The sequence below is a fragment of the Bacillus sp. SSR7 genome, from assembly GCF_055902415.1.
In genome coordinates this window covers 1-52,363 of the sequence record NZ_JBVVXV010000024.1, presented here as the reverse complement: position 1 = coordinate 52,363, position 52,363 = coordinate 1, and the positions used below count along the sequence as shown (strand labels likewise).

The window sequence follows — 52,363 nt, the reverse complement described above, 5'->3', positions numbered from 1 at the left end:
TTTCACAGAATGAGATTTTGCGTGAGCAACACATTCAAACTATTATGGACGAAGTGAAAGAACACCAAGCTTCTTATTACAGTCGTCTTTTCTAAATCAATTATAAAGGGGGGTATCTAATGCAATTTAAAGCATTCTTTTTAACCATCACCATTCAAAAACGTAAACTTTCACAGAATGAGATTTTGCGTGAGCAACACATTCAAACTATTATGGACGAAGTAAAAGAGCGTCAAGCTTCTTATTACAGCCGTCTTTTCTAATAAACTTATAAAGGGGTTTTATCTAATGAAATTGAAAGTATTCTTTTTAACCATCACCATTCAAAAAACTAAGTTCTCGGACAGTGAGATACTGCATGATCATCAAATTAATAAAGCTATGGAAGATGTAAAAGAACGTCAAAGTCACTATTGTAGCCATTTATAATTCCTTTCGAAAGGAGGAATGTATTATGAAGTTTCACCTTTTCTTTTTAACAATTACAATTCAGAAAGAAACCCTTTCTGAAACTGAATTAAAGCAAGAACAACAATATAAACAGATTATGGACGAAATTCGAGATCGTAGAAGCAAATACTACTCTCACCTATAAATCTTTAAAATATAAAAATTGAAAGGAGTCGATTATGATGTTGATAGCACGTTCTAAAGAAATGATTTGGATAGTTCAGAGGGATTCCACATAGTTTTATTGGGGCTATATCATCCAAGTTTACGGTTATATTTGATATATAATAAATATATAATGAATTTGTATTCGTACGCTTTTTAACATTAATTAATAAAAAAGATACACCTCTTAAAAAGTGGTGTATCTTTCTCAACATAAACTATTTTCGATTACTTCTCTTCGTCTTAAACAATCTCACTAAGTTCGATACAACTGTTTTCGTTACTGCATAAACTGGCACCGCCAAGATCATTCCAATAATTCCCGCAAAGTTACCTACCCCTAGAATTAAAATAATAATTGTTAACGGATGGATATTTAATTTTGAACTCATAATACGCGGTGAAATGATGTTACTTTCAAATTGTTGTACAATTGTTACGATAATAATTACGTACAACGCTTGCATCGGAGATACGAACAGACCTACAATAACAGCTGGCGCTGCACCGATAAATGGACCTAAGTTAGGAATGATATTTGTAAATGCTGCTATAATTCCTAAAACGAAAGCGTACGGTAAATCAATAATTAAATAACCGATAAAAGTAAAAGCACCTACAAATATACAAACAAGCGCTTGCCCTTGAATATATGCAGATAATGTTTCATTCGTTTCCTTAATGATGCGAAGTCCTTCTTCACGGTAAGACTCTGGTAATAAGCTTACTGCTTTCCCTGGAAACGCATGGCCATCTTTAAACATATAAAATAAAATGAACGGTACTGTGAAGATAACTAATGCAACGTTCGTGATAATACCAAATAAAGCCGTTGCACTCGACGTAATGGTGTTTGGTATATCCTTTAAGTATTCAATTGCATTTTTTTCAATTGTTTCAATGGAAACATAGTTTTGTGTAGATAACCATTCAAACAATCTATGATGGGATAAATCTTGTATGTATACTTTTCCCTCTTTTATATAACCTGGCATATTTTTTACTAAATCCATTAGCTGTTGGGAGATCGTTGGTACTACTACCCCAACTCCAACCGCAGTTAATGTTATGATAAAAAGATATAACAGTAAAATCGCTAAATTTCTAGGTACTTTTTTATCCTCCAAAAAGACTAATACCGGATTAAATATGAAGTATAAAAATAGCGCGATTAAGATTGGGAAAAACAACGTTGATATGAAGATACCAATCGGTTGAAATAGAAACGATATTTTTGTGCAAATAAATATGATCGCTACAACCATTAGCACTTCTAATGTCCAAAAGTGCACTTTCGATTTCAAAAAACTTCCTCCTTTAAACTAGCACTTCTCTTCATTGTACCAAAATAAGCAAGAATTTCACATAATATTTTCCTTTACAATATTCCAAAATACCAATAAATACACTACAATGAGATTACATACAAATTTGCAGGTAAAGGTGATAAAAATGACACAATGCATCATTTGCAGAAAAGATACGAAAGAACTTAGTGAACAATATGTCATTCCAGAAATATTATGTGGATATTATTTCACAAACTCAATTTGTGATACTTGTCATGAACAAATGACAACAAATATTGATCGCCCCTTAATTCGGCATAAATTAAGTCAATTTAAGATTGAGCAAATGAAAAAACAGATTGACTCCCCCCTCTATACAAATGAGCATGGTGAGGAACTTGCGGCCGCTGAGACAGATGTTGTTGAAGTAAGTGACGAAATACTTTATTCCAATGCATTAATTATGAAACTATGTAAAAAGCACGATATCTCACTACATAACGAAATCTGGAAAGAAGAACGTGTAACGAAAGTAGCTAGCTCTATTCAACGTGAATTACTTTTAGATAACCGTAAGTATAAAATGAGTGTATTAAAAATGGCTTATACTTTCGCTGTACAAGCAGTCGATGGCTATTTTGAAGATCCAGATGCGATTGATATTTCTAGCATCCTATCAAATGCCGACTTCATGGAATTAAAAGAAAAGAGCATTGTTCGTGATTTAAGCAAAAGTTCTTTATGGAATACATTAAATACAAATAGTGAAAACCACTATTTTATTTTATTAAGTGATAAAGATGGCCTGTTCTGTTTCATTCGTCTATTTGATATTTTTGATGTTGTCGTTCATTTATCCGAAAAGAGATATGAACTTCCTTCACCAATTGTCGGCGTAAATGATGTAAATAAGCAAGAATTTTACGTTCAAACTTTAAAACAGTATATGGACGGGCTCTTTAAAGAAAAATCACCTTCTATTTAATTAGAAACAGAACGTACGGTCTCCTTTCTTGATGAAAAGACACTGTGTTATAATAAGTATGAAAAGAACAATACAATCACATAAACCAATTATAAATTGTATATAAATAAAAAAGACTAGTGTGCGGCTACACACTAGTCCACGTAACTTAGCAGATTGGATTGTTCATTTATCCTATTTGTTTCTTACAAACAAAACAACCCACATTCTATTGGCATAGGTGGGTTGTTATTTTTTGAGCTTGTCTATTAAAACGACGACGAATGTTAACAATGCAACGAGAAACAATCCACCTTGCAGTAACAACGCTATTTCACTCACTTATTATCACCCCCCTCCTAATTGGAGAAGTGATAATTGAACAACCAACCGCACCTTAAGTTACTATTTAATTTTACCATATTTTCTGATAGTTTACGATGAAAACCCGCAAGTGATTTACTTGCGACTTTTTTATCCCGTATTAACAGGCAGTAAACAAAATGGAGTAAAGCATAGGTGAAACTGCCTGTTAATACCCGATTGGTTCAACTAATAATCCTTTGGAACAATTCATCCAAAGGATTAAAGTTTCACTTTATTTCTCACTATTTTTTTAATGCATATGCATCAGCTACCATTTCACCAACAATTTTATTTTCTTGTTTCTTTTCTTCTTTCAATAAAGGAAATAAAAGTTCTGCTACTTCATACGCTTCTTCTAAATGTGGATATCCCGATAAAACAAACGTATCAATTCCTAACGCTTCATATTCTTTTATCCTTTCTGCTACTGTATGCGGATCTCCAACAAGTGCAGTACCTGCACCACCTCTTACAAGCCCGATGCCAGCCCATAAGTTAGGACTTATCTCTAACGACTCCCTTGTTCCTTTATTTAAATGTGTCATCCGTTTTTGTCCAACTGAATCATATCTTGCAAATGTCTTTTGAGCAAGCTCAATTGTTTCATTATCTACGTATTGAATTAAACGTTCTGCCTCTTCCCATGCTTCTTCTTCTGTCTCTCTTACAATTACGTGTAACCTAATGCCAAATCGTACTGAACGACCCTTCTCTTCTGCCAGTTTTCTTACTTCCTCTATTTTCTCCTTCACTTGCTTTGGTGGCTCGCCCCACGTTAAATATACATCACTATGTTCTGCTGCAACTTTCTTTCCAGCAGCGGATGATCCACCAAAATATATAGGAGGGTATGGCGTTTGAACTGGCGGGAACACAACTTTACTTTCCGTAACTTTAATATGTTTTCCTTCTAAAGAAATCGTTTCACCTTGCAATGTTGATTTCCAAACCTTTAAAAACTCATCCGCTGCTTCATATCTTTCATCATGCTCAAGATATAATCCATCTCCTTGTAGTTCAACTGGATCTCCTCCAGCTACTACATTAATTAGAAGTCTGCCGTCTGAAATTCTATCAAATGTAGAAGCCATCCTTGCTGCAACTGTCGGCGACATCAGTCCTGGTCTAACTGCTACTAAAAATTTTAATTTCTCTGTCTCAGCTGCAAGTGCGGATGCTAATACCCATGGATCTTCACAACCTTGACCAGTTGGAAGTAAAACACCCGTATATCCTAAATAATCAGCTGCTTGTGCAACTTGTTTATAGTAACCGTACTCAGCTGCTCTTCCTCGTTTTGTCGTTCCTAAATATCTACCATCACCATACGCTGGAATAAACCATAATAATTCCATACCTTTACACACCCCTTATTTATGTTGAAACGTACACTAAAATACTCTATATAAATTACCCCTAATAATTTATATGTTAATTTCCTATCTCTCCTTTAAAATTATCTCTCCATCTTAAAAACTTCACTTCTAGTAAACGAACAAGTGAATCAGAAAACTTCCCAACGAATGCAAAGATAATAATACCGACAAATACGATATCTGTATTTGAAAATTGCCTTGCATCCATAATCATATAGCCAATACCTTCTGTAGATCCCATAAGTTCTGCTACTACTAAACTCACCCATGCTACTCCTAATGATAATCTTGCCCCAAGTAATAGGTTTGGCAATGCTGCCGGTAAAATTAGTTTCGTAATTAATTTTCTTTTACTAAACTCTAACACTCTCGCAACATCAAATAACTTTGAATCTACACCTCGTATTCCTAGAAACGCGTTTACGTATAAAGGAAAAAATGCACCATCTGCAATTAATAACACTTTCGATGTTTCACCAAAACCGAACCATAATACGAAAAGCGGTGCAACAGCTAAGTGAGGCACAGTTCTTAACATTTGTACTGACGGATCTAAATATTGCTCGCTTCTCGTTGAAAACCCAACAATCGTTCCTAATATAATTCCTAGGCTCCCACCAATAAAGAAACCAGCCGCAGCCCTGAATACACTGATACTTAGATGACCGTATAACTCTCCTGTTTTTATAAGTTCTTGAAAAGCTAGAAATATATCTAATGGCGTTGGTAAAACTGTTTTAGAAACTAGATCGAATACGCCGGCTAATTGCCAAACTATTAATACGATAACTGGTATCGTAATCGCTCTTACTAACATTTTTACATTTGTCTTTCGCACTTTTTTTTCATTGACATTGCTTTTGCCAATCATTAAACTGGCCCTTTTCACAACAGCCTTCGTATTTTCCAATTTACAAAACCTCTTTTCATTTCGCCTTTATTGCTTTTTCTACGAAAGAATTATCTACAACTTTATCTGTTTTGATTTCTTTCTTTATAGAACCGAGCTTATATTGAAAATCTGCTGTCTGTTGCTGTTCTGCAACTATTTCTTTCGTTACCGGAACTAAGATGGGTTTGTCGTGATTAAACACTTCTTTTATAATATCTGCATCTATTTTCTTTGCAGAAGTGTATATTTTTATTGCTTCATCCAAGTTTTCATCTTGCCATAGACGTGCTTTTTCATATACTTTAAGGAATTTCTCCACTAATTCTGGATGCTCTTTCGCAAATTTTGTTCTCGCAATTAAAAACTCTGGAGAAGATACGTTTAATTGTTCACCATCTGTAATCACCTTCGCTCCTTTATTTACCGTATGTAACGATATGAAAGGATCCCAAATTGCCCATGCATCTACTGATCCTGATTCAAATGCTGGCTGTGCTTCATCTGGTTGTAACTGAATGACATTTACATCTTTCGCATTGATACCTTCTTTATCAAGCGCTCGATACAATAAATTAAATGCGCTACTTCCTTTTGCTACTGCGATTTTTTTACCTTTTAAATCTTTTACACTCGTAATCTTGCTATCCTTTTGCACAAGAATCCCTGTTCCTTTTCTCGCATAACTCGTATTAGCAATTTCGGTAAATTCAATACCAGCTGCTTGCGCGGAAATAACTGGAGAGTTGCCAACTTCACCAAAGTCTAATCGATTTGATGCGATTGCCTCAAAATAAGGAGGTCCGCTTTGGAACTCTGTCCATTTCACCTTAACTCCTTCTTTTTTAAACTCCTCTTCAAACCATCCCTTTTTCTGTGCCAATAAAAGTGGGCTTAATCCTTGCTGAATACCAATTTGTACTGTTACATCTTCCTTCTTACTACTTGCTGTGCTTTTTTCACATCCGAATAAAAATAATGAAATAGCTAATGAAAAAGAAAGAATTTTGATTTTTTTATACATATACTCACCCTTTCCCTATATACTTGTTTGAATTAGTCCCCCGCGTTCAAACTGTTGTAATACTTTCTTTCGAATTTCTTGGAATGACTCCGAAGTTTTACTACGCGGATAAGGTAAATTATTTTCAATCACTTTATGTATTTTTCCGGGCTTTGCACTCATGATGACAATTCTGTTTGAAAGATATATTGCTTCGTCTATATCATGTGTAACAAATATCATTGTCGTCTTTTTTTGTTCCCAAATGTTGAGCAGTACTTCTTGCAAATGACTTCGGGTAAATGCATCCAGTGCTCCAAATGGTTCATCAAGCAATAAGACATTAGGATCTCTTAGCAACGCTCTTGCAATCGCAACACGTTGTGACATCCCGCCTGATATTTCTTTCGGATATGATTTTTCAAAACCATCTAGTCGAACAATTTCAACCCATTCCTTTACCTTATCCTTCACATACTTATCTTTTAATGACAAATCCGCCGCAATATTTTCTTCCACTGTAAGCCACGGAAACAATCGATGCTCTTGAAATATAAATCCTTGCTTCTTACTCGGTTTTGTTATACGCTCCCCATCAATAATGATTTCTCCTTCAAAATCGCCGTCTAAACCTGCAATAATTTTTAATAGTGTACTTTTTCCGCAACCACTCGGACCAATTACTGTAACAAAATCCCCTTTCTCTAATTGAAAATTAATATTCTCTAATACTTGAACAGTACGAGTTTGTTTCGAAAAATATTTTGATACTCCACCAATTGAAACAGTCACTTCTTCGCCTCCTTGAAATGATTCATCTAAATGAACAGATTCAGTATTTATGCAATAAAAAAACCAAAGGCATTTTATCAATAGATAAAATGCCTTTGGTTTCTCCAATCAGCAATACGTAATAGAATTAAGTACATATTATACAAATATTTCCGATAAGTCAACTAGGTTTTATTAAAAAATACATATGCTTCGTTTGAACATCCTTCTTGTTATTTATTTTTTACGGTTCTTAATCCACTGTAACCAATAAGAAAACTCACATGCCAAATGCATTTGGTGCGATTTAATAAGGCTATTAGGACAAAGTGCTGGAAACTCTACAGCTAGACTTACTTCTATACCAGTGTCTGTATCTTTGAATTGATGTCGAACTCCACCAATAGTAGTACCGTCTTTCATACGTGCAACACCTGTTGATTGGTATTGATAAGACTTATCTCTAGGTGTCTTTAATCCCGTTTCGTCACCAAAAACAATAAAAAATTGAACTGGAAATGGAGAATTACCAGTAGTTTCGATAACTTCTAATTCATTTTCCCCAAACGGTCTTAGTACATAGTGATCAGGACAAGCTGACAAGTTCACCTGATTATTTTCATGTGATTGTTCAAGCATAAAACTGTCAATCCCATTTATCGCTTCTTCTGCTGTAATCCCATCTAAATAGATACTTGTTTTTGAAAATTTCCGTCTATTACCAGATAAAACTGTAGCGATACGCATACCCATTTCACTTAATTTAAGTTTAGACTTCAACTTATCATACATTTCATCGTATGAATAATTTAATTTTAGTTCCGTTAGTTTTTTTATCATAACGTCTGTATCATTTAATTCTTGCTCTTTATGTCCTAATGTATGTAAAACTTTTTTAATACGTTCTCTTTTCCATTTTGTAAGTTGTTCATTCAAAATATTGTTTCCATCGATTATAATCTTCATATATTCATATACATCTTCCTTCTCTTTGATCATATCGCAGTGTATTTAATACTAAATTAACCATTTCTTGCTTCGTATCTAAATTCAAATTCACCTCTGAATGAGCAACACTGCTAAGACCGTATAAAATAAAACCTGAAGCTAGTAATGAGTTATCAGTATTAAAAATCCCCGTTTTCATCCCTTCTTCAATCACTTGTCGAATTAATGGCTGCATTCGCGTGAATAATTTCTGTTCCAGTTGAAAATGTTGTTCTGTCTGAAAAGAACTCACATTTTTATAAGGCGCTAATTTTTCAATAAATGTCCAAAATATATTTAGAGAATCTTCCATCTTTTGCATGACAGACCGTTCATTAGAAATAAGTATTTCTTCAATTAACTCCATATTTTTCACAATAAAGTCATTTAATACTTCATCAACAAAATTCTCTTTAGACTTGAAGTAATAATAAAATAAGCCCGTTGCTACACCAGCATGATTCACAACATCTTTTATGCTAAATCCTTTCATACCATTTTCCATATATAGTTCAAAGCCAATATCCATTAATTCTTGGCGTCTTACATCTGGATCTTTTGATATTCTTTTCATATGTTATCTCCTACTATGTTTTTTACCGTGACTGAATCTGATTCAATTGTAAATGACTGAACTACATTCAGTCAATATTAGTTTCCACAAAAAAGAGTAATCCCAAGAAATATACATCTAACTTTAGACTTATCAAAAAAGTTAGATTATATAACTTAAGACTACTCAATTTCATTAAACACGTATTCTATTTTCAAATCAATTACAATTTAGTTTAACCTCACTCTTTCTGTTTCTACAATTATTTGAGGAAGCGTCTTTTGAATTATTTCCTCTAATACATCAAGAGCTTCGTTCACATAACCACCCTCAAAACCCTCTAAAGGCTCAGGTAACTCATCTTCATCTAAAATAAAATATTCTCCGCTTGGAAGTACCAAAATATCAATAATTAAGTCTTCAAATGACACGAATTCGTCTGTTATTTGCGTATTTTTTACAACATTAAAATAAGAGCCTACATACATTCCATTCTTATCTCTCCATATGTATAAATTGTACGGACGATCCTTCCAGTAGTATGCAATGGTGTAACTGCCTTTCGGGATTGTTAAACTTGAATCATGTGTATTCATTGTAAATGAATACTGAACCTCATGAAATAACACGATACTTCGCAACTGCTTTTCAAGTAATAAACAAGTGTGTTCTACTGTTGTCGAGTCATATCGTATTTTTCTTTCTATAATTTCACTTTTTAGTGTTAGTAATTTATTCATTCTTTGTTTCCCCTTATGCTATTTCTAGCTTTATTATATCGGTTTATATAGTAATAAAGAAGTATTTAGTCTCCAATTACACAATAAAACTCCCTCTTATTTTAGAAGGAGTTTTTCACTGTCCATGTTTCATATTTTTTCACTTCTAATGGAAGCTCATTTGTTTTCAGCCACTCTACTGCACTACATACAAGTGGAGATGAATTGTCTTCTGTAATGCTTTCAATAGGAACCCATCTAGCTCCTAATGAATCTTGCTCTTCAAATTGTTCCGTTACTACGAATTCACCTTCGCACCTTTCAACACCGTAGAAAACTGCGATATGATGTACATGTGTGTACTCCTTGAATTTTGATGGAAATTGAAAATCAATCGTACCTATTTGTTTTACTACCGTTTCATTTAGCCCGGTCTCCTCTTTAATCTCTCTATGAAGTCCAGCTAATAATGCTTCCCCATCTTTTAGACTACCACCAGGTAGATCATACCGATTTCTATATGGCCCTTTAATTTTATCGATTACTAATATGTTATTGCTTTCGATACAAATGCCATACACACCAAACGCACGATGAAAATTAGTAGCATTATTCATGGTTCAATTTCTCCGTCATCACATCATAAAATTTCCGTTCCTCATCAACATTTAAGTGAACACGACTTACTGTTTTAGAAAATCCATATAACAATTGTGCTTTCATTGGCTCTTTTAGTGTTATTTCAAATGTTGGAGGTTCCTTTATAAATTCCATCACCGTTGCGTCAAGAACCTCTTTCTCATTCTTTAAAACTTCTCCTTTATAAAACGTAATCTTATCAATTTGTGTAAACGGTATAATGATTTTCTTTCCTAATCCAATTTGAATAATTACCTTTTGTTCCGTAACAATAATTGGATTTTTACGCGTTGCTTGTATTTCAGCTAAAAAATAAAACATTGCATATACGTTTAAAATAAGTAACACCCATGCTACAACTGGATTCCATTGATGAAACAAATAATGAAAACCGATACTTTCTATTAAGGTCGCATGGATAATCATAATATATACACCTATTGCGCCAGTCTTTTTGTGATATGAGTATACAGATTCTCCTTCTGGCACTTTTTCACGCCACGATAAAAATGCATAATAGATTAACTTGCACTCTGTTACAATGATATCTATTAATTTATTTCTTTTCATAGCAGCGTCAAATGCAGCATCAATTGCATAAGAAAATGAAGAATACTCACTTTTATATTCTTTATATTTTTTTATTATGTTAGGAAGCTTTCTAACAATTTTATATAGAAGGAATAACTCTACACATACAAAGGCAATTTCTCCTGCAACTATCATATAAGAAACGTATGAAAAAGCTTGTAAATAGTCGCTTGGAATAATAAATCTTGCAAATATATAACCAGCTATTACAACAGGGAATATATACGTTAACGAGTATCTTTTTCGAATAATAAAGAAATACGTAATAACCGGAATTACAAACATACAATCTAATAATGATCCAAGAACAACTTCTTTCGGAGTAGCTGGTACAATCGGAAGAGCATACAATAAATAGTTTGATAATAAGATTAAAGATACGAGTCCAATCCATATACCTTTTCGCCTTCGCGAAAGTGTGACACTCATACTTTCACTCCTCTATTTAAAAACCTCGTTTAAATGGTCTTTATAAAATGAAATAGCACGTTCAAACTCTTTCACTTCTTCTACTTTTACGACTGTTTCAAGTAATAATTTCATCGCGGATTCATGATCGTTTACGTTATATTTCGCTAATGACAAAAATACTTTCATCACATCATTATCTGGAAACTGCTGCAAACCTGTTTCTAAAACAGTAATTGCTTTATCATACTCGCCTATACAACGATATGTACTACCAAGACCGATATATGCGCCACAAAGTGACTCCCCTTCAAGACCATTTGCAATTGCCTGTTCATAATACGGCATAGCTTCTGTTTCAAGACCCATTACATCATGTATCCAGGCACATTGATAAAGTACTTCTGCATCCCTCGTAAAGTTTGTTAATCCGATGAGTATCTCTTTAGACTGCGCATATTTCTTTTCTTTCCGGAGTTTAATAGCTTGCTTTAATAAATGTTCCATAGAATTCACTCCTCACCATTTATTCTATGTATCCATATTGAATGGTTAACGTTTGTGTAAAAGTAAAATTCCTATAAATTAAAGTTTCGCTTACCAATATATACTATGCGGATTCACTCTTATCCAAATACTTAAAATTATAAAGCAGTAATGTGATTACATAATACCTCTAACCTTTTAACAATTTCTTTCGCTGTTTCATCTTTTCCATTACATAACTTCTCTTTACCGTCTTGTCCAATTACGTAGTGCATTGCTCCACGCGAATATAAAGAATGTGGTGAATTCGCAATCATTACACTCGCCTTCGCTTCTTCCATTCTATTTTTCGCTCTTTCAAACAGTTCTTCTTCATTTACGTCGCTTTCAAGTTTAAAGCCAACGAGTACAGTTTCTGAATCCCACTGTTTTATTTGTTTTAATACTTTCGGTGCCTTTTGAAAATGTATAATTGGCGCTATATCACTTGAGATTTTTCCATTCATATCAAGAACATTACCCTCTTGATCACAGATCTTGTCCACAATCCAATCAGATCCAGCCGCTGCCATAATAACCGCATCGACTTTTTCATGCGTAATGATACTTTTCATTTTATCTTGCAAATCAACAATTCCTTCAAATGGGTGTAATTCTAATTGATTGTTTATATCATTCGGTTTCTCCGCAAAATAACCATGTAAATATATAACATAGGCCCCTTTACTTATAAGCTCTTCGGCGATTATTCTTCCAATTGTTCCTTTTGCCATATTCGTATGACCACGAACTTGATCCCATTTTTCTAAACAACCACCGCTTGTAATTAATACCTTTTTCCCCTTCATTGTAACCATCCCTTACTAATTTTTCTTACGAAACCATTCTGTTCCAAAATCAACTATATCACGTTGTTTCATAAGACGGCACTTTGCGTTTCCTATTTCCCCTATTGTTACGGTTCCTTTTTGCTCAAATTCCACACCAATTTCTACAAATTTGTCAGAATCGTAATCCATATCAACAAATTCTTTCCACACTCTTTCACCATTTTCTATAATGGGTGCCCCTACTTTTATTAACTCACATGCACCAGAACGTACTTCTGATAAATGTACAGAAGTATTGGAATCATATCCAACACCAATTAATAATATGTATCCGTCTAAATCATATATTTTTCTTAATGGAGATTCTTCTCCTAAACTCATTGATAGTGACTGATTCATCGTTATTTCTTCTGCATGTCTTCCCCATGCAGCAAAACTTCCTAATGGATGGTTACTGCGTACTACATTCGGATATGTACGAAAACATTCAACTATTTCCCCCATACCTCTTGTTGGTGTTATTCGTGGATCATAAGCTGGGACATTATCACGGATAATCTGCCACCAATCTTCAGGAACAGGCGGTCTTGACCAATGTTTCGGATCGGATAAATCTGAAGATTGCGTTGGCATAATGAGTGTTCCTTCTTCTGTAATAACATTCATTAACGCCTCTACTACTGCAACTGCTCCGCCAGATACCCAGCCTATGGAGCTTAACGAAGAATGTACAATAACTGTCATTCCTTTTTCTAATCCTAATTTTCTTAAATCATTTGTAATTGTTTTAATTGTATTTGGCAATGGCGTACTTGCCACTATTTCATTCATTTTCACGATTGTTCCCCCATTTTGTTTTAAACTACTACATACATACATATATTATCATATTTTTCTTAATTTTTAACTTAATCATTTTTATCCAATTAAAAAATGGTAATAAATTGGTTTTATATAACAAAAGAAGCAACATGAAGGCGTTACATCACAGCAATAAAAATACTATATTTAAACGAAAGAGCCCATCAAAAATGATGAGCTCTTTGTTCCATTTATCCTTCAATTGTAACTCCAGTAAACATCGATAAGTTTCCCGTTATTTTCTCACCTACACGTAAAAATAACCCTGCGGCTCTTCCGCTTATGCAGTGTGAACCAATTAAAAGTTTACCAGTATACGGACCGTCCCATGTGTCAATTGTATAGTCAGGCATTTCTATGTATTGCTGATATATTTTCCGCTGTTCAAAGTAATACTCTGTTTTATCTTCAGCTAATAGTTCATTATTTTCAAATATAGATACCCCTCCGCCTTCACGGCCGTATAAAGGTTTAGAAACATAGGATTCATTTCTTTCTATAAATGGTTTATTTGTAAAGTATGTTGGTAGGAAGTATTTTTGAATGGTCTCTCGCTCTTCGTCCCCAAAGAAAACTTCATTTTCATAAAGCTGCCAAATTAATGCGAGTACACTTTTATTTTGCATAAGAAAGGCAGCAGGTGGATTAATGATTTTCACTCTTCCTTGCGCTATATGATCTAAAAACTGGAGTCCAATTCTTTTCCCGTTTTTATCAGCGTCTGAAACTAAATATTCAATTGGATATAGCCTATATAAATAATGAATTCTCTCACCATTTTGCGTATATATACCATCATCTGTCACGACAATATCTTGTATACCTATATAATCCGTTGACTGATCTAAACAATAGCTTCTTAAAAATTGAACCGTTTGATGATCTTCATCATGCCAATCATAACTCGTGAAATAAATCGTTTCTCTAGGATCTATATTATAGTCATGTTTAATTTGTTCCCATGCCTGCACAATATGCTCTTCTATATGATTTGGGTGATTTACATCGTGATAACGGCACAACACTTCATTTGCGACAGATGGCTCTAAATAACCTGTTGGTGTATCACAATTTACTTCTATTAACTTTATATCTTCACCATTTACGATAAAGTCAAATCTCGTAAAATATGAAAACAAACCAGTATGTTTCATTCTCGCAATTTCCCACGTTTCAGCAGGAAATCCTAGTGTTTGAAAATCTTCTGCCGTATTTACAATATATTGATACGTTCTATATAACACGTACATAATTTCTTCAGTCGCTTTTGAAATAGCAGTATAAGTTTTTACTGGCATACGATACATACCTGTTGCCATATATTGATTCCATTCTTCATTTTCTAATAGGCTCGGCCACGTAAATCCATTCCTACCAGCCTCTTCCGCTAGTGAAAACCATACTTTCATATACTCCTTCTGCTCTTGTTCTGTATACATATTCCTATTATCCTTTCGAGTTATGATCCGGCCGGTGCTTTTGCGTTCCCAATTCCACTTGAACCTGAATTCACTTTTGGCGTTTGTGTCGGAGATGATTTTGGCGCATTTGTATCTGGTGTCACTTTATTTGAGCTATTTGGCTGTTGTTTATTTAAATCCACTTTATTGGACGAGTTATTATTGTTACTGTTAGTTCCGCCGTAATACCCTCCACCACCGCTTCCACTAGTTCTACTTTGGTCTTTTTCACGATAGGGAATAACATTATTTGCATACGGTTTCTTCATTATATTTGGCTTTGCTGTATAATTCATATTTGAAGTTCTGCTTGCTAATAAATATCCTGCTACGAATGGAAGTATCGGTAAATGTGAATTTTCATGATACGATGAAAAAGACGGATTCATTTCCTTACATAACTCATCTTTTTCTACATTTTCATTAGTAGGAGCTTTATCATCGCAATGTAATGTTTCTTGTTCATTTCCCTGTTTTGCACCATCTGTTTTAACAGCAGTACTTTCTTTCTGTGCAGTTTCTTCTTCATAATCACCACAGCCCGTTAATAAAAAAGATGAAACCCCTATTGAAGTAGCGATTTTTATAAATTTACTTTTATCCATTCTCATGTGTTATACACCCAATTTCCATTATCTATATTTTTCCAGATACCTTTATTATATAATGTAAATGTTACTTTTTTCAAACTAAACACAATATGTATTTGCATATTTTCGTACTATTTTTCCAAATAACAATGAAACCTTTCAATCCCCGGATATTTTTCTCCTAAACTTTTAATCTGAAAACCAATTTTCTTATAAAATTTTACTGCCTCAGCGTCTGTCTCTGCCTCTATATAAGTCAATTGATGCATTCTTACTATTTCCTTTATCATTTGCACTGCTATTCCTTTATGACGATATTGCGGTACCACTGCTATGTGGCATATTCTCGCTTTATTTGCTCCGATTATTTCCATACCTATGCAAGCCTTTTCCTCATATCTATGCAAAGTCCCTTTATTGCTTTCATAAAATAAAACTGCTTTCTTTAAGCTAGTTTCACTTGGTCCGACTGCATACTGTAGTACATTTAAAATAGAATCTTTCTCAATTTGTTCAACACACTGTAAATTCATACTTCCATCCCTTTCTATGAAAAAAGACTAGCTCTTTATAAAAAGAGCTAATCTCATTACGCCGTTATTTTTTCTTCTTTCTTCACAACGACCGCTACATAACTATGTAGTATCATTCCAACAATAACGAGGCTCATGCCAATCCAAGATAAAAATGACGGAATTGGTGCAGATAGCAAGATAAGTTCTCCCACTAGCGCAAATAAAACCTCACCGGACTGAGTCGCTTCCACTGTTGCTAGTTTTTGCGGATCATCTTTTACAAGATCTGTCGCAAAGAAGAATAGTACGGTCGCGATTAAACCAGAACTAACAGCTACAATAAAACATTGGAAAACTTGGCTACTTGATGGTAACCCACCTGTTGATACTTCATAACCAGAAAGTAAAAACCAAAATGGAAGGCTTGCTAATGTCATACCGAGAACTCGCTGAAATACATCTAATTCCCCTTTACAAACTTGCATCATTTTTCGATTTCCAAGAGGATACGCAAACGCTGCAATAAGTACAGGAACGACACATAAAACAGTTTCACGAATTCCTAATGAAGAAGCATGTTCTACTTGCATAAGTACAACACCGCATAAAATAATACCCGACATAACTAATTCCTTCATTGGGAGTTTTTTATGTAATGGATCTACCGCAAAAAATGGTGTTAATAAAATCCCTGCGACGATCGTAATTTGCCATGTTGATGCAACGAGCCAACCAGGTCCAAAAGCTCCGGCAAAACTAAGCGGTGCATAAAAGAGACCAAATCCAACGATACTCCACACTAACCATTCTTTCGGATTATTTTTCATATATTGAAAAAGTTGTTTTAAGTTTCCCCTATACATGACAATAAGTAAAAGCATTGGAACCATAAAGTAGTAACGTAATGAAGCACTCCAAATCCAGCTTCCACCTTCTAAGTCCATCGCCCGGTTTAGAACGAAGGTAAAGGCAAAGAAAAATGATGCCAATATCCCTACTGCAATAGCTTTCATGATAAAACCCCTTGTTTAGTTTCTTCTTATACTATACAACAAATTAAATATAATTAAAATTTAAAATCTTTATCTCACATGTATTCTAGCTCTATATAGCTTTCTTAACTGACTAATATGAGCTTGATGGTACCGATTATGGTCAGCTATGTGCCATATCCCCCACCTTATAGTCGCATTTTCTCCCTTTTCATAAAAAACCTCTCGTGTTAAATCATTTTCTGTTAGTTTCATACATTCCTCATAAAACATATGTTGCACAGCTTCATAATCTTGCATTAATTGTTGCAACGTCTGTTTTCTTAAACTTGGCAGTTTTCCTGCTTCATTTAACATAGGTCCATATATATTATCAAGTGCCTGTGGAATTGCTTCTCCTTTTAAGCGGTACACCCAATGTAAATCGACAACTGCTAAATGTTGAAGCAGTTGTCCAATACTATTTTCATTATTTTCTGTCCCTTTAAATGACAGTTCTTTCTCATCAGTCCCTTGTACTAACTTTTGCAGTCGTTTAAATGTATCCGTAACCGTCGCATATAAAATCGCTACTTGCCGGTTCATATTTCTTTCCAAACTTAGATCTTTCATACGACACTCCCCCTCTTACAAGAACAACACCATATGTTCATCATCACTATACACACCATTCATCTTTATAGCTCTCTTTTCAATCCCATACGTTTTAAAACCTATAGATTCATACAACTTTTTTGCTGGCTCATTTGTGGACACAACACCTAATGTCAATTGTTCCAAGTCCATTTCTCTTGCTATTTCAATTGCCTTACGTATTAACTCACGTGCAAGGCCACTTCTTCGATTGCTTGCATCTACATACATCGCAACGATATGCCCTTTATGTTTATACGCCTCTTTCTCTTCTGTTAGTAAAGTGACAACTCCAACTAATTGATTCTCTTCATTAAAAGCACCGAATGTACAACTCGTAGTAGCTGTTAAATTACTTTCCACTCGCTTAACAGGATTTTCCTGACGAATCGCCTCTTCATAAGTTGTTACAAATGCCTCAGGGTTTACTTGTAATGCTTGTAACCGTAAGTCCCAATATTTTTTTGCATCTTCTTTCGTAAGTAATCGAATCATATTTCTCTACCCCTTTTAGTTAACATAATATTTTTACGAACTACTAATTAAAGATTGATATTCTTCTCTTAACATACTATAACGATAGCGATGAATGAACTGACCTTTACGTAATCGATCATTTCTCATTAACCCTTCGCATACAAAACCAGCCTTTTCATAGCTCTTTCTAGCTTGAAAATTATCTTCATCTACACGTAGCCATACTTTTTCTAATTTAAATTCAAAGAATGCTAGATGTAACATACTATATAGGGCCGCTATTCCATACCCTTTACCCCAATACTCTTTATTACCAATCGCGATTCCCAGTTCTGCATTTTTATTTGTTTTATCAAAGTTTTTAAGATCTATCCATCCAATATGTATACCGTTCTCTGCAGTGATAGCTCTTTGTTCATAACCATTTTTTCGATTTATACATGCCTCAATCCATTTTTTTGTATCTTCACGAGTGAACGGTGGATATTGATCTGGTACAACTAAATGTTTTGTTACTTTTGTATCTAATGACCATTGATATCGATCTTCTACATCATCTAGTGTCAGTTCTCTTAATTGAACGAATGGTATATTCATTGTATTATCCCCTTTTTATCCCGCTTTAACGGACAGTAAGACCCCCACCTCAAAATTCAGCGGAAGCAAAGAAGTTAGATGGGGGATCAACTGTCCGTAAAAGTCCGATTGGTTCAACTAATAATCAGTGGGGGATGAACAACCCCCACACTGATTAAAGTTTCACTTTATTTTCCTATAGAAAACCCTTCGAACATTCTTCCTCCATATTGTTCTAACGTTTTTTCTACAAAAGTAATTAATTTCATTTTCTCTCCCGTTGTATAAAAATGATCGAACGCCGCTACAAATTGATCTGCGAATTGTTCATCATATCTTCTAAGTACCCTTATAAACCACTTTGAATTTCCAAGCCATTTCCCATTTACTCTTAATACATATTCATGTAATAAATCAGCTAATAAATTCGCGATAAATAATTCTTCTTCTCTTTTTGATGCACCAATAAAATCATCCAAAGTATCCGTAATAAAATATCGCTTCTGTTTCATCATTTCTTCTGTCCATTTAGCTGGTCCTTTATTTAGTAACTCATTCGCTTCGCTTTTTAATTTCTCAACAATTTCATCTTCCCCTTTTAATACAATACCTTCTGAAACTAATTGTGGTAACGAAGGTCTTCCTCGGTCACAATCCATTTTAAAAAAGGTTTTTAACGTTTCAAAATTATGTACAAACACCTCGGCTGGCCATCCATTACTATAGAAAGATTCTCTATAACAAGATGACAAACTAGGATCTATTATTACAATGTCCAGATCAGATGTTTTTGTCGCTTCCCCTCTTGCGACGCTTCCTCCAAGTAAAGCTACATTACAATTCGGAAATTGTGATGTAATGATGCTTTGTGCCGCTTCCATTGCTTTCATAACCGTTCTCCTTTTCTTATTTCTCTTTCTTTTTTTCAGCTCTTTCTCTCGCTTTTTTTATATACGGCTCTGCGTCTGGTGTTTTGCATGACGTTGCCCCGTGATCAACGTGTACTTTTCCAATTTCACGTGCAATTTCAATCGCTGCTTGCTCTAAGTCTTCATTACGAATTCCTATCGCGATTAAAGCACGATTCATCGCTTCTTTTTTTCTATTTTTTTCATTATGTATATTTACTTTAATTTCTTCTAGATACGGAGAGAAGAAATCGTCTTGTAACGTTTTATTTTTAATCGCTATATTTGCTAATAAAGACCAGCCTGCTCTTCCAATCCATTCATCATCACACTTTGTCCATTCTTCCATTCTTTCTATCGCGATCGGCGACGTACAAATAGCCGTCATTAAAACATCCATTAAACAATAATAATCAACTTCCTGTACCCATTTATTTAGCAGTTCTGTCGTAACTTTCTTTGGATCTAAAATCATTGTTGCTAATGTCATTGCATCCATATTTTTTGTTTCCCATAATAAAATTGCTAAATCATGATCTTTTTTTATCTTCTTTTTTAACAATTTTAAATTGGCAAAACTAACTCCGAATAGCGGCTCTTTCGCCCCATGGTTTTTATACGTTTTACGATTCTGTTCTGTTCCATATTCCTCTAGTTGCTGCATTACTTCACCAAGTAACATATACCCACCTCTTTATCTTTTATGTTGACTTCATATATGTATGTACGATATATTCTACATTATTTTTTGGTTTTCCTATATTTATTTTTAAAATACGGTATGTGAAATTTTATAGATGCGTTTTAATGCAAAAAGCACACTCTTCGCCAGCATTCTCTGTATACAGTCCCCTACTAACTCACTCATTAGGTTTACTATATATAGGAACAAATTACATGCATTTTCATTCCATTCTTGTTTCATTTTAGTAAACCAGCAAAACATTGAAATCTTGCATACTTTTGGACAAACTTTTTTGCTCTTGTAAAAAACTTTTTTTGCAATTACCTCCCTATAATTGCTAATATAGTAGAGTAGAACTTTTATAGAGAGAAGGAAAATTATGCACAATGGAATTCGAATGACAACTTTAGTGAAAAGGGCTATGTTGATTTGCGTGGGGGTATTATTTACATACGAAGCGGCCTTAGGATCAGCACATACTGCTCTAGCGAGTACAGAGGATGAAGCAAAATCTGTTCAACTTGTAAGTGAAATTCAATCATCTCTTGCACCGAAAGAAGCTCCAAAACAATATAATGGGCAAGTTAGAAAAGTAGCTTACTTAACATTTGATGATGGTCCTGGAAAATACACAGCTGAGCTTTTAGATATGTTAAAGAGAGAAAATGCAAAAGCAACATTCTTCCTTATTGGTTCAAATGTAAAAGCTTTCCCTGATCTTGTAAAACGGGAAGATGCTGAAGGCCACTACGTTGGGATGCACAGTATGACTCATAACTACAAGAAACTTTACACAGAAGGTCATTATGTAGATGAGATGAAGGAAGATCAAGGCTTAATCGCTGGCGTTTTAGGCAAATCACCAGTATTAACTCGTCCGTCTTACGGATCAATGCCAGGATTAAATGAGGCTCTTCGCAACAAAGTTGTTGAGAACGGCTTAAAAGTTTGGGATTGGACAATCGATTCATTAGACTGGAAGTACAACAAAATGCCTGTTGATGCTGCATCAGCTAAAATTGTAGAAAACGTACTACATGGAGCTACAAATCCAACAGAAGTTATCCTTATGCACGACATTCATCCACAATCCGTAAAAGCAGTACCTGGTATTATTAAAGGGCTGAAAGAAAAAGGATATGAATTAGAAGCCTATAGTGAGAACGAACACTTCCCGTTAAACTTCTGGCATGATAACCGTATGTAATGAAAAAGACTTGATTTCCTTTAGGATATCAAGTTTTTTTATCGTTTTGGAAATGTTATTTGTTGCTCTTCAATGAAACGAATAATATTTTTTCTATCTTCTTGCGTAATAGTAATACAAAATTCGTACTCTTCTTCTTTACACCATGAAGGATTTAGTTCTATAGATAAACGAACTATAATTTGAAATGTCTCTTCTTTTTCTCCTATAAATTCAAACGACAGATTAGGTTCTATGAAGTCTAGTCGGGTATATGTAGGATTCGGTAATGTTTGAAACCATTCTTTCATGTTTTGTAATTCGCTAGTTTGTAAAAAAGGATCCATCGTTTCAAAAACTTTATTTCCCTCTGAAAGTTTCACTTTTATTATTAACCAATTACGATCAAATGTATCAAATGCATTGTTAAACTCGTATTTTACAGCTTCTAAATGTAATGATACAATTTCATTTTGAAAAATCATAAATTACCTCCTTATTATTCAAGTAGCTTTATCTTCAAGTATAGAGACTATCCAATTAATATTTAATAATGCTTTTTAAATTATTTTATCATAATTTTTAAATACATTAATGAAATAATAAAAAAGACTTGCATTCATTACAATAATCCAAGTCTTTTTCATCTTATCTATTAAAAAATATATCCTACTAACTTCACAATTTCACTAATTAAAATACCTACAACTGCAAAATCAGAATCACCAAATGTTGTATTCTCAAATCCTAATCCGCCTAATATCGGTAATAATATTGCTGGTAGGAATGAAATTAGTAACCCATTTACAAAAGCTCCTAGTATTGCGCCTCGTCTTCCTCCTGTTGCATTACCGAATACGGCTGCTGTTGCTCCTGTGAAGAAGTGAGGAATTAACCCTGGCACTATTACACTCAAACCAATAAATGGAAGTATAAACATGGATATTAATCCGGCAATAAAACTTGTTAAGAAGCCAATAATAACTGCATTTGGTGCAAACGGGAAGATTGTTGGGCAATCTAACGCTGGTTTTGCATTTGGTACAAGTTTATCTGCAATCCCTTTAAATGCAGGTACTATTTCTGCAATTAACATGCGGACACCCGCTAAAATAATATATACTCCTGCTGCAAATGTAATTGCTTGCATGAACGAATACACAAGGTAATTTTGTCCGTTACTTAATTCCGTTTCGATAAACTCCTTACCCGCAAATGGTGCAACAATAAAGAATAATACAGCCATCGTTAATGACATAGAAACTGATGTATCACGTAAAAAACCTAGTGACTTAGGCACTTTAATTTGTTCTGTTGATTTATCCTTATTTCCAAATTTACTCCCAACAAACCCTGCCGCTAAGTATCCAACTGATCCAAAATGGCCGATCGCGATATCATCCATTCCTGTAATTTTTCTAACATATGGTTGTAATAATGCTGGAAAAATCACCATGAGTGCCCCTAAAATGATTGATCCAACAATCACTAATGTAGCACCTTTCATCCCGGTAGTTGAAAATACCGCTGAAATTAAACATGCCATGAATAAGGTATGATGACCAGTTAAAAACACATATTTAAATTTTGTAAAACGTGCAATTAGTAAATTCGCAATCATACCAAATACCATAATTAACGCTGTTTCTTTTCCTAATGTTTGCTGTGCTATTGCAACTACAGCTTCATTATTTGGTATAATCCCTTTAATATGGAATGCTTTATCAAATATTTTACCAAAAACATCTAAAGCTCCAATTAATATAGTGGCTCCACCTCCTAAAACGACGAAGCCCATAATTGTTTTTAAGGTTCCTGAAACCGTATCTGCAAAATTTTTCTTTTGCAGTAGTAAACCACACATAGCAAATAATCCGACTAATATTGCGGGTTGTCCTAAAATATCCTTCATAATTATATCAAACATAGCACTACTCCCCCTTCATTGTTACTACATTAGGTGTTTTTGTAATGCTTCTTTAATTTCATTTAAATCTAAAATATTCGTTAATCCAGCAACTGTTCGATTACCATCTTCAAGGTTACAAATAATATCTTTCGCACCTAAATATAAATCTGCTTGTTCTGATTTACTTGATGCTAAATCTGTGTGTGATACTTCTGCTTGTAATCCTAATTCATTTAAAATTTTCTTCACATTCATTTCTACAATAAAACTACTCCCTAATCCATTTCCACATACAACTAATACTTTTTTCATTTCAATCTCCCCTTTAATTAGAATATTTAGCTATCATTTTTAGCATTTCATCTATTGAATTTGAATGAATTAACATTTCCACATTTTTCGGATCCGATAACATCTCACTTAATTGTGCTAATGCTTTCAAGTGTGTCTCATTATCAATCGCTGCCAATACAATAATTAAATTTGCGGCATGCTCTTGTTTTTCTGAAAATAGAACACTTTCTTTTAGTTGTAATAAACTCATCCCTAACTTTTTGACCCCCGCTTCTGGGCGAGCATGAGGTATTGCAATTTTAGGTGCAATAACAATATAAGGACCTAATTTTTCTACATTTACAATCATTTCATTGATATATTCTTCAAAGATGTATTGGTTTTGTAATAACGGATCAGCCGCTAGCCTGATCGCATCTTTCCAATTATCAACACGATCTTCAAGATGAATAAATTCTCTAGTTAAAAGTTCGTTTAACATTGGTTTATATTTCTCCTCCTTCTCAAAATACGCAGGACCACTCATAAATTCAATCAGTTCTCTTTTTAAAGATTTCTCATCCACTACGTCAGCATATTTTTGAATTATCCCCATCACTAAATCCACAGAATCTTTTTGGTTTTCTCCATACAATACTCCATTCACTTTTCTTAATAGAGCTGCTTTTTCAGAATCCGATAAAATTGGGTTAACCTTAAAAACCGGCACATTCCCTTTTTCAATTTCAGTAGTCGTAATTATACAATCTACATCAAATATATTTGATTCATATTCCCGTTTTGAAATTGCATTTAATATATCTATATTTGAAAATAACTTCTCTAATTGATACTGCAACATACGTGATGTGCCAATACCATTTGGACAAACAAGTAATGCCGTTTTTCGTGGATTGGGAACGATTCCCTCTTTCCTCATCCAAGCTCCAAAATGCATAGTAACATACACAATTTCATCATCGGAAACAGTTTTTCTCACATATTCTTCAAAATGATGAATTACCTTTTTCGTAAGAAAATATACCTCTTCATAGTTTTCTTGAATTGTATTTCGTAATGGGTTTTCAATTTCTATTCCATACTTCACACGATAAAATGCAGGTTTCATATGCAAATATAGATCAGTAAACAACCCATCAAAGTCTTGAAATAAAACACAAGCATAGTGTTGAAAATCTTTAATCATGCGGTCAACAATTGAATATATTTCATCCATATTATTTTTCTCATAAATATTTTCCTGATAATTTACTTTTGCACCTAACAAATGAGTCGTAATATAATAGATTTCATCTATTGGAAATTTGACAACAAACGCTCGTTCAAACTGCTTTGCTATATATTTTGCAGCTTCAAATTGCTTTGAATTTTGCAGAACATTTTTTTCAGCTTCTTCCATCTCGACGCACTTACCTTTTAGAATACGTCTATGGAACAAATACATGTAAACGCTTAAATTTTCTAGTACCTCATCTGTATATTGGACACCTAAAAGCTCTTCACAATTCGCAAGAATTTTTTTTATAGTGTATAATGTTTCTCGTGCAAGAGTATCTGTTTCACTTCCCATATCACACATAATATAATTTACTTGTGATATTAAATACTCCCAGCTATGTTGGCAAATAATTTGAGAGAGGCTTAAAATTAATAAATTTCGTTTACTCTGTTCATTTCCAACAATTTGATATCCTTCCTTACGACCAAAATGTAAAGATAAGTTATACTTATTTAACTCTACTTTTAGCTTTTTCAAATCTGCGAGTACAGTATTACGACTTACCTGCAAAAGGTTTATTAAGTCTTCCAATAAAATTCTTTTTTCCTGTATTAGCAAATATAATATTAACCATATTTTTCTTTCTTTCGGAGAATATTCATATTGATTAATCACACACTCATTTAATTTTTTTACTATCATTTGTTTCGTTTCTTTATTTAAGCAATAACCTAAGTGTCGTATATATTCAATAGAATGTAATCCTTCCTCTTGTAACCAATCGTCAATCTTCTTAATATCATAATAAAGCGTTCGTTTAGAAACTTGAATTACATCAATTAGTTGATTTTTAGACACATAACCTTCTGCTTGAATAATTTGTTGCAAAATATTTATACTTCGAGTATCTAATATCATATTTGGTGTACACCCTTTCTATACTTGTTCACTAATTGACTTGCAAGTATAGATACTAACTTTGCAAAATTAGATTTTTTGAAATCGCTTTCTATTAATATAATATCTATTATTGCTTCTAAATATAAGTCCAAATTTTTGTTTTTCTGCAGTGCAAAGATTGTACTTTGAAAATTTCTTACGCCTGTTTTTAATGCTATTACTCCCCTTTCTGTTCCTTTTCAACAAAACATGAATATTCCCCTCAAAATTTTTAATACTGTATAGTAGCTTAGCACATATTACTCTTAAGGAGTGATATCTATATGAATTTTCTCTCACCTGAATATTTGTCTGCCTTGCTTGCCATTATTGTAATTGATTTAGTTTTAGCGGGTGATAATGCCATTGTAATTGGATTAGCAGCAAGACGATTACCGAAAGATCAACAAAAGAAAGTTATTATATGGGGAACTATCGGGGCAATCGTGATTAGAGCTCTCGCTACTTTAGTTGTCGTTTGGTTGTTAAAAATACCAGGGCTACTTCTAATTGGTGGTGTACTTCTTATATGGATCGCTTACAAATTAATTGCTGAAGGCAAAGATCATAATATTAAAGCAGAAGAAGGTTTTTGGTCTGCTATTAAAACCATTATCATTGCTGATGCATTAATGGGCATTGATAATGTCCTCGCTGTTGCTGGAGCTGCGCATGGCAATTTTTCTTTAGTAATCATCGGGCTATTGGTTTCAATTCCAGTAGTAGTTTGGGGCAGTACATTAATTTTAAAATGGGTCGACCGTTATCCTATCATTATTACAATTGGAGCAGCTGTTTTAGCTTATACTGCCGCGAAAATGATTGTAGATGAAAAGTGGTTCGTTGCATTTTTCGAAAGTAACCCTTTCATTAAATGGGCATTCATCATTATTGTCATTGCTGGTGTAGTGTTCTTTGGAAAGATGAAACAAAAGACTAAAGATGTTTCTATATAATAACAACGTTCTATTTATAAACAAAAGCGCCACTCATATGAGTAGCGCTTTTTAATATTTATTTCGTTTCCCCATCTTCAGTCGTCTTTACCTTCGTTTTATTTTTATCACGATGGTTATAGTTGTACTTCGAACGATCAACCGGTGTAAATCCTTCCGGTGTGTAGAATCGTAATAAGTCACCATTTACAACTTGGTCAGAGTATTTTAACGACTTTTGAACCATTTGTTCATTTTGTTTTATTTCGTCTGTTAATTCAACAGGTTTTCCAGTAGTAGTATCATAGTATTTGCCGTTCAGTGCAGTAACTGTTGGGCTTACGTAGTTACCGTTACGGAACGGAACGACTTGTTTATGCTCTGGTGATAATAAATCGGATCCGAACTGGACATAATTTTTCGTATCAGTACCTAGTAAGTGTAATAAAGTTGGAAGAACATCAATTTCTCCTCCGTATTGATGCTGTACGCCGCCCTTCATTCCTGGAACTCGAATGATTAATGGTACACGTTGTAATTGCGCATTTTCAAATGAGTTCATTTCTTTACCCATTATTTGAGACATTGCTGCACTATGATTATCGGAAATACCGTAATGATCACCGTACATAACGATAATCGAGTTATCGTATAAACCAGATTGTTTCAAATAATCCATAAATCCTTTTACTGACTCATCTAAATAACGTGCTGTTTGGAAATATGTGTCTACTGATGAATCACCTGTTTTAGCTGGTTCAATCGTTGCTTCCGCTTTATCAATCGGATAAGGGAAATGGTTAGATAACGTAATAAATTTTGTATAGAACGGTTGTTTCAACGTTTCTAATAATGGAATGGATTCATTAAAGAACGGTTTATCTTTTAAACCGTAGTTTACTACATCTTTTTCGTTCATATCATAGTATGACGCATCGAAGAATTTATTAAAACCAAATGATTTATAAATTTCATCACGGTTCCAGAACGTTTTATAGTTACCGTGAAACACTGCTGATGTGTATCCTTGTTGACCTAAAATAGCTGGTGCTGATTGATACGTATTATGAGCTTTATTTGTAAAAACAGATCCTTGCGGTAATCCATACATTGAGTTCTCTAACATGAACTCCGCATCAGATGTTTTACCTTGTCCTGTTTGATGGAAGAAGTTATCAAAGTATAACGTATTCGCATCTTTTGTAAATGAGTTTAAGAATGGTGTAACCTCTTGACCATTTAGCTTATAGTTTAATAAAAAGTTTTGGAATGATTCTAAATGAATATAAATTACGTTCATTCCTTTTCCTTTACCAAAGTACTCTGGATTTGGACTTGCATATGTTGATGCAAGATAATTTCTAACCTCAGTCATATTATCTCCATCAGCTAATGCTCGTTCTGTTGATGCTTTCGCACTTTGAATACCATCATAAATTGTAAAGTTGTATGCGCCTAAATATTTTACAATATAGTTACGATCGAATGTTCTTGTTAATAGTTCCGGACGGTCAGATTCTGCAAGTCCTAAGTTAACGCTGAATAATAAAATACCTGCTACAAATACTAGAGATAATTTATGCTTCGCAACACGGATTGGTTTAGGATTTACAAATTTCGTTGCGACTAAAACAATTAGAATAATCGTATCTAAGAAATATAGTGGATCATATACGTGTAGCAATGCAAAAATACTACCACCTAAATCTCCAAAGTTATTCGATTGTGTTAATGTCGGGAACGTAATAAAGTCGCTAAAAAAGCGGTAATATACTACGTTTGCATATAAAAGTATGGACATTAACAAATTAATAATAATTACCCAAATATAAGCTCTTTTCCCTTTTGCAAATAATGCAAGTCCTAAAAATAGAACTGCTGAACTAAGCGGGTTAAAAAACAGCAAGAACTTTTGGATTGTGTTTGAAATTCCTAAATTAAATTCTGTTACATACGCTACATATGTTTTGAGCCATAATAATAGAACGGCAAACAGGAAGAATCCAAAATGATTGCTTAACACACTTTTGCTCTTTAATAAGAATTGTTTCATTTCTCCACCTCTTTTGATCATCCAAGGCTTATTTTTTTATAAGTCTGTCTCTCTATTCAATTTTTTATCTTCAAATAGATTTAATTTATTTAACTATATGAAGAATACTAGTAATTATAATTTGAAGCTAGTATTTATTCAACTATTTCTTTTTAGACATTTTGACCTTGGTTTCTATTTAACAAAATAAATTTGTAACATTTCCTGTTTTCTCCCAAGATTCATCCACTAATTATGACATCACATACTATAAACCTTTATTCACTACTTCGCAAATAAATATGTCTCCAGTTCTGGAACATTCATGTAATATAATGAAATTCACAATAGATAGCATTTAATTTTTCGATATATATAATTTCTTCATTCAGTTATTTATGCTTCAGCAATTCTTCTATGTGCAACATCCAAATCTCTTTCCTCTAATAAAGTTATTCTTGAATAATTATTCGCAATCCATAAAAATAATGGATTATAAAAAACCTCGCTCTCATAACGAGAGCGAGGTTTTTTATCATTTATTATTGACCTTTGTACATTGCATCTACTTGTTTTTGAAGTTCTTCATTTTCTAAGAACTCATCGTAAGTAGCCTCTTTATCGATTACACCGTTTGGCGTTACTTCGATAATGCGGTTTGCAATTGTTTGTACGAACTGATGGTCATGAGATGTGAATAAAATTGTACCCTTAAATGCGATTAAACCATTGTTTAATGCAGTGATAGACTCAAGGTCTAAGTGGTTCGTTGGATCGTCAAGTGTAATTACGTTTGCACCACTTAACATCATTTTAGATAACATACAACGAACTTTTTCGCCTCCAGATAATACAGAAACGTTCTTCTTAACTTCTTCGCCTGAGAATAACATACGGCCTAAGAAACCACGTAAGAAGCTTTCTGACTCATCTTGTGGAGAGAATTGACGTAACCATTCAACTAAGTTGTAGTCACTGTTCTCAAAGTACTTAGAGTTATCTCTTGGGAAGTACGATTGAGATGTTGTAACGCCCCATTTAAATGAACCACTATCTGGCTCCATTTCACCCATAAGGATTTTAAATAATGTCGTCATTGCAATATCGTTACGACCGATAAATGCAACTTTATCACCTTTATTTAAAGTGAAGTACACATTATCTAACACTTTTTCACCATCAATTGTTTTAGAAAGACCTTCAACAGTTAATAAGTCATTTCCTACTTCACGCTCTGGTGTGAAGCCAACGAATGGATAACGACGAGATGATGGCTTAATATCATCTAATGTAATTTTATCTAATAATTTTTTACGAGAAGTTGCTTGTTTCGCTTTAGATGCGTTTGAGCTAAAGCGCGCAATGAAGTTCTGTAACTCTTTTACTTTCTCTTCTTTTTTCTTATTAGCATCTTGCGTTAATTTTAAAGCTAATTGGCTTGACTCATACCAGAAGTCATAGTTACCAACATACAGTTGAATTTTACCGAAATCAAGATCAGCCATGTGCGTACATACTTTATTTAAGAAGTGACGGTCATGGGATACAACGATTACTGTATTTTCAAAGTTCATTAAGAAGTTCTCTAACCATTGAATCGCTTTTAAGTCCAAGTGGTTGGTAGGCTCATCTAGTAATAGAATGTCAGGTTGACCGAATAAAGCTTGGGCAAGTAATACTTTTACTTTCTCTGCCCCAGTTAATTCTGACAATTTCTTATCGTGAAGATCTTCACCAATACCTAAACCTTTCAGAAGGATTGCCGCTTCTGATTCTGCTTCCCAACCGTTAAGCTCAGCGAACTCACCTTCAAGTTCAGCAGCACGCATACCATCTTCATCACTAAAGTCTTCTTTCATGTAAATGGCATTTTTCTCTTGCATTACTTTGTACAGTTGTGTGTGTCCCATAATTACTGTTTCTAATACTTGGAACTCTTCATATTCGAAGTGGTTCTGTTTTAATACTGCAAGACGCTCGCCTGGCGTAATATGTATGTCACCTGTTGATGGTTCGATTTCTCCAGATAAAATCTTTAGAAATGTTGATTTACCAGCACCGTTTGCTCCGATTAAACCGTAGCAGTTACCTGGCGTGAATTTTATGTTAACATCTTCAAACAATTTGCGATCCGCGAAACGCAAACTAACGTTACTTACTGTAATCATTTGTGTCCTCCTACTAATACCGCTTATTTCAGCGTTTTCTCACCGATTGTCTTAAAAAATCGCATATTACGACTCAATTATTGTAGACTATAGCTATTATATAGTAGAAGCTGGATGAATAGCAACGGTTGATTGCTATTCCTTTCTTTCCAAACTCGAATAAAATCTTTGTTTTTAATCATATTAAAGTTACATACATACTTTAAGAAGGATTTATTTTTAAGAAAATATTAATAATTGGAGCATTATGTTTATCTCTTACTTCTTTAACTGCATGTAGTAATAACACAATAATTTATATGCATTTCGCACCCCGTTTCGTATTATAAATAGCAAACTAAAACGCTCAGAAAATATTCTGAGCGTTTTTATTTCCTTCTTCAAATAAAGCACCAGTTAGTGTAAAAAGCTATTTCACCATTTGTATTGTTAACTTATCTTTTAACATTGACCTATATGAGTCAATTTCATATTTTGTATTATTGATTTTTTCTTTTTTCATTTTTAACATATCAAATATTTCTAACTCTAAATTCCTTCTAGCCTCAAGAACTTTTATCGCTCCTTCTACACCTGAATGGTTATGTTTTTTCCCATAGCCTTGGTTCGTGTAATAGTCGACAATTCCTGTAGACCATTCTGGAGTTCTTTCTTTTAATGCCTTCCTAAATGAAAATTCAAGATTATCTTGTTCTACATACAATAACATTGGATTTAACTTCTCTATGATTTTTGCAACTTTCATTACATAATTTATTATTTTTTCTTTTTGTTCACCATATTTAATCATCCCAATCGTTAATGGGTTTTGTATGAAACAACATTCAAAGATATAAACCTTATTGTCTTCTACAGCAATTTCAGCAAAGTCCTGCCATTTATCAGCAATTAATTCAACATTTTTATCGAATGGTAATTCGTATATATCGTTTTTAAAAATATCATTACATAATTCGTCCGAAAACTGGTCACCAAACTCATTTTTTATCTTTCTGTATGGTAATAAGTAATTGCTTCCTTTTTTTAGAACTCTTTTAAGAAGCACTTCTTTAAAATCTCCACTGTTAGATACTAATCTATCGAATTCAAATTTATTAAAACAAGATACACCATCATAGTCGGCTGGATGGTTCAAATTTCCCTCTAAAAATAGTTCAACTTCAATTTTATTTTGGCTTAAAATTTCATTTATTAGCTTTGCAGTGGTCGATTTTCCAAATCCAGGTAAACCTTCTACTATTATTAGTTTTGTATTCATATTTATAAATCCCTTCCTTCAAAGTATTTAACCAAGATCAAAAAAATTACTTACTCCACTGCAATCACTCCTTCAAAATACGATATTCAACATTTCCTTTGAAAAATCCTTCTTAAAGTAACGTGATCGCTAGTTTAAGAACATTTTTTCACAATCCCTATCATTATTTTAACATAAATTTTCCATTTATCTTGTAAAAAAGATAGTCCACCATTATTTGAGTGAACTATCTAAAGTAAATTATATCTTTTAAATCACATACTTTGTCAGTAATCCCCAATCGTTGCACTGGTGTTTTTACTGTTTTCTTTTTCTCTCCCTTTGCAATTTAACTATATAAAAGTGCTTAAATAATGTAATAACAATTAAAAAAGGGATGCTAAATCATATGTGATTTACATCCCTAATTTGTGTGTGTGTGTTATTTTATATGTTCTCTCCCATAACTGAAACAGTTACTTTTAAAAGGGGATTCTTTTATTTCCTTTCACTTAATTTCTTTGCATAATTCTTCATTTTACTCGTTAAACCTATTAAAGCAGGTAGCAATATCGGCATCACAATAATAGCTAATAGTAACAGTGCAACACCAACAACGGATGCTACTTGTATAAGCGTTAACACACCTGAAGGGATTAATGCAGCAAATGTACCCCCTAAAATAAGTGCCGCTGATAATACGACTCCTCCGATATGACGAGAAGCAGTTACAATTTTCGTCGCTGGGTCCCCTTCTAACTCATTGTATCTCATCATTACAAAAATACTATAATCTACTCCTAAAGCGACAATCATTATGAAACTAAAGAATGGAACATTCCAGCTTAATGAATCTACATGTAAAATATGCGTACTAATTTGTTCACTTATCCCTAATGATGCAAAGTAAGCTAATAGTAACGATCCAATAATAAAGATGGTGTTTAATAATGAACGTGTAATCACAATTAATACAATCGCGATTCCAATTAACATAATTGTAGCTGTACGTAAGAAATCTTGCCCAGTTACTTCTTTTAAATCAACGTTTCTAGCTGTCGTTCCTCCGATTGCTGTTTTCGCATGATTTAATTCCGACCCCTTCAAAATACCATCTATTGTGTTATTGATTTCTTGAATAATTGGCATCGCTTCTTTTGAATACGGATTTACGTCTAAAATGATTGTCATTTTAGCAGTCTTTCTATCATGTGACATGTACGTATTCAAAGCTTTTTGGAAATCTTCTCCCTCCAAAACTTCTTTTGGAATATAGAATTTCTCAGAGCTTTTTGATTCATTCAGTTCTCCTAAATATTTCTGAGCATCCCCTAGGCCATTACTTACCTTTTCAAGGCCTTCTGTACTTTTAGTTAGTCCGGATTGTAATTGACCCATCTGTTCTTGCAAGTCTTTCAGTCCGGTTAATAGCTGACCTTGCCCATCGTTTATTTTCGTTAATCCGGTTTGTAACTCAGATGACTTGTTTGCAATTTGTTTTGAACCTGAAGCACCTTCATTTAATCCATTTTTAAGATCAGCTGCTCCTTTTTGTAACTTAGTAACTCCATTGTTCATTTCTTTTAAGCCATTATCCACTTTCAATAACGATTGATTCGCTTCTTTAAATGATCCCATCGCCGCATTGTGCTGCGTTGCTAATTGATTTAATTCATTTGACAGCCCACCTAATTGCTTTTGAGCCTCTTTAGCAATTCCTATTGTCTGCAGAATGTTAGGATCATTTGCTGATTCTGGTTTCGTTTGAATGAAATTGGTCATTAACCTTTCAATTTGTTCATAACCTTTCTTCGCACCGTCAATCGCTTGAGAAATACTTCCGAAGTATTGACCGTAAGAACTTAAACCTTTTTCTAACTGTGTATAGCCAGCATGAAGTTGTGAAGTTGCATGAGATAATACACTTATATTTTCATTTACTGAAGTTAACCCACTCTCAATTTGCTGCGCACCTTGTGCTCCGTCATTTATGCCATTTGATAGTTGATTTAAAGCTGTTCCTAATGCTGATACACCACTTTTCGCTTCATTTGTTCCATCAATTAACTTTTGAACGTTTGCAAGACTATTTGAGTCCTTATTACCCATCTTATCTTTCGCAGTAGTTAATCCATCATTAATTTCCTTTATACCACCATTGGCATCTCCTAAACCTGTATTTAGTTCACCCGCTTGTTTATTTATATATAGTTCTTTAATCCTATCACCAGTTGGACGTGTCGGTGAATATACTTCTGAAACACCTTTCACTTTCAAAATCTTATCAGTTAGTTCATCTAAAGTTTGAAGCGAACTCGCCTCATCTAACTTGTTATTCGATTGAATGACTAACGTACTTGGTGAAGAAAAACCAGGTGGAAAATGTTCTTCTATTACGTTAATCCCCATTTTCGACTCATATTTATTGTCTACTTCAAATAAATCGTTGTAATTAAGTGTATTAGAATACTTTAATATGAAAGGAATCGATATCACGAATACAATAATTAAAGCTACAAATGGTCTTACTACTGAGTTTTTCGCAAAGAATCCCCATAGACGACTGTCTTCATGACCTTTAAATGTTTTAACGGGATAAAACATCCCTTTTCCTAAAAGCACCATAAAAAACGGATTTAACGTAGTTAATACTAGTAATAAAACTGCGACACCAATTGCTACCGCTGAAGTAGATTGATATAATTTAAAACTAGCTAAAGCAAGAGATGCAAAACCAATTAGTACTGCTATCCCGCTATATAAAACGGTTTTCCCTGCCGATTTAAATGTTTCTTTCGTAGCCAAAAATGCGTTTTCTTGTTTACTTAATTCTTCTTTAAATCTCGTAAATAATAAAATGTTATAGTCTGTTCCAACCCCAAACAGGACAACAACGACAAACACTTGTGTAAAGTTAGAAAATGGAAAATTAAATTGATCTACTAAATGAGCAATAATCCCCATTGAAACTAAATATGATACCCCAACAGTAAGAAGAGAAACAATTGGAACAATAGGTGAACGGAATACAATGATTAATATTACAAGAATGAAAATGATTGAAATAACTTCAGTCTTTTTCACTCCCTCTTGAGAAGATGTAAGAAAATCTCCCGCGATTAAATCACTTCCTGTTAAGTACGTTGTTACCCCTTTCGTTTTCACTTTATTATGAAGGTTATTTGTAACTTTCGATATTTCACCATGCTTTTTATCTATCGATATTTGCGTTAAAATAGTTGTATTATCTTTAGAAACTAATTGTTTCTCTAAGTCTTTATTATCTAAATGTGAAACAACTTCTTTAATTCCTAATTGTTCTTTTTCATTTTGCAAAGCGTCGATTGTTTTTATTATTTCCTCTTTTTGCTCAGTCGTTAGAGCTGTTTTACTACCACTATTAAAAACAACTATAATGTCATACTTTTCTGTCCCGTCTTTATCCATTTCTTTTATCATTTTGTCAGCAATACTACTTTGTTCTGTATTAGGAATCGTAATGTGCCCTTTTTCTTTCACTAATTTATCCATATTAGGCATTGTTACGATCATTGTAATAGTAATAACTATCCATAATAGAAAAGATAAACTTCTCCAATTTTTCAGCTTGCTCATTTGCATCATCTCCCGCGATTAAAATTTTACGTTAGTTGCGGAATGAATGTTCATTCCCATTACTTTATTACATTGTTTTATAAACTCTATTAAACTACTTTTTCGGAATGAATGTTCATTCCTTTAGTTACACAAATACCCTCTCCTACTCTCATTTTTTAATTCTGTTTAGGAATGAATATTCATTCCTGTCCTTATAAAGCTATAGAATCAAATGATTCTAATAGCGTTCCAAGAGCTTTCTTCCAATTCTTTTACTAACTCTTTCGAGTATTCTAATTGCCCTGTTGCAATTACTTTCGTTAATTTTTCTAACGGTTGATATACAATTATAATTAAAGCAACTGGAGGCAATGGACGAAGAAAACCTTTTGCGATTCCATCTTCAATAATATTCATAAAGAAGCCTATAAAATCGTCAAATATTTTCTTACTCTGCTCGTCAAGAAAATAACTATCGCAGTGAGAATTTGTAAATAAAAAAGCATCCACATTGTTTCTCGCAAATTCAAATAAACGGTTATACGTATGACTAAACTGTTCACGAATATTTGCTTCAACAGGAAAATCTGTTTTTATCATTTCAGAAAGCTCTAACATACTTTTTGAAAATAATGAGTTAACAAGTGCCTCTTTATTTTCAAAATAGCGATAAATAGTACCCGCACCGACTTTTGCCTTTTCAGCGATCATTGGAATTGTCGTACCATCGTAACCACGCTCTGCAAAAAGTTGCATCGCAGCATCAAAAATATCCTCTTGTTTGTTTTTAGCCATTTTTTCCACCTCTATTTTCAGGAATGAAAATTCATTCCGTTTTTAATTATAAATTACAGGAAATAAAAGTCAAGTGTGTGACTACGTATAGTTGTAATTTTATTCCCTTATTTGTGAATAAAATTATATCAGCGCTTTTCAGGATATATCAACTTACCGACAAAAACGACGCCCAAAAAGAAAGCTGTCCCAAAATTTGATTTTGGACAGCCCTATTTTTTAAAAGAAATCATAAATAAATGCTTCTCGTACCGGAACTATTTTCTCAAACGCTTGTATTTCCTCTTCGCTTCCGCTAATTAATTCTAATTCATTTAGTTCTAATGGGCGTTTGTATCCAAGCAATATTGTAGATAGTGCATTTATATCAAGCTTGATCCCTTTATCCATGGGTTCTTCTATAATTGTTATTTCATAATTTGCAAGTCTCACCGATACATTATTCCACGGTGCAAATGAATCTGTAATATTTAAAATGACTTCTTGTTGTACATTGTTCCAGTTTAACTCATACTGTTTTAAAAACTGCTCTACATCTACAATTCTTCCCATAAAATATGGTTTTATTTCTGTTTTCACACGTGGTTCTTGCAATGTATATAACAACGGTTCGTTTTTACTTACTGTCATTTCAAGTTCTTTAATCATAGAATCATGCTGGCAAATAAAGTTCCATAGACCATTTCGTGCTTCATTATGCAGTGGAACAAATTCTTCTACTGTCATTTTGTTGTTTTCAATTTTATATAACATGTAGCCTGCTGCCGTTTTATCTTTATCGTAATAAATTGCTAATGTTAAATCATCATAAACTACTTGTAACCACCATTTTTCATTGCGAATTAGCATACCAGAAAAACGTTCTGCAAATGTTTCATAAAGCTTCTCGCCCTCTTCTGGATGATGTTCTTTACTGAAACGTTTCACAGTACCATTCACTTGTTTTTTCATAACTAAATCACTCTTTGTCATATGACACACAAGAAGATCCGCACAAAGTTCCCAGCCATATTTACGGTAAAATGCAACAGCAAATGGATGTAGCATCGATACTGTATATCCATCTTTTTTCATCGTTTGTAGTGAGTGTTGAAGCAATTCTTTCACATACCCGCTTCTTCTGTATTCTGGATATGTCGCTACCCCTGCAACGCCACCCATTTTAAATTTTTCTTTTCCTATGTAAATATGAAACGGAATAAGGTGTAGTTTTGCCGCTAAGTCCTCACCTTCCATAATACCGTATACTTCATGACTTTCCTTCATTCTTGTAAGTTGCTGCTGCATTCGTTCCTCTTCTACTTTATATTGAAAAGCGTATTCTGATAAGCGTAATGCTTCTCTAAATTTATCTTCTTTTAATCGTATAACATTCATATATTTCTCCTCCCCCTTTGTTTGAATTGTACCATAATTTAAAATATTGCAGTACGGTGAATGAAATTATATTGGCTTAACGACACAAATTCAATATAAAAAAGCAGATACATCTTGTATCTGCTTCTCATTACTTTATCCCGCTTTAACGGGCAGTAAGACCCCCACCTCAAAATTCAGCGAAAGCAAAGAATTTAGGTAGGGGATCAACTGCCCGTAAAAGTCCGATTGGTTCAACTAATAATCAGTGGGGATGAAGAACCCCCACTGATTAAAGTTTCACTTTATTTAGCTAACTTTTGAAGTTCTTCGAAGAATGTAGGGTATGATACACCTACTGCTTCTGCGTCTTCAATTGTTGTTTTTCCTTCTGCAAGACAGCCGGCAATCGCAAGCATCATTCCAATGCGGTGATCACCATAACTATTAACTGTATTTCCTTTTAAAACTGATTTTCCGTAAATAATCATCCCGTCTTCAGTTGCTTCTATGCGAGCACCTAGTTTCGTTAATTCCGCTACGACTGTATCAATACGGTTCGTTTCTTTTACTTTTAATTCGTGTGCATCTTTAATAACTGTAATTCCTTCTGCTTGCGTTGCCGCTAATGCAATTACAGGAATTTCATCGATTAATCTAGGGATAATATCTCCACCGATTTCGATTCCTTTTAATGAAGATGTTTCAATTGTAATGTTTGCAGCTGCTTCTGATGCTCCTTCATTAATTGGTTCTACAGTGAACGTAGCACCCATTTTCTCTAAAACATCAATAATACCTGTACGAGTTGGATTCATGCCTACATTTTGTAATACTAGTTTACTATTTGGAATAATCGCGCCCGCTACTAAGAAAAATGCAGCTGATGATACGTCACCTGGTACTTGAACATCTGTCGCTGTTAACTTTTGTCCACCTGCTAGTTTCACTGTCTTTCCTTCGCGAGTTACTTTAACACCAAATGCTTCAAGCATTCTTTCCGTATGATCGCGGGAAATATGTGGTTCTGTAACAGCTGTTACACCCTCTGCACGAAGTCCAGCAAGTAAAATAGCTGACTTTACTTGTGCGCTTGCTACCGGAGAAGTGTATTCAATTGCTTTTAAATCTCCACCACGTATTGTTAGCGGTGTAAACGTTCCTTCTTCGCGCCCATCAATGTTCGCACCCATTTGTTTTAATGGATTCGTTACACGTTTCATCGGTCTTTTTGCAATAGATGCATCACCTTGTACGCAAGAGAAAAATGGTGTATTTGCCAAAATTCCTGACATTAAACGTATAGTTGTACCAGAATTACCAACATCTAATACAGCTTTCGGTTCTTGTAAACCTTCTAATCCTTTACCAACTACAGTGACTTCATCACCGTTTTGCACGATGTCTACTCCCATTTCTTTAAAACAAGAAATTGTACTTAAACAATCTGCACCGGGCAAGAAACCTTTAATAGTTGTTTTTCCTTCTGCAATCGCGCCGAACATAACAGCGCGGTGAGAAATCGATTTATCTCCCGGAATTGTAATGTTGCCATTTAATCCGTTATTAACAGGTTGTATCGTTCTTTCCTTCACGTTTTCACCTTCTCATTTAAATTGTTTCATACGTTTGGTATTTTTCTTCTCCAAGCGCTAGCTTTGCTTGCGTACGATCTTCTTCTCGTTGGAAGCTAATACGTAATACCCCAAGCAATCCTTCACGCGCTTCTAATATTTGCAAGTTCGTAATACTAATTTCCTCGCGAGCCAAAATACTCGTAATATGAGCCAATGCCCCTACTTTATCTAAAACATCGACGTATAAGTCGTGATAGGCAGGAATTGCCCCTCTCTTTCGTACTGGTAAAGAGTCACGGTATTCTTTCGCATCTGCAAAATAGTTTTGAATCTCGCCTGCATCTCCAGTAGAAACTGTATCATATAAACCTTCCATTTCAGAGATCCACTCTTTTAATAATACCATTAAATGCTCACGATTTTGCTTAACAATATCACTCCACATTTTCGGACTACTAGATGCGATGCGTGTAATGTCTTTAAACCCTCCGGCAGCTAGTTGATGAATGAGTGGATTATCTCCTGCATGTTTCTCCACTTGCTTTACTAATCCAGCGGCAATAAGATGCGGGAAATGACTTACAATCCCTGTTACATAATCATGTTCTTCTGTATTTAAAACAAGGAAATGTGATCCTGTTCCTTTTAACCAATCTTTTAACTCTTCCACATGTTCATTTGGCACATCATTCATTGGCGTTAAAATATAAAATGCATTTTCAAATAAATGCGCTTTTGCACTTTCAACTCCCGTTTTATGAGAACCTGCCATTGGATGTCCACCAATGAAAGAAATTTCGTTTGAAAATAAAGCTTCCGCTTCATTCATAATTGTTCCTTTTGTGCTACCAACATCAGTCACAATAACATCTTTTCGTAAACGAAATGACGCTAATTTGTGTAATAACTTCTTCGTTTCTTCAACTGGTGAAGCAAAAACAATTAAATGTGCTTCTTCACATGCATGTTGTAAATCTACTGCTATTTCATCTACTACGTGTAATTCTTTTGCACGCTCTACTTGTTCTTGAAATATATCATAACCTGTTATCGTTACATCGTGCTCTTTCTTAATTGCTAATGCGAGAGAGCCTCCGATTAAACCAGTTCCAATTAATACTACCTGTTTACGCATTTGCCTCATCTCGAGACTTTCTTTTTTTATTTTCAAAGTGTTGTTGTAACACTGAAATCACTCCTTCATTTTGCTCCCTTTTTCCAACTGTAATACGGACGCCATTTGGAAACGGCCGAACAATAAATCCTGCATGTGCACAAGCTTCATAAATCTCTCCAGCATTCTCAACTGGTAAGAAGATGAAATTTGTTTGCGATGGATAAAATGGAATATCATTTTCCTTACAAAAGCTCTCGTATTGTTGTAATCCTTCTGTATTCACACGAACTACTTCTTCAATAAACTCGTCATCACAAAAAGCAATCGTCGCTGCTTTTTGCGCTAATGAAGATACGTTAAATGGCAAACGTACGACATTTAATTTCTCAATTAGCTCTTCCTGTCCAATCGCATATCCAACGCGGAAAGAAGCTAATCCGTACGCTTTAGAAAATGTTCTAAGCACAAGAATATTTTTATGCTTTTCTAAAAGCGGTAATGTCTCTGGGAAATCTTTTGCTGTTACGTATTCATAGTACGCTTCATCAATGACAATTAACGTATTTTCACTAATACCTTCAATGAATTGAGTCAATTTTCGGTCATTCACATATGTGCCCGTCGGATTGTTCGGGTTACAAATCCATACAATTTTTGTATTGTTATCTACTACTGAAGAAATTTCGTCTAAGTCGTATACACCGTTATTTAACGCAACTTCCTTCACTTCGCAACCTTCTATAATTGCATGATGACGATACTGTGGGAATGTTGCTCCAGCCGTTACGATGTTATCTCCTGCTTTAAGTACTGCTCTGCTTATCATTTGAATGACTTCATCTAAACCACTACCGCAAAGTACTTGTTCCATTTGCACATGTAACTTATTTGCAATTGTTTGACGGAGCGTTGTAGCACCTCCGTCAGGGTATAAAGCATGGTCCAACCACGATTTTTGCAACTCATCTAAAACACGTGGCGAACAGCCGAATGGATTTTCATTCGATGCTAATTTCACAAATGAATGCTCTCCGTACACTTCTTTCATTTGTTCAGGTGATTTACCTGGTTTATATGGTTGTAATGATGATAGTTGATCTTTTACTTGCATGTTAAAACCACCTTTTTATTAAAATTCTTTTGCGTAGTTATTGTGTTGTATAATGTTTTGTTTTAATAATTCCATACGATCTTTTCCGAATTGTTCGACTAGTGCATCTGCAAGTTCCCATGCCACAACAGATTCAGCTACTACACCCGCTGCTGGTACTGCGCAACTATCAGATCTTTCAATACTCGCTTGGAATGCTTCTTTCGTATCAATATCAACGCTTGCTAACGGTTTGTATAATGTAGGTATTGGTTTCATGACACCTCTTACGACAATTGGCATTCCCGTTGTCATACCGCCTTCTAAACCGCCGGCATTATTCGTTTTTCTCGTGTATCCTTGTTCTTCATCCCATAAAATTTCATCGTGCACTTTACTTCCTGGCTGCCTTGCCGCTTCAAAACCAACACCAATTTCAGCACCTTTAAATGCATTAATACTCATAATCGCACCAGCAAGTTTTGCATCTAATTTGCGATCGTAATGAACGTAACTACCAACGCCAATCGGCATTCCTTCTGCAATGACTTCTACAATGCCCCCGATTGAATCTCCGCTACTTTTAGCATGATCAATCGCATCCATCATCACTTGTTCTACTTCTTTATCTAAACATCGAACTGGTGAGTTTTCAGTAATTGTTTGAATTTCTTCAATTGACAAGTTAGAAATATGTTTTGCTTTTACTCCACCAATTTCAAGTACATGTCCTGCAATTTCTACACCTAATTCTTTTAAAATTTGTTTCGCAACCGCACCAGCAGCTACACGAACTGTCGTTTCTCTTGCAGAAGAGCGCTCTAGTACGTTTCTAATATCACGGTGACCATATTTAATTGCTCCATTTAAATCCGCATGTCCTGGACGTGGTTTCGTAATTGTACGTTTCATGTCTTTACTTTCTTTTTCTGAAATTGGTTCTGCCCCCATTACTTTCGTCCAATGTTTGAAATCATCATTTTTTACAATTAACGTAATCGGTGAGCCAAGTGTCATCCCATGACGAACACCACTTACAATTTCAACTGTATCTGTTTCAATTTGCATACGTCTTCCGCGTCCGTGCCCTTTTTGCCTTCTTAATAATTCTTTATTAATATGTTCCGCCGCCAGCGTTAAACCTGCTGGTACACCTTCTAAAATAACTGTTAACTGCGGTCCATGTGATTCTCCAGCTGTAATGTATCTCATTTCTCTTGCCCCTTTACTATTTTTTTGTACAAAAAAGTCCCTACTGAGCGCTCAGTAGGGACGATGTTCATCGCGGTACCACCCTAGTTGTAGACTTTTTTCGTCTACCTCTCTTCTTCTTTAACGATCATTAGACCGTCTTTCCCATCAAAACTTGACGAAAAAGATGCTCCAAGGCTGTAATTCATGCTTACCTTTGTACTGATTCCCACCGACCATCAGCTCTCTTTAACAGGGAGGTAAGCACTACTGTTTCCTCTTCAGCGCATATATGATATGGAATTAAGATAATTTATTTTTGAATCCTTTTAACTCTTCCATGAATTTATGGAATTCTGGAATATCCATTTGTTGTGCAGAATCTGATAATGCCACTGCTGGGTCTGGGTGTACTTCAGCCATTACTGCATCTGCGCCAATTGCAAGAGCCGCTTTCGCTGTTGGTAATAATAAATCTCTACGTCCAGTTGAATGCGTTACGTCAACAACAACTGGTAAATGTGTTTCTTTCTTTAAGATCGGTACTGCTGAAATGTCTAATGTGTTACGTGTCGCTCTTTCGTATGTGCGGATACCGCGCTCACATAGAATAATTTGGTCGTTACCTTGTGCAATAATGTATTCTGCTGCATTAATGAACTCATCAATTGTTGCTGCTAATCCACGTTTTAATAATACTGGCTTGTTAACTTTACCTACAGCTCGTAGTAAATCGAAGTTTTGCATGTTACGTGCACCAACTTGAATTACATCAACGTAGTCTAATGCCATTTCAACATCATTTGGATTTAAAATTTCACTAATAATTGCTAAGTCGAATTCATCTGCTACTTGACGTAAAATTTGTAGTCCTTCTACTCCTAAACCTTGGAAATCGTATGGAGATGTTCTCGGTTTGAAAGCACCACCGCGCATTAATTTTAAGCCTTGGTCTTTCATCGCTTGCCCTACTTGGCGAACTTGCTCTAAGCTTTCTACTGCACAAGGTCCCATGATGAACGTTTGTGTGCCGTTACCAATCAATTCACCTTTTACATCAACGATTGTGTTTTCTTGTTTCTTTTTACGCGATACTAGTAATGCTTTACGGTTATCATCTTCTTGTAATTCTAAGCTAGCTTTGAAGATTGTTTTGAAAATATGTTGAACCGTTGATGTTTCGAATGGTCCTTCGTTATTCTCTGCAATCATATCAAGCACTTCACGCTCACGTACTGGATCAAAACGTTTCGTACCTTGTACTTGCTTTTGCTCCCCAATTTTTTGAACGATTTCACCACGTTTGTTTAAAAGGTGTAATAGTTGTAAGTTAATTTCATCTACCTGTTTACGTAATTGATCTAATTCATGATTTGCCATTTGGAAATCCTCCTCTAATGTTTTAAAAGTATAGTAAGAGAATGAAAAATTCTCTATTTTCTGAACTGGTCAATTATACAAATTTAAAGTGGAATCGATCCCTCTTCTTATTTTAAACTAATAATTAGTACAAAGACACTATCTACCAGTTAAAAACCCACTTTTTTTGTACAAAAAATCCCTACTGATTCAATCAGTAGGGACGATATTTATCGCGGTACCACCCTAGTTGTAGACTTCTTTCGTCTACCTCTCTTCATTGTTAACGATCATCTGACCGTCTTTCCCTTCATAAAGATATATACTATCTTTACTACGAAAAAGATGCTCTAGGACTGTAATTCGCTCTTGTTTTTGTACTGGTTCACACCAACCACCAGCTCTCTGTTACAGGGAAACAACAACTACTGCTTTTCCTTTCAACGCATGCATATTTAATTTTCAAGTTGGGCCACTAAAATACAAAAGTCCCTACTGAATAAATCAGTAGGGACGATATTTATCGCGGTACCACCCTAGTTGTAGACTAACTTTCCGTCTACCTCTCTTCACTGTTAACGATCAATTGACCGCTTTTTCTTCATAAAGACAATACTACTATCTTTACTACGAAAAAGATGCTCCAAGACTGTAATTCATGATTATCCCTGTACTGGTTCACACCAACCACCAGCTCTCTGTTACAGTAAGACTAACCACTACTGTGATCTCTTCATTGCACTTTGTTTATTCAAATGTTTTTTGAAATTGAATAAGTATGATTCGTATTATAGAACGCTTTTCAAAACACTGTCAACAACTTTTTATATATTTTTTAAAATTCCACTTTCGCCCTACATTTCTTCTTGTAAATTCTCCATAACAATTCCGATGCGAATTATCTCATTATCTATTGCATTTATTACACATTTTTCTACTCTATACCCGATTAATAATTCTTTTATTTCAATGATTTCCGTTTCAAGTAAATCCGCTTCCTGAAGCGTTTGCAGTAAAGTGAAAAACACGTGTGCATACAACTCTTTATACATTTTTATACTCTCTGTCTTTTCAAGTATTTCATTAAATAACTGTTTTAACTCCGTTTGATTTCCCTTTCCACTTACGTCCGAAAATGATGTACAAATTATCGATAAACCTCTTTCTACTATTTCATCCATAAATAAAATAATACGTAAAAGCATTACATATTCTCTAGCTGTGATTTCACCCATTTTCGTTCGTTCTCGCAAAAATATACTGAGCCAAGCTTCCCAAAATTTTTGTTGCTCTTTTGCGCTTAACGTTTTGACGTAATAGCATAAAAACTGCATAAATTTAATTTTATTTTCTTCATTTTCTCGTATCAGTAAAGGGTATAACCAGTCTGTTTTTTGCTCCCAGTACAGGACACATTTAATAAATACAAAACTGAGCCATTTTAAGAAAGCTTCCCTCGTATGCGGATGTAATACTTCCAAATGTTCTACCGCATACTTAATAAATCTCTTCATTTCTGTAAATAAAGGTAAATTGATTTGTGTGTAACATAAGCCGGCCCATGCATATTTCGTAATCTCATTTTCCTTCTTTAACTCTAAGTACGGTAACAAATATTTTCGGCACCATTGCTTCTCAATATGATAAAGAAATGTAATATCTGCTACTAAACGCGCTAACATAAAATTTGTCCGTTCTGTACTAATTCTTACTTGTTCTTCAAACAAAAATAAATATTCATACACATTACGATCGTATAAATGATCATATGATAACAGTTTTAATAATACTGCTGTCATTTTCCCAACAGGATGCTGAATTGATTCATTGTAAAAATCTTGTTTTGCCAGCTTAAAATCCGTGTCACTTTTCATGACTTGAGGGAATACGGAAAAAGCAAACCGCTTTACATTGCGTATACTATTTTCCTCTAACTCTTCTAATCGATTACTAATTTCATATAGAAAACTACTAATTAACCAATGAAAAGCAGTATTTCTAACAAATTTCTGCAACAAAGGAATAACTTTTTGTATTTGTTCATTTGTCAGTCCTCGGTTATTTCGCCACTCTCTAATACAAACAAACCAAACTTCATTACTTATTTCATGCATACCCACTAATTGATAAGCAAATGAAATACTCCATTCTGTATTCAGTTTACATGCTTTCGATAACATCTCTAAAAAATGACGTTGTTCAAACACACCGTCTTGAGAAAATTGGCGAACTCGTTTCATAATTTCCTCATCTTTTAGCTGCAATAACCCATCAGCAGTTACATTACAAGTAATACTTTGTTCTGCAGCCTCTTTCTTTTGTACACTATATCGATCAGAATGAAAGTGAGGATGTTTTTGCTTCATTAACTCATAACCTTTTGCTGTAGATGGACTATTTTTATCACAATTGAATAACAAATCTAAAACGAAACAAACATCAAATGCCCTCTCCTCTGCAAGATCCTTCAGTACAATTTGAATGACTTCTTCTTTTGTTTTTTCTAAAGAAGATGCGAAATGATTTTTTATAAGGTGAAAAACTTCGTGTTTATACGTGACATCTAAAAGAATCCCTTCCTGTAACAACCATTTTATTTTCTCATCAGCGCTAACAAATATATTTTTATTCATCGCATCAATTGCAATTCGGTTTTGAAGTATGCTGTTTGCTTCTATCATTTCTGTAATATAATAATTTGCTTTTTTCTCATTGTTTTCACATAGATACGCTAAACATTCTTTTACAATTTGAATTAAAAATGCAAGATCATTTTGCTGAAACTCTTTTTCCACATTTTCCTTATCCCTTTTTTTTAGTGCCGTTTGCCTTAGTGATAGCATCCGCAACTTCTCTATTCCCATCATCATAATTGGAACGGCGTAATAAGAAATATGCGGTTTCATCTTTTCATTCCAAATTTGCTCCACATAAGAAAATGTAGACACGGGTAAACGACTCGACTCCTCAAGTTCTATTGATTCTTGCGTATCATTTCCCCACTTTCTTTCACGCTTCAACTTAAGTTTTCCGTCCAAAATAAACGTTAATAACAATAAAGCAATTTCTTTATGCTCAGGAAAAGAACATTTTTGCAGTAAGTAAGAAATTGTTTCAATTGATTTACTATCTTTTTCAGCTGTTTCTAATAAAAGCAGTGTCCACCGTGCAAACAACAGTGGGTCCATCTCGATTTTCGTCTCACTTAAGTAACTACAAATTGTTCTCCATAATAACGGAGATAGTTTAGATTGATTTTTAAAAATTAATTGAAATAATTCTTTCTGGTGACTAAAAAGAAATTGTTCCACTAACCATTTTGCAAGTAACTCATCTACCTCGTTATAGTTTGATGTAATTAAAAATAAATTTTGTAATTTTCCTTCCGCTTCAAGCCATTCCACCCATTCATAATCATGAGCAAATTCAACGAAGTAGCGGACTGTTTCAATTTTTTTAATGGATTGTTTTATGTATGATAATTGTTCCTGCTCTACAGAAGGTGGAACTGTTACTATGTCACGAATGCGCATTCGTTTCGTAATATAATTATCACCCATTAACTCCGCCCATCGTTTTACTGCTTTAACGAGAGACTGATGATTATTACCTTTATTCGGATATACAATCGGCCGTATTCCTAAATGCTCCCAATGATATGTATTTTCTCCTTGTGCGACAAATGCATAACGCCTTGTACTTGGTGGTAAACCAGTTGCTAAATATTTCATTACTGGATCATTATGGCTATATCCAACGAACAAAACGGTATAATTCGAGAATAAATCAACTAAAAATCTTCTCGCCCATCCTTCCGTCAAGTAAGCCCTTCCAAAATCACCATCTGTTAAAATTAATGCTTCTTTCTCTTGTTCTATATTGCCATGTATGTAAGCGAGTCCTTTAAACGCTCTACCTGTAGGTAACGCAGGTGCGTAATATACGTTTAATTCTCTATTCATTTCTTTTATCGCAGTTGTAAAATGTCGATCAAAATTTGTCGTTACAATACGAACTTCCGTATCTAAAGGAAACAACCTCGGAATTGCATAATGAAGCGGATTCGGTTTTGACTTTTCTATATGAACTAGATCTCTTGCAACTTGATGTACACCTTTTGATTTCGCAATTTTACCAAGATAATAATCATGTGGTTCTGTTATTTCACGTTTTTCTACATATAACTTTTTCGCAATTTCATCAACAAGATCATCAAAATTCGGTAAGTTTGATTTCCCTTTCATAGAAACTCCCGCTCCAACAAATAATACTAACTTTCCTTGTTCAAGATGATCAATTAACTCGTCTGGAATTTCTACTTCTGAAGTAATCCACACCCAGGATTCCCCCTTACCTAAAAATGTCATATACTCTCATTTTACTATAACATTTTTTCTTTGTTTTTTTAATATTTAGACAAAAAACGAACGTGAAAAAGTTTTATGTAAATATACTCGTTACAATGTATGAACTTCTAAATTTATTGTAAAACTATGTATAAATCGGAGGTGTATATATTGAATGGTTTTACTGTAGTGCTCATCAAGTTTATATCGTGCATTATCGCATTTAGTATTGGACTCGCTTTATTTTTCCCTGCAACGTTCGTCCAAATTATTTCATTTAGTCTCTTTGTAACAATCGTATCTTATATGTTCGTTGATAAAATCATATTAAATCGAATCGGCAATACCGGTGCCATTATGTCGGATTTCTTACTAACATATTTAAGCGTATGGATTTTCGGTAATATTTTATTAGACAATTACATGCAAATTGCCTGGGGCAGTTTCCTTTCCGCGATTGTCTTTACATTATCTGAAGTAATCGTTCATCGTTTCTCTGGCTCTCACACAAGGCACCACAACGATAATATTCGTATTAATCGTCGCTTCGCATATGGTACGGAGTTTGCGGAAGAACAGAATATATTGGATAAAGATAAGAAGAAGTAATATTTTGATGCAGGAGCGCCCTTTTTAATTATGTGGTGCTCCTTTTTTTTTGTTTTCAATATGGTATGTGAAATTATATCGACTTACCGACATTTTTTGAAACGGTTTCTTCTAATAAAAAACTGCCTCTTATTTAGAGGCAGTCACTATCAAATCTTTTAACGCAACAACATTAGCAAACGCTCCAAACACTACGTTATGATGCTTCACAATGTCTTCAGCACGTAATACTTCTGTATCAAACGTACTATGTGCATCACTCACTAACGTTACTTTATACCCTTCACTATACGCTCGGCGTGTTGTCGTATCCACACAGTATTGCGTTTGCATGCCTGAAATAATAACGTGCTCAATTCCTTTTTCTCGTAATACTTCGTTTAAATTGGTTTTATGGAATGAATCTGGCGTCGTCTTTTCAACGATACTGTCACCATCTTGCGGAGCAATTGCCACATGAATTTTCCAACCATCTGTACCTTTTTCCAAAGGATGATCTTTCGGTCCGTTATGTTGTACATAAATAACCGGTATATCATTTAAACGGCATTCCCCAATAAGCTCTTGTAATGTTTGTAAAAACTTTTCCCCATTATGTACAGGCATTCCTACTGTATACATTCCCGTTTGCACATCGATTACAATTAATGCTGTTTTCATTTCGCATAGCTCCCTTTGTTTGTATAGGCCTCTACATATTCATCATAATATAGTACTTCAATTACACTGGACCAATTCAAGATTGATCCGACGAAGTCCTTTATATCTAGCCCAGGCATTTCATATACTTCTTCATCATTAGCCGTTCCCGTCGCATCTTCAATAACTGTAACTTTATATCCTTTTTCAAAAGCAGCGATACTTGTAAATAAACAACAAAATTCCGTATTAAATCCAACGATAACAACATGATCAACTTTATGTTTCGTTAATATTTCTTCAACACTTGTATCTTTAAACGCACTAGGTGTCGTCTTCTCAGCTATATAATCCGCAAACCCAGTAAATTCTTCTACCAATTCACTTCCAGTTGATTCATAATACAACGTACTTTCTGGATTATGATCTCTGTGTTTTAAGAAAATAATAGGTTCATTCTCCGCTTTAAATTGTTTTAAAACATTTGCAATTAACTCTTTTTCAATAGAAAAATCCTTACACTCTAAAATTCCCTTCTGCATATCTAATACAAGTAGCGCCTTCACTTTTATCACCTATCCTCTATACGTTTATATTCCATCATCCAACAATCTTCTAATACCCCTTCATGCAGTTCGTGTTCCTTTAAAATCTTCACCTTTTTAAATCCGCATTTTTCATAACACTTTATTGCACGTTCATTATTTACTTTCGGGTCCATTGCGATTGCTGCTGCTCCCATTTCACTCAAAATGTATGTAATTGCTGCCTTAACAAGTTTTGTTCCAATTCCTTTTCCCCAATAAGTTGGCTCTCCGATAAATTGATCCATTCCCCATACATTTTGTGACGCTTCATAGCCATATAATGTTTTCCACTCAGAATCAATTGGGTACATTTGAATATAACCAATTGGCACATCCTCAAACTCTATTAAACATCTATTTTCATGACTATTTGGATTATGTATAAAATGATCCAGTACCATTTCTACTGATTGCTGATTATCTCTTCCTTCGTAATACTCCAGTACTTCTTGGTCTGTTAACCATTTTGAAATGATTGGTGCATCCTCTTCTATTACGTACCTAACCGATACATTATCTTTTTGAAATAGCATATAGCACCTCTTTTTAATTATTTATATTTTTTCTTGCTGTGAAATCTTTCATCGCCCCTATTAGTGCGTATGGTAACAATGTAATCGCAAAAAGAGCTGTAAACAAATTAAAATGAGGGATTTTATATGGCGTGAACCATTCCGTGAAAAATTGAGAATGTAAAATTTTATTTAAATACTCTCCACTAGGTTTAAAGTTTGGTGCCCATGCAGTCATTTCACAAATAATAAATAGTAATTGCACAATTAAAAATACCCCTAGATAGCGAAACCATGTTCGTTTCCATATAGGTTGTGCTTTTTTTAATTTCTCTCTCATTTAGCTGCCTCCTTTATATTTCCAACATATTGATTATACACTTCCCCCACTTTATTTGTTAAAATTTTCTATATAATCATTCACGTTGGGGGAATATATTATGTCTAATCCTATACTTAAATCAACTTTAATCATCCTTAGAGGAAACTCCGCAAGCGGTAAAACAACAATCGCAAAGCAACTACAAAAATATTTCGGACAAGGTACACTTTTGGTATCACAGGATGTTGTACGTAGAGATATGCTTAGAGTACACGACACGATGGGTAATTTATCACATGATTTACTATTTGAAATTACAAAGTACGGAAAAGGAAAATGTGAGTTTGTTATTTTAGAAGGTATTTTAAACAGTCGAAGATACGGTGAAATGTTAAAAGAATTAATACATTATTTTGAAGGAAACGCGTATACATATTACTTTGATTTATCGTTAAAAGAAACGATTCGACGACATAACACAAGAGAAAAGCGGCATGAATTTGGTGAGGATTCCTTACAAAAATGGTATAATCCTCATGATACAATTGAAGTTGCTAAGGAAACTATTTTTACAGATAACTTCACGCAAAAAGATATATTTGATGCAATTCTTAATGCTGTCTTGGTACGAAAATAAGACCGACAGAATATGTCAGTCTTATTTTCATTATGTTATATTCTAGATTTATTATAGAATCTTCACTTTAACAGTTTGTCTTCCCCAATTCATCGCTTTACTTTTTGAACCCATTAATACATCAATGCGATTACCTTTAATTGCACTTCCGGTATCTCCAGCGATTGCTTCTCCATAACCTTCTACCCATACTTTAGATCCTAATGGGATTACTTTCGGATCAACTGCGATAATTCTCATATTCGGATTAGCCGTTAAATCATGCCCCATCGCAGTTAAAACGCGTCCACCATATGTACCATTTTCACTTGGATCAGCAGTATATGCTGTCGCCACCACCGTTAATTCACGTTTAGCGGACTGTGTGTTATTTTTAGACTCTTCTTTTGCCTTTATTGCTTCTTCCTTAGCCTTGGCTATTTCTCGTGCTTTCGCTTCTTCCTTAGCCTTGGCTATTTCCTGTGCTTTCGCTTCTTCCCTAGCTTTGGCTATTTCTTGTGCTTTTGCTTCTTCCTTAGCCTTGGCTA

Annotated in this window: 53 protein-coding genes and 3 other annotated features; of the genes, 9 read left to right on the top strand and 44 right to left on the bottom strand. The window is 34.2% G+C overall.

From position 1 onward, the window contains the following. Nucleotides 1–14: 14 nt before the first annotated feature. The 4 genes from AC0NJG_RS27205 to AC0NJG_RS27190 are packed head-to-tail and all read left to right on the top strand — an operon-like array spanning nt 15 to nt 595. Entirely contained in the window at nt 15–95 is an 81-nt protein-coding gene (locus AC0NJG_RS27205) for a YrzI family small protein (RefSeq protein WP_474063660.1), read from the top strand. Nucleotides 96–119: 24 nt separating this feature from the next. Beyond that, nucleotides 120–263 (top strand): YrzI family small protein, encoded by a 144-nt coding sequence (locus tag AC0NJG_RS27200; protein ID WP_087953367.1) that lies wholly within the window; start codon nt 120–122, stop codon nt 261–263. Nucleotides 264–288: 25 nt separating this feature from the next. Beyond that, nucleotides 289–429: a YrzI family small protein gene (locus tag AC0NJG_RS27195; RefSeq protein WP_087953366.1), complete on the top strand. Its 141-nt coding sequence runs from the start codon at nt 289–291 to the stop codon at nt 427–429. Nucleotides 430–454: 25 nt separating this feature from the next. Beyond that, nucleotides 455–595, top strand: a complete 141-nt coding sequence (locus AC0NJG_RS27190) for a YrzI family small protein (protein ID WP_087953365.1) — start codon at nt 455–457, stop codon at nt 593–595. Between the two features lie 238 nt (nt 596–833). On the opposite strand, the gene AC0NJG_RS27185 is transcribed toward AC0NJG_RS27190, so the two are convergent. Next, a complete protein-coding gene (locus AC0NJG_RS27185; protein ID WP_000837885.1) occupies nt 834–1,919 on the bottom strand; it encodes an AI-2E family transporter in 1,086 nt (361 codons plus the stop codon). A gap of 148 nt (nt 1,920–2,067) precedes the next feature. On the opposite strand from AC0NJG_RS27185, the gene AC0NJG_RS27180 reads away from it, so the two are divergent. Next, entirely contained in the window at nt 2,068–2,889 is an 822-nt protein-coding gene (locus AC0NJG_RS27180; RefSeq protein WP_000189700.1) for an HNH endonuclease, read from the top strand. A 228-nt stretch (nt 2,890–3,117) separates the two neighbouring features. On the opposite strand, the gene AC0NJG_RS27175 is transcribed toward AC0NJG_RS27180, so the two are convergent. The 22 genes from AC0NJG_RS27175 to AC0NJG_RS27070 all read right to left on the bottom strand — a co-directional run bounded on the left by AC0NJG_RS27175 (nt 3,118) and on the right by AC0NJG_RS27070 (nt 20,180). Then, nucleotides 3,118–3,210 (bottom strand): putative holin-like toxin, encoded by a 93-nt coding sequence (locus tag AC0NJG_RS27175; RefSeq protein WP_001289320.1) that lies wholly within the window; start codon nt 3,208–3,210, stop codon nt 3,118–3,120. Between the two features lie 266 nt (nt 3,211–3,476). Then, nucleotides 3,477–4,589 (bottom strand): FMNH2-dependent alkanesulfonate monooxygenase, encoded by a 1,113-nt coding sequence (ssuD, locus tag AC0NJG_RS27170; protein WP_087997210.1) that lies wholly within the window; start codon nt 4,587–4,589, stop codon nt 3,477–3,479. A 76-nt stretch (nt 4,590–4,665) separates the two neighbouring features. Beyond that, on the bottom strand, nt 4,666–5,520 hold the full coding sequence (locus AC0NJG_RS27165) for an ABC transporter permease (RefSeq protein WP_474063659.1): 855 nt from the start codon (nt 5,518–5,520) through the stop codon (nt 4,666–4,668). 16 nt (nt 5,521–5,536) lie between these two features. Beyond that, complete coding sequence (locus tag AC0NJG_RS27160) at nt 5,537–6,523, bottom strand: aliphatic sulfonate ABC transporter substrate-binding protein (protein WP_474063658.1); 987 nt, start codon at nt 6,521–6,523, stop codon at nt 5,537–5,539. A gap of 15 nt (nt 6,524–6,538) precedes the next feature. After that, complete coding sequence (locus tag AC0NJG_RS27155) at nt 6,539–7,294, bottom strand: ABC transporter ATP-binding protein (RefSeq protein ID WP_087953361.1); 756 nt, start codon at nt 7,292–7,294, stop codon at nt 6,539–6,541. A gap of 216 nt (nt 7,295–7,510) precedes the next feature. Continuing rightward, the gene (locus AC0NJG_RS27150; protein ID WP_474063657.1) at nt 7,511–8,239 is read right to left on the bottom strand and encodes a hypothetical protein; all 729 of its coding nucleotides are present in this window, start codon (nt 8,237–8,239) and stop codon (nt 7,511–7,513) included. A 4-nt stretch (nt 8,240–8,243) separates the two neighbouring features. After that, nucleotides 8,244–8,834 (bottom strand): TetR/AcrR family transcriptional regulator, encoded by a 591-nt coding sequence (locus tag AC0NJG_RS27145; protein WP_087953360.1) that lies wholly within the window; start codon nt 8,832–8,834, stop codon nt 8,244–8,246. A gap of 209 nt (nt 8,835–9,043) precedes the next feature. Continuing rightward, complete coding sequence (locus AC0NJG_RS27140) at nt 9,044–9,553, bottom strand: ribonuclease FAU-1 family protein (protein WP_474063656.1); 510 nt, start codon at nt 9,551–9,553, stop codon at nt 9,044–9,046. 101 nt (nt 9,554–9,654) lie between these two features. Further along, a complete protein-coding gene (locus tag AC0NJG_RS27135) occupies nt 9,655–10,149 on the bottom strand; it encodes an NUDIX hydrolase (protein ID WP_474063655.1) in 495 nt (164 codons plus the stop codon). Next, entirely contained in the window at nt 10,142–11,191 is a 1,050-nt protein-coding gene (locus AC0NJG_RS27130; protein WP_474063654.1) for a hypothetical protein, read from the bottom strand. Before AC0NJG_RS27130 ends, AC0NJG_RS27135 begins: the two co-directional genes overlap by 8 nt. Nucleotides 11,192–11,203: 12 nt before the next feature. After that, a complete protein-coding gene (locus AC0NJG_RS27125; RefSeq protein ID WP_000400626.1) occupies nt 11,204–11,677 on the bottom strand; it encodes a tetratricopeptide repeat protein in 474 nt (157 codons plus the stop codon). 137 nt (nt 11,678–11,814) lie between these two features. Beyond that, a complete protein-coding gene (locus AC0NJG_RS27120) occupies nt 11,815–12,504 on the bottom strand; it encodes a phosphopantothenoylcysteine decarboxylase domain-containing protein (RefSeq protein WP_088327822.1) in 690 nt (229 codons plus the stop codon). Between the two features lie 15 nt (nt 12,505–12,519). After that, nucleotides 12,520–13,317: an AAC(3) family N-acetyltransferase gene (locus AC0NJG_RS27115; RefSeq protein WP_014297868.1), complete on the bottom strand. Its 798-nt coding sequence runs from the start codon at nt 13,315–13,317 to the stop codon at nt 12,520–12,522. 221 nt (nt 13,318–13,538) lie between these two features. Further along, entirely contained in the window at nt 13,539–14,786 is a 1,248-nt protein-coding gene (locus AC0NJG_RS27110) for a glutathionylspermidine synthase family protein (RefSeq protein WP_474063653.1), read from the bottom strand. A 20-nt stretch (nt 14,787–14,806) separates the two neighbouring features. Beyond that, a complete protein-coding gene (locus AC0NJG_RS27105) occupies nt 14,807–15,418 on the bottom strand; it encodes a hypothetical protein (RefSeq protein ID WP_474063652.1) in 612 nt (203 codons plus the stop codon). Between the two features lie 110 nt (nt 15,419–15,528). Further along, nucleotides 15,529–15,930: a GNAT family N-acetyltransferase gene (locus AC0NJG_RS27100; protein ID WP_087953354.1), complete on the bottom strand. Its 402-nt coding sequence runs from the start codon at nt 15,928–15,930 to the stop codon at nt 15,529–15,531. Between the two features lie 56 nt (nt 15,931–15,986). Then, nucleotides 15,987–16,925, bottom strand: a complete 939-nt coding sequence (locus tag AC0NJG_RS27095; protein ID WP_087953353.1) for a DMT family transporter — start codon at nt 16,923–16,925, stop codon at nt 15,987–15,989. A 69-nt stretch (nt 16,926–16,994) separates the two neighbouring features. Continuing rightward, nucleotides 16,995–17,516: a DinB family protein gene (locus tag AC0NJG_RS27090; RefSeq protein ID WP_087953352.1), complete on the bottom strand. Its 522-nt coding sequence runs from the start codon at nt 17,514–17,516 to the stop codon at nt 16,995–16,997. A 15-nt stretch (nt 17,517–17,531) separates the two neighbouring features. Next, a complete protein-coding gene (locus tag AC0NJG_RS27085) occupies nt 17,532–18,032 on the bottom strand; it encodes a GNAT family N-acetyltransferase (protein WP_474063651.1) in 501 nt (166 codons plus the stop codon). A gap of 33 nt (nt 18,033–18,065) precedes the next feature. Continuing rightward, nucleotides 18,066–18,611 carry a GNAT family N-acetyltransferase gene (locus tag AC0NJG_RS27080; RefSeq protein WP_087953350.1) on the bottom strand — a complete coding sequence of 182 codons (546 nt, stop codon included), beginning with the start codon at nt 18,609–18,611 and terminating at the stop codon, nt 18,066–18,068. Between the two features lie 167 nt (nt 18,612–18,778). After that, the gene (locus tag AC0NJG_RS27075) at nt 18,779–19,480 is read right to left on the bottom strand and encodes a nucleotidyltransferase domain-containing protein (protein WP_087997205.1); all 702 of its coding nucleotides are present in this window, start codon (nt 19,478–19,480) and stop codon (nt 18,779–18,781) included. A gap of 16 nt (nt 19,481–19,496) precedes the next feature. Continuing rightward, entirely contained in the window at nt 19,497–20,180 is a 684-nt protein-coding gene (locus tag AC0NJG_RS27070) for a DNA alkylation repair protein (RefSeq protein WP_087953348.1), read from the bottom strand. A gap of 382 nt (nt 20,181–20,562) precedes the next feature. On the opposite strand from AC0NJG_RS27070, the gene AC0NJG_RS27065 reads away from it, so the two are divergent. Continuing rightward, entirely contained in the window at nt 20,563–21,390 is an 828-nt protein-coding gene (locus tag AC0NJG_RS27065) for a peptidoglycan-N-acetylglucosamine deacetylase (protein WP_474063650.1), read from the top strand. Nucleotides 21,391–21,428: 38 nt separating this feature from the next. Here AC0NJG_RS27065 and AC0NJG_RS27060 read toward each other — a convergent pair whose 3' ends face one another. From AC0NJG_RS27060 to AC0NJG_RS27045, 4 genes are all read right to left on the bottom strand, one after another. Further along, on the bottom strand, nt 21,429–21,854 hold the full coding sequence (locus tag AC0NJG_RS27060; protein ID WP_474063649.1) for a WapI family immunity protein: 426 nt from the start codon (nt 21,852–21,854) through the stop codon (nt 21,429–21,431). A gap of 170 nt (nt 21,855–22,024) precedes the next feature. After that, complete coding sequence (locus tag AC0NJG_RS27055; RefSeq protein ID WP_087997202.1) at nt 22,025–23,296, bottom strand: PTS ascorbate transporter subunit IIC; 1,272 nt, start codon at nt 23,294–23,296, stop codon at nt 22,025–22,027. A 24-nt stretch (nt 23,297–23,320) separates the two neighbouring features. Next, a complete protein-coding gene (locus AC0NJG_RS27050) occupies nt 23,321–23,590 on the bottom strand; it encodes a PTS sugar transporter subunit IIB (protein WP_000757315.1) in 270 nt (89 codons plus the stop codon). A 13-nt stretch (nt 23,591–23,603) separates the two neighbouring features. Next, nucleotides 23,604–25,709 carry a BglG family transcription antiterminator gene (locus tag AC0NJG_RS27045; RefSeq protein ID WP_308902323.1) on the bottom strand — a complete coding sequence of 702 codons (2,106 nt, stop codon included), beginning with the start codon at nt 25,707–25,709 and terminating at the stop codon, nt 23,604–23,606. A gap of 305 nt (nt 25,710–26,014) precedes the next feature. Here AC0NJG_RS27045 and AC0NJG_RS27040 point away from each other — a divergent pair, with 305 nt between their 5' ends. Next, the gene (locus tag AC0NJG_RS27040) at nt 26,015–26,686 is read left to right on the top strand and encodes a TerC family protein (protein ID WP_087953345.1); all 672 of its coding nucleotides are present in this window, start codon (nt 26,015–26,017) and stop codon (nt 26,684–26,686) included. Nucleotides 26,687–26,744: 58 nt separating this feature from the next. On the opposite strand, the gene ltaS is transcribed toward AC0NJG_RS27040, so the two are convergent. The 12 genes from ltaS to AC0NJG_RS26980 all read right to left on the bottom strand — a co-directional run bounded on the left by ltaS (nt 26,745) and on the right by AC0NJG_RS26980 (nt 48,551). Beyond that, on the bottom strand, nt 26,745–28,718 hold the full coding sequence (gene ltaS, locus AC0NJG_RS27035; RefSeq protein ID WP_087953344.1) for a lipoteichoic acid synthase: 1,974 nt from the start codon (nt 28,716–28,718) through the stop codon (nt 26,745–26,747). A gap of 521 nt (nt 28,719–29,239) precedes the next feature. Then, on the bottom strand, nt 29,240–30,865 hold the full coding sequence (locus tag AC0NJG_RS27030) for an ABC-F family ATP-binding cassette domain-containing protein (protein WP_087953343.1): 1,626 nt from the start codon (nt 30,863–30,865) through the stop codon (nt 29,240–29,242). 409 nt (nt 30,866–31,274) lie between these two features. Further along, nucleotides 31,275–32,123 (bottom strand): P-loop NTPase family protein, encoded by an 849-nt coding sequence (locus AC0NJG_RS27025; protein WP_143881234.1) that lies wholly within the window; start codon nt 32,121–32,123, stop codon nt 31,275–31,277. Nucleotides 32,124–32,600: 477 nt separating this feature from the next. Then, nucleotides 32,601–35,717: an MMPL family transporter gene (locus AC0NJG_RS27020; protein ID WP_474063648.1), complete on the bottom strand. Its 3,117-nt coding sequence runs from the start codon at nt 35,715–35,717 to the stop codon at nt 32,601–32,603. Nucleotides 35,718–35,927: 210 nt separating this feature from the next. Then, the gene (locus AC0NJG_RS27015; protein ID WP_061666510.1) at nt 35,928–36,494 is read right to left on the bottom strand and encodes a TetR/AcrR family transcriptional regulator; all 567 of its coding nucleotides are present in this window, start codon (nt 36,492–36,494) and stop codon (nt 35,928–35,930) included. Nucleotides 36,495–36,713: 219 nt separating this feature from the next. Further along, nucleotides 36,714–37,871 carry a GNAT family N-acetyltransferase gene (locus AC0NJG_RS27010; RefSeq protein ID WP_474063647.1) on the bottom strand — a complete coding sequence of 386 codons (1,158 nt, stop codon included), beginning with the start codon at nt 37,869–37,871 and terminating at the stop codon, nt 36,714–36,716. A gap of 284 nt (nt 37,872–38,155) precedes the next feature. Then, complete coding sequence (aroA, locus tag AC0NJG_RS27005) at nt 38,156–39,445, bottom strand: 3-phosphoshikimate 1-carboxyvinyltransferase (RefSeq protein WP_087953339.1); 1,290 nt, start codon at nt 39,443–39,445, stop codon at nt 38,156–38,158. A gap of 16 nt (nt 39,446–39,461) precedes the next feature. After that, complete coding sequence (tyrA, locus tag AC0NJG_RS27000) at nt 39,462–40,562, bottom strand: prephenate dehydrogenase (RefSeq protein ID WP_087953338.1); 1,101 nt, start codon at nt 40,560–40,562, stop codon at nt 39,462–39,464. Beyond that, on the bottom strand, nt 40,555–41,655 hold the full coding sequence (gene hisC / locus AC0NJG_RS26995) for a histidinol-phosphate transaminase (RefSeq protein ID WP_474063646.1): 1,101 nt from the start codon (nt 41,653–41,655) through the stop codon (nt 40,555–40,557). The genes tyrA and hisC overlap by 8 nt, the downstream gene beginning before the upstream one ends. A gap of 18 nt (nt 41,656–41,673) precedes the next feature. After that, nucleotides 41,674–42,846: a chorismate synthase gene (gene aroC, locus AC0NJG_RS26990; protein WP_087997195.1), complete on the bottom strand. Its 1,173-nt coding sequence runs from the start codon at nt 42,844–42,846 to the stop codon at nt 41,674–41,676. A gap of 53 nt (nt 42,847–42,899) precedes the next feature. Further along, nucleotides 42,900–43,119, bottom strand: a binding site (T-box leader). A gap of 9 nt (nt 43,120–43,128) precedes the next feature. Continuing rightward, nucleotides 43,129–44,205 (bottom strand): bifunctional 3-deoxy-7-phosphoheptulonate synthase/chorismate mutase, encoded by a 1,077-nt coding sequence (locus AC0NJG_RS26985; protein WP_001273581.1) that lies wholly within the window; start codon nt 44,203–44,205, stop codon nt 43,129–43,131. A 195-nt stretch (nt 44,206–44,400) separates the two neighbouring features. After that, nucleotides 44,401–44,637: a binding site (T-box leader), on the bottom strand. Nucleotides 44,638–44,690: 53 nt separating this feature from the next. Next, nucleotides 44,691–44,930, bottom strand: a binding site (T-box leader). Nucleotides 44,931–45,038: 108 nt separating this feature from the next. Next, nucleotides 45,039–48,551 (bottom strand): DUF4020 domain-containing protein, encoded by a 3,513-nt coding sequence (locus AC0NJG_RS26980; RefSeq protein ID WP_474063645.1) that lies wholly within the window; start codon nt 48,549–48,551, stop codon nt 45,039–45,041. Between the two features lie 150 nt (nt 48,552–48,701). Here AC0NJG_RS26980 and AC0NJG_RS26975 point away from each other — a divergent pair, with 150 nt between their 5' ends. Further along, nucleotides 48,702–49,139, top strand: a complete 438-nt coding sequence (locus AC0NJG_RS26975; RefSeq protein ID WP_087953334.1) for a YndM family protein — start codon at nt 48,702–48,704, stop codon at nt 49,137–49,139. A 129-nt stretch (nt 49,140–49,268) separates the two neighbouring features. On the opposite strand, the gene AC0NJG_RS26970 is transcribed toward AC0NJG_RS26975, so the two are convergent. Genes AC0NJG_RS26970 through AC0NJG_RS26955 form a run of 4 tightly spaced genes read right to left on the bottom strand, consistent with a single transcriptional unit; the run spans nt 49,269 to nt 51,217 of the window. Then, entirely contained in the window at nt 49,269–49,799 is a 531-nt protein-coding gene (locus AC0NJG_RS26970; protein ID WP_474063644.1) for a cysteine hydrolase family protein, read from the bottom strand. Continuing rightward, the gene (locus tag AC0NJG_RS26965; protein WP_087953332.1) at nt 49,796–50,344 is read right to left on the bottom strand and encodes an isochorismatase family protein; all 549 of its coding nucleotides are present in this window, start codon (nt 50,342–50,344) and stop codon (nt 49,796–49,798) included. Before AC0NJG_RS26965 ends, AC0NJG_RS26970 begins: the two co-directional genes overlap by 4 nt. Before the next feature lie 5 nt (nt 50,345–50,349). Further along, nucleotides 50,350–50,898, bottom strand: coding sequence for a GNAT family N-acetyltransferase (locus AC0NJG_RS26960; RefSeq protein ID WP_087997193.1), 549 nt, complete (start codon nt 50,896–50,898; stop codon nt 50,350–50,352). Between the two features lie 13 nt (nt 50,899–50,911). Beyond that, complete coding sequence (locus tag AC0NJG_RS26955; RefSeq protein WP_087953330.1) at nt 50,912–51,217, bottom strand: YfzA family protein; 306 nt, start codon at nt 51,215–51,217, stop codon at nt 50,912–50,914. A 100-nt stretch (nt 51,218–51,317) separates the two neighbouring features. Between AC0NJG_RS26955 and AC0NJG_RS26950 the strand changes: the two genes are divergently transcribed. Beyond that, the gene (locus AC0NJG_RS26950; RefSeq protein WP_087953329.1) at nt 51,318–51,836 is read left to right on the top strand and encodes a kinase; all 519 of its coding nucleotides are present in this window, start codon (nt 51,318–51,320) and stop codon (nt 51,834–51,836) included. Between the two features lie 51 nt (nt 51,837–51,887). On the opposite strand, the gene AC0NJG_RS26945 is transcribed toward AC0NJG_RS26950, so the two are convergent. Beyond that, nucleotides 51,888–52,363, bottom strand: a 476-nt coding sequence (locus AC0NJG_RS26945; RefSeq protein ID WP_474063643.1) for a 3D domain-containing protein, incomplete at its 5' end; no start/stop codon positions are given.

Excerpts from the sequence above, each read along its gene's own strand:
- AC0NJG_RS27115 (WP_014297868.1), bottom strand. The coding sequence starts at position 13,317 with ATGAATGAAATAGTGGCAAGTACGCCATTGCCAAATACAATTAAAACA.
- AC0NJG_RS27095 (WP_087953353.1), bottom strand. The coding sequence starts at position 16,925 with ATGAAAGCTATTGCAGTAGGGATATTGGCATCATTTTTCTTTGCCTTT.
- AC0NJG_RS27060 (WP_474063649.1), bottom strand. The coding sequence starts at position 21,854 with ATGATTTTTCAAAATGAAATTGTATCATTACATTTAGAAGCTGTAAAA.
- AC0NJG_RS27145 (WP_087953360.1), bottom strand. The coding sequence starts at position 8,834 with ATGAAAAGAATATCAAAAGATCCAGATGTAAGACGCCAAGAATTAATG.
- AC0NJG_RS26955 (WP_087953330.1), bottom strand. The coding sequence starts at position 51,217 with ATGAGAGAGAAATTAAAAAAAGCACAACCTATATGGAAACGAACATGG.
- AC0NJG_RS27065 (WP_474063650.1), top strand. The coding sequence starts at position 20,563 with ATGCACAATGGAATTCGAATGACAACTTTAGTGAAAAGGGCTATGTTG.
- AC0NJG_RS27045 (WP_308902323.1), bottom strand. The coding sequence starts at position 25,709 with ATGATATTAGATACTCGAAGTATAAATATTTTGCAACAAATTATTCAA.
- ssuD (WP_087997210.1), bottom strand. The coding sequence starts at position 4,589 with ATGGAATTATTATGGTTTATTCCAGCGTATGGTGATGGTAGATATTTA.
- AC0NJG_RS27150 (WP_474063657.1), bottom strand. The coding sequence starts at position 8,239 with ATGAAGATTATAATCGATGGAAACAATATTTTGAATGAACAACTTACA.
- AC0NJG_RS27190 (WP_087953365.1), top strand. The coding sequence starts at position 455 with ATGAAGTTTCACCTTTTCTTTTTAACAATTACAATTCAGAAAGAAACC.
- AC0NJG_RS27135 (WP_474063655.1), bottom strand. The coding sequence starts at position 10,149 with ATGAATAATGCTACTAATTTTCATCGTGCGTTTGGTGTGTATGGCATT.
- aroC (WP_087997195.1), bottom strand. The coding sequence starts at position 42,846 with ATGAGATACATTACAGCTGGAGAATCACATGGACCGCAGTTAACAGTT.
- AC0NJG_RS27140 (WP_474063656.1), bottom strand. The coding sequence starts at position 9,553 with ATGAATAAATTACTAACACTAAAAAGTGAAATTATAGAAAGAAAAATA.
- AC0NJG_RS27100 (WP_087953354.1), bottom strand. The coding sequence starts at position 15,930 with ATGAATTTACAGTGTGTTGAACAAATTGAGAAAGATTCTATTTTAAAT.
- AC0NJG_RS27195 (WP_087953366.1), top strand. The coding sequence starts at position 289 with ATGAAATTGAAAGTATTCTTTTTAACCATCACCATTCAAAAAACTAAG.
- AC0NJG_RS27070 (WP_087953348.1), bottom strand. The coding sequence starts at position 20,180 with ATGTTACTTGGTGAAGTAATGCAGCAACTAGAGGAATATGGAACAGAA.
- AC0NJG_RS27050 (WP_000757315.1), bottom strand. The coding sequence starts at position 23,590 with ATGAAAAAAGTATTAGTTGTATGTGGAAATGGATTAGGGAGTAGTTTT.
- hisC (WP_474063646.1), bottom strand. The coding sequence starts at position 41,655 with ATGCAAGTAAAAGATCAACTATCATCATTACAACCATATAAACCAGGT.
- AC0NJG_RS26970 (WP_474063644.1), bottom strand. The coding sequence starts at position 49,799 with ATGAAAACAGCATTAATTGTAATCGATGTGCAAACGGGAATGTATACA.
- AC0NJG_RS27030 (WP_087953343.1), bottom strand. The coding sequence starts at position 30,865 with ATGATTACAGTAAGTAACGTTAGTTTGCGTTTCGCGGATCGCAAATTG.
- AC0NJG_RS27075 (WP_087997205.1), bottom strand. The coding sequence starts at position 19,480 with ATGAAAGCAATGGAAGCGGCACAAAGCATCATTACATCACAATTTCCG.
- AC0NJG_RS26985 (WP_001273581.1), bottom strand. The coding sequence starts at position 44,205 with ATGGCAAATCATGAATTAGATCAATTACGTAAACAGGTAGATGAAATT.
- AC0NJG_RS27125 (WP_000400626.1), bottom strand. The coding sequence starts at position 11,677 with ATGGAACATTTATTAAAGCAAGCTATTAAACTCCGGAAAGAAAAGAAA.
- AC0NJG_RS27090 (WP_087953352.1), bottom strand. The coding sequence starts at position 17,516 with ATGAAAGATCTAAGTTTGGAAAGAAATATGAACCGGCAAGTAGCGATT.
- AC0NJG_RS27010 (WP_474063647.1), bottom strand. The coding sequence starts at position 37,871 with ATGAATGTTATACGATTAAAAGAAGATAAATTTAGAGAAGCATTACGC.
- AC0NJG_RS27085 (WP_474063651.1), bottom strand. The coding sequence starts at position 18,032 with ATGATTCGATTACTTACGAAAGAAGATGCAAAAAAATATTGGGACTTA.
- AC0NJG_RS27015 (WP_061666510.1), bottom strand. The coding sequence starts at position 36,494 with ATGGCTAAAAACAAACAAGAGGATATTTTTGATGCTGCGATGCAACTT.
- AC0NJG_RS26980 (WP_474063645.1), bottom strand. The coding sequence starts at position 48,551 with ATGACATTTTTAGGTAAGGGGGAATCCTGGGTGTGGATTACTTCAGAA.
- ltaS (WP_087953344.1), bottom strand. The coding sequence starts at position 28,718 with ATGAAACAATTCTTATTAAAGAGCAAAAGTGTGTTAAGCAATCATTTT.
- AC0NJG_RS27120 (WP_088327822.1), bottom strand. The coding sequence starts at position 12,504 with ATGAAGGGGAAAAAGGTATTAATTACAAGCGGTGGTTGTTTAGAAAAA.
- AC0NJG_RS27200 (WP_087953367.1), top strand. The coding sequence starts at position 120 with ATGCAATTTAAAGCATTCTTTTTAACCATCACCATTCAAAAACGTAAA.
- AC0NJG_RS27040 (WP_087953345.1), top strand. The coding sequence starts at position 26,015 with ATGAATTTTCTCTCACCTGAATATTTGTCTGCCTTGCTTGCCATTATT.
- AC0NJG_RS27110 (WP_474063653.1), bottom strand. The coding sequence starts at position 14,786 with ATGTATACAGAACAAGAGCAGAAGGAGTATATGAAAGTATGGTTTTCA.
- AC0NJG_RS26950 (WP_087953329.1), top strand. The coding sequence starts at position 51,318 with ATGTCTAATCCTATACTTAAATCAACTTTAATCATCCTTAGAGGAAAC.
- AC0NJG_RS26960 (WP_087997193.1), bottom strand. The coding sequence starts at position 50,898 with ATGCTATTTCAAAAAGATAATGTATCGGTTAGGTACGTAATAGAAGAG.
- AC0NJG_RS27020 (WP_474063648.1), bottom strand. The coding sequence starts at position 35,717 with ATGAGCAAGCTGAAAAATTGGAGAAGTTTATCTTTTCTATTATGGATA.
- AC0NJG_RS27055 (WP_087997202.1), bottom strand. The coding sequence starts at position 23,296 with ATGTTTGATATAATTATGAAGGATATTTTAGGACAACCCGCAATATTA.
- AC0NJG_RS27130 (WP_474063654.1), bottom strand. The coding sequence starts at position 11,191 with ATGAGTGTCACACTTTCGCGAAGGCGAAAAGGTATATGGATTGGACTC.
- AC0NJG_RS27080 (WP_087953350.1), bottom strand. The coding sequence starts at position 18,611 with ATGAATATACCATTCGTTCAATTAAGAGAACTGACACTAGATGATGTA.
- AC0NJG_RS27025 (WP_143881234.1), bottom strand. The coding sequence starts at position 32,123 with ATGAATACAAAACTAATAATAGTAGAAGGTTTACCTGGATTTGGAAAA.
- AC0NJG_RS27180 (WP_000189700.1), top strand. The coding sequence starts at position 2,068 with ATGACACAATGCATCATTTGCAGAAAAGATACGAAAGAACTTAGTGAA.
- AC0NJG_RS27160 (WP_474063658.1), bottom strand. The coding sequence starts at position 6,523 with ATGTATAAAAAAATCAAAATTCTTTCTTTTTCATTAGCTATTTCATTA.
- tyrA (WP_087953338.1), bottom strand. The coding sequence starts at position 40,562 with ATGCGTAAACAGGTAGTATTAATTGGAACTGGTTTAATCGGAGGCTCT.
- AC0NJG_RS27105 (WP_474063652.1), bottom strand. The coding sequence starts at position 15,418 with ATGAGAATGGATAAAAGTAAATTTATAAAAATCGCTACTTCAATAGGG.